The 56422-nt window shown below is 68.2% G+C and carries 50 protein-coding genes (1 of these 50 running past the window's edge); 27 read left to right on the top strand and 23 right to left on the bottom strand.

The genetic code is table 11. The features are described from left to right. From GA0116996_RS22005 to GA0116996_RS21975, 7 genes are all read left to right on the top strand, one after another. Positions 1-19, top strand: partial view of an ABC transporter permease subunit gene (locus GA0116996_RS22005; protein ID WP_092315835.1) — the final stretch only. It extends 1004 nt beyond the left edge of the window; the window shows 19 of its 1023 coding nt (coding positions 1005-1023); its start codon lies beyond the left edge, outside the window; it ends in the stop codon at positions 17-19. 79 nt (positions 20-98) lie between these two features. Then, a complete protein-coding gene (locus tag GA0116996_RS22000; RefSeq protein WP_165835201.1) occupies positions 99-1025 on the top strand; it encodes an ABC transporter substrate-binding protein in 927 nt (308 codons plus the stop codon). Between the two features lie 49 nt (positions 1026-1074). After that, positions 1075-2568 carry a glucose-6-phosphate dehydrogenase gene (gene zwf, locus GA0116996_RS21995; RefSeq protein WP_092315831.1) on the top strand — a complete coding sequence of 498 codons (1494 nt, stop codon included), beginning with the start codon at positions 1075-1077 and terminating at the stop codon, positions 2566-2568. A 24-nt stretch (positions 2569-2592) separates the two neighbouring features. Then, positions 2593-4227, top strand: coding sequence for a glucose-6-phosphate isomerase (gene pgi / locus GA0116996_RS21990; RefSeq protein WP_092315829.1), 1635 nt, complete (start codon positions 2593-2595; stop codon positions 4225-4227). 38 nt (positions 4228-4265) lie between these two features. Beyond that, positions 4266-5177 (top strand): carbohydrate kinase family protein, encoded by a 912-nt coding sequence (locus tag GA0116996_RS21985; RefSeq protein WP_092315827.1) that lies wholly within the window; start codon positions 4266-4268, stop codon positions 5175-5177. A gap of 210 nt (positions 5178-5387) precedes the next feature. Next, positions 5388-5741 carry a toxin-antitoxin system TumE family protein gene (locus GA0116996_RS21980; RefSeq protein WP_092315825.1) on the top strand — a complete coding sequence of 118 codons (354 nt, stop codon included), beginning with the start codon at positions 5388-5390 and terminating at the stop codon, positions 5739-5741. A 3-nt stretch (positions 5742-5744) separates the two neighbouring features. Continuing rightward, positions 5745-6107 (top strand): HVO_A0114 family putative DNA-binding protein, encoded by a 363-nt coding sequence (locus GA0116996_RS21975; RefSeq protein ID WP_092315965.1) that lies wholly within the window; start codon positions 5745-5747, stop codon positions 6105-6107. A gap of 41 nt (positions 6108-6148) precedes the next feature. Here GA0116996_RS21975 and GA0116996_RS21970 read toward each other — a convergent pair whose 3' ends face one another. Then, complete coding sequence (locus GA0116996_RS21970; RefSeq protein ID WP_092315823.1) at positions 6149-6862, bottom strand: hypothetical protein; 714 nt, start codon at positions 6860-6862, stop codon at positions 6149-6151. Positions 6863-7311: 449 nt separating this feature from the next. On the opposite strand from GA0116996_RS21970, the gene GA0116996_RS21965 reads away from it, so the two are divergent. The 3 genes from GA0116996_RS21965 (at position 7312) to GA0116996_RS21955 (ending at position 10895) form a co-directional block, all read left to right on the top strand. After that, positions 7312-8637 carry an MFS transporter gene (locus GA0116996_RS21965; protein ID WP_092315821.1) on the top strand — a complete coding sequence of 442 codons (1326 nt, stop codon included), beginning with the start codon at positions 7312-7314 and terminating at the stop codon, positions 8635-8637. Position 8638: 1 nt separating this feature from the next. Then, positions 8639-9877: a metal-dependent hydrolase family protein gene (locus tag GA0116996_RS21960; RefSeq protein ID WP_092315819.1), complete on the top strand. Its 1239-nt coding sequence runs from the start codon at positions 8639-8641 to the stop codon at positions 9875-9877. Between the two features lie 115 nt (positions 9878-9992). Continuing rightward, the gene (locus GA0116996_RS21955; RefSeq protein ID WP_092315817.1) at positions 9993-10895 is read left to right on the top strand and encodes a LysR substrate-binding domain-containing protein; all 903 of its coding nucleotides are present in this window, start codon (positions 9993-9995) and stop codon (positions 10893-10895) included. Positions 10896-10899: 4 nt separating this feature from the next. Here the strand turns inward: GA0116996_RS21955 and GA0116996_RS21950 are convergent, their stop codons facing one another. Then, positions 10900-11871: a Bug family tripartite tricarboxylate transporter substrate binding protein gene (locus GA0116996_RS21950; protein ID WP_092315815.1), complete on the bottom strand. Its 972-nt coding sequence runs from the start codon at positions 11869-11871 to the stop codon at positions 10900-10902. A gap of 301 nt (positions 11872-12172) precedes the next feature. On the opposite strand from GA0116996_RS21950, the gene GA0116996_RS21945 reads away from it, so the two are divergent. Continuing rightward, positions 12173-12409, top strand: a complete 237-nt coding sequence (locus tag GA0116996_RS21945; RefSeq protein WP_092315813.1) for a DUF2795 domain-containing protein — start codon at positions 12173-12175, stop codon at positions 12407-12409. A 39-nt stretch (positions 12410-12448) separates the two neighbouring features. Here GA0116996_RS21945 and GA0116996_RS28115 read toward each other — a convergent pair whose 3' ends face one another. From GA0116996_RS28115 to GA0116996_RS21925, 4 genes are all read right to left on the bottom strand, one after another. Then, the gene (locus tag GA0116996_RS28115; protein ID WP_133250560.1) at positions 12449-12835 is read right to left on the bottom strand and encodes a hypothetical protein; all 387 of its coding nucleotides are present in this window, start codon (positions 12833-12835) and stop codon (positions 12449-12451) included. A 273-nt stretch (positions 12836-13108) separates the two neighbouring features. After that, a complete protein-coding gene (locus GA0116996_RS21935) occupies positions 13109-14224 on the bottom strand; it encodes an alkene reductase (RefSeq protein WP_092315809.1) in 1116 nt (371 codons plus the stop codon). 76 nt (positions 14225-14300) lie between these two features. Beyond that, positions 14301-15107 carry a 2,5-didehydrogluconate reductase DkgB gene (gene dkgB, locus GA0116996_RS21930; RefSeq protein ID WP_092315807.1) on the bottom strand — a complete coding sequence of 269 codons (807 nt, stop codon included), beginning with the start codon at positions 15105-15107 and terminating at the stop codon, positions 14301-14303. A gap of 142 nt (positions 15108-15249) precedes the next feature. Next, a complete protein-coding gene (locus GA0116996_RS21925; RefSeq protein ID WP_092315805.1) occupies positions 15250-16452 on the bottom strand; it encodes an MFS transporter in 1203 nt (400 codons plus the stop codon). Positions 16453-16555: 103 nt separating this feature from the next. Here GA0116996_RS21925 and GA0116996_RS21920 point away from each other — a divergent pair, with 103 nt between their 5' ends. The 3 genes from GA0116996_RS21920 to GA0116996_RS21910 all read left to right on the top strand — a co-directional run bounded on the left by GA0116996_RS21920 (position 16556) and on the right by GA0116996_RS21910 (position 21764). Then, positions 16556-17482, top strand: coding sequence for a LysR family transcriptional regulator (locus tag GA0116996_RS21920; RefSeq protein WP_092315803.1), 927 nt, complete (start codon positions 16556-16558; stop codon positions 17480-17482). 173 nt (positions 17483-17655) lie between these two features. Beyond that, entirely contained in the window at positions 17656-21126 is a 3471-nt protein-coding gene (locus GA0116996_RS21915; RefSeq protein WP_092315801.1) for an adenylate/guanylate cyclase domain-containing protein, read from the top strand. Further along, the gene (locus GA0116996_RS21910; protein ID WP_092315799.1) at positions 21123-21764 is read left to right on the top strand and encodes an HD domain-containing protein; all 642 of its coding nucleotides are present in this window, start codon (positions 21123-21125) and stop codon (positions 21762-21764) included. The genes GA0116996_RS21915 and GA0116996_RS21910 overlap by 4 nt, the downstream gene beginning before the upstream one ends. On the opposite strand, the gene GA0116996_RS21905 is transcribed toward GA0116996_RS21910, so the two are convergent. The 3 genes from GA0116996_RS21905 to GA0116996_RS21895 form a co-directional block, all read right to left on the bottom strand. Beyond that, positions 21745-22776 carry a patatin-like phospholipase family protein gene (locus tag GA0116996_RS21905; RefSeq protein WP_092315797.1) on the bottom strand — a complete coding sequence of 344 codons (1032 nt, stop codon included), beginning with the start codon at positions 22774-22776 and terminating at the stop codon, positions 21745-21747. The genes GA0116996_RS21910 and GA0116996_RS21905 overlap by 20 nt on opposite strands. A gap of 169 nt (positions 22777-22945) precedes the next feature. Next, complete coding sequence (locus GA0116996_RS21900; protein WP_092315795.1) at positions 22946-25090, bottom strand: xanthine dehydrogenase family protein molybdopterin-binding subunit; 2145 nt, start codon at positions 25088-25090, stop codon at positions 22946-22948. After that, complete coding sequence (locus GA0116996_RS21895; protein ID WP_092315793.1) at positions 25087-25572, bottom strand: (2Fe-2S)-binding protein; 486 nt, start codon at positions 25570-25572, stop codon at positions 25087-25089. Before GA0116996_RS21895 ends, GA0116996_RS21900 begins: the two co-directional genes overlap by 4 nt. A gap of 143 nt (positions 25573-25715) precedes the next feature. On the opposite strand from GA0116996_RS21895, the gene GA0116996_RS21890 reads away from it, so the two are divergent. From GA0116996_RS21890 to GA0116996_RS21880, 3 genes are all read left to right on the top strand, one after another. After that, positions 25716-26585, top strand: a complete 870-nt coding sequence (locus tag GA0116996_RS21890; protein ID WP_244159945.1) for a LysR substrate-binding domain-containing protein — start codon at positions 25716-25718, stop codon at positions 26583-26585. Between the two features lie 468 nt (positions 26586-27053). Next, positions 27054-28106 carry a glycosyltransferase family 2 protein gene (locus GA0116996_RS21885; RefSeq protein ID WP_092315789.1) on the top strand — a complete coding sequence of 351 codons (1053 nt, stop codon included), beginning with the start codon at positions 27054-27056 and terminating at the stop codon, positions 28104-28106. 159 nt (positions 28107-28265) lie between these two features. Beyond that, complete coding sequence (locus tag GA0116996_RS21880) at positions 28266-30014, top strand: mannosyltransferase family protein (protein WP_141693758.1); 1749 nt, start codon at positions 28266-28268, stop codon at positions 30012-30014. Positions 30015-30141: 127 nt separating this feature from the next. Here the strand turns inward: GA0116996_RS21880 and GA0116996_RS21875 are convergent, their stop codons facing one another. From GA0116996_RS21875 to GA0116996_RS21845, 7 genes are all read right to left on the bottom strand, one after another. Continuing rightward, positions 30142-31644, bottom strand: a complete 1503-nt coding sequence (locus GA0116996_RS21875) for a M81 family metallopeptidase (protein ID WP_092315785.1) — start codon at positions 31642-31644, stop codon at positions 30142-30144. A 19-nt stretch (positions 31645-31663) separates the two neighbouring features. Then, positions 31664-32947 (bottom strand): Zn-dependent hydrolase, encoded by a 1284-nt coding sequence (locus GA0116996_RS21870; RefSeq protein WP_092315783.1) that lies wholly within the window; start codon positions 32945-32947, stop codon positions 31664-31666. Between the two features lie 50 nt (positions 32948-32997). Then, complete coding sequence (locus GA0116996_RS21865; protein WP_092315781.1) at positions 32998-33702, bottom strand: ABC transporter ATP-binding protein; 705 nt, start codon at positions 33700-33702, stop codon at positions 32998-33000. Then, positions 33699-34475 (bottom strand): ABC transporter ATP-binding protein, encoded by a 777-nt coding sequence (locus GA0116996_RS21860; RefSeq protein ID WP_092315779.1) that lies wholly within the window; start codon positions 34473-34475, stop codon positions 33699-33701. Before GA0116996_RS21860 ends, GA0116996_RS21865 begins: the two co-directional genes overlap by 4 nt. After that, positions 34472-35467, bottom strand: coding sequence for a branched-chain amino acid ABC transporter permease (locus GA0116996_RS21855; RefSeq protein ID WP_092315963.1), 996 nt, complete (start codon positions 35465-35467; stop codon positions 34472-34474). The genes GA0116996_RS21860 and GA0116996_RS21855 overlap by 4 nt, the downstream gene beginning before the upstream one ends. After that, on the bottom strand, positions 35467-36324 hold the full coding sequence (locus GA0116996_RS21850; protein WP_092315777.1) for a branched-chain amino acid ABC transporter permease: 858 nt from the start codon (positions 36322-36324) through the stop codon (positions 35467-35469). The genes GA0116996_RS21855 and GA0116996_RS21850 overlap by 1 nt, the downstream gene beginning before the upstream one ends. Positions 36325-36433: 109 nt before the next feature. Then, positions 36434-37636: an ABC transporter substrate-binding protein gene (locus tag GA0116996_RS21845; protein ID WP_092315775.1), complete on the bottom strand. Its 1203-nt coding sequence runs from the start codon at positions 37634-37636 to the stop codon at positions 36434-36436. Positions 37637-38064: 428 nt separating this feature from the next. Here GA0116996_RS21845 and GA0116996_RS21840 point away from each other — a divergent pair, with 428 nt between their 5' ends. After that, positions 38065-38889, top strand: a complete 825-nt coding sequence (locus GA0116996_RS21840) for a FadR/GntR family transcriptional regulator (protein ID WP_092315773.1) — start codon at positions 38065-38067, stop codon at positions 38887-38889. A gap of 28 nt (positions 38890-38917) precedes the next feature. Here GA0116996_RS21840 and GA0116996_RS21835 read toward each other — a convergent pair whose 3' ends face one another. The 3 genes from GA0116996_RS21835 to GA0116996_RS21825 are packed head-to-tail and all read right to left on the bottom strand — an operon-like array spanning position 38918 to position 42214. Further along, complete coding sequence (locus tag GA0116996_RS21835) at positions 38918-40132, bottom strand: aminotransferase-like domain-containing protein (RefSeq protein WP_208601265.1); 1215 nt, start codon at positions 40130-40132, stop codon at positions 38918-38920. 13 nt (positions 40133-40145) lie between these two features. Beyond that, a complete protein-coding gene (locus tag GA0116996_RS21830) occupies positions 40146-41168 on the bottom strand; it encodes a DUF1338 domain-containing protein (protein WP_092315961.1) in 1023 nt (340 codons plus the stop codon). A 53-nt stretch (positions 41169-41221) separates the two neighbouring features. Then, positions 41222-42214, bottom strand: coding sequence for a Bug family tripartite tricarboxylate transporter substrate binding protein (locus GA0116996_RS21825; RefSeq protein ID WP_092315769.1), 993 nt, complete (start codon positions 42212-42214; stop codon positions 41222-41224). A 160-nt stretch (positions 42215-42374) separates the two neighbouring features. On the opposite strand from GA0116996_RS21825, the gene GA0116996_RS21820 reads away from it, so the two are divergent. Further along, positions 42375-43316 (top strand): LysR substrate-binding domain-containing protein, encoded by a 942-nt coding sequence (locus tag GA0116996_RS21820; RefSeq protein WP_092315767.1) that lies wholly within the window; start codon positions 42375-42377, stop codon positions 43314-43316. 65 nt (positions 43317-43381) lie between these two features. Here GA0116996_RS21820 and GA0116996_RS21815 read toward each other — a convergent pair whose 3' ends face one another. Further along, positions 43382-44281, bottom strand: coding sequence for a LysR substrate-binding domain-containing protein (locus tag GA0116996_RS21815; RefSeq protein ID WP_092315765.1), 900 nt, complete (start codon positions 44279-44281; stop codon positions 43382-43384). Positions 44282-44430: 149 nt separating this feature from the next. Here GA0116996_RS21815 and GA0116996_RS21810 point away from each other — a divergent pair, with 149 nt between their 5' ends. Then, positions 44431-45420 carry a Bug family tripartite tricarboxylate transporter substrate binding protein gene (locus GA0116996_RS21810; RefSeq protein ID WP_092315763.1) on the top strand — a complete coding sequence of 330 codons (990 nt, stop codon included), beginning with the start codon at positions 44431-44433 and terminating at the stop codon, positions 45418-45420. A gap of 44 nt (positions 45421-45464) precedes the next feature. Further along, positions 45465-46754 (top strand): hypothetical protein, encoded by a 1290-nt coding sequence (locus GA0116996_RS21805; RefSeq protein WP_092315761.1) that lies wholly within the window; start codon positions 45465-45467, stop codon positions 46752-46754. Between the two features lie 27 nt (positions 46755-46781). On the opposite strand, the gene GA0116996_RS21800 is transcribed toward GA0116996_RS21805, so the two are convergent. Further along, positions 46782-47333 (bottom strand): MarR family winged helix-turn-helix transcriptional regulator, encoded by a 552-nt coding sequence (locus GA0116996_RS21800; protein ID WP_092315759.1) that lies wholly within the window; start codon positions 47331-47333, stop codon positions 46782-46784. Positions 47334-47429: 96 nt separating this feature from the next. On the opposite strand from GA0116996_RS21800, the gene GA0116996_RS21795 reads away from it, so the two are divergent. From GA0116996_RS21795 to GA0116996_RS21785, 3 genes are all read left to right on the top strand, one after another. Further along, positions 47430-48407, top strand: coding sequence for a Bug family tripartite tricarboxylate transporter substrate binding protein (locus GA0116996_RS21795; protein WP_092315757.1), 978 nt, complete (start codon positions 47430-47432; stop codon positions 48405-48407). Positions 48408-48441: 34 nt separating this feature from the next. Next, on the top strand, positions 48442-50010 hold the full coding sequence (locus tag GA0116996_RS21790) for a sulfatase-like hydrolase/transferase (RefSeq protein WP_092315755.1): 1569 nt from the start codon (positions 48442-48444) through the stop codon (positions 50008-50010). A 213-nt stretch (positions 50011-50223) separates the two neighbouring features. After that, positions 50224-50748 (top strand): host attachment protein, encoded by a 525-nt coding sequence (locus GA0116996_RS21785; protein WP_092315753.1) that lies wholly within the window; start codon positions 50224-50226, stop codon positions 50746-50748. A 54-nt stretch (positions 50749-50802) separates the two neighbouring features. On the opposite strand, the gene GA0116996_RS28110 is transcribed toward GA0116996_RS21785, so the two are convergent. Then, a complete protein-coding gene (locus tag GA0116996_RS28110) occupies positions 50803-51054 on the bottom strand; it encodes a hypothetical protein (RefSeq protein ID WP_141693757.1) in 252 nt (83 codons plus the stop codon). A gap of 282 nt (positions 51055-51336) precedes the next feature. Next, positions 51337-52047: a GntR family transcriptional regulator gene (locus GA0116996_RS21775; RefSeq protein WP_092315749.1), complete on the bottom strand. Its 711-nt coding sequence runs from the start codon at positions 52045-52047 to the stop codon at positions 51337-51339. A 171-nt stretch (positions 52048-52218) separates the two neighbouring features. On the opposite strand from GA0116996_RS21775, the gene GA0116996_RS21770 reads away from it, so the two are divergent. The 3 genes from GA0116996_RS21770 to GA0116996_RS21760 are packed head-to-tail and all read left to right on the top strand — an operon-like array spanning position 52219 to position 56293. Further along, positions 52219-53889 (top strand): GMC family oxidoreductase, encoded by a 1671-nt coding sequence (locus GA0116996_RS21770; protein ID WP_092315747.1) that lies wholly within the window; start codon positions 52219-52221, stop codon positions 53887-53889. A gap of 40 nt (positions 53890-53929) precedes the next feature. After that, on the top strand, positions 53930-54841 hold the full coding sequence (locus tag GA0116996_RS21765) for a TauD/TfdA dioxygenase family protein (protein ID WP_092315745.1): 912 nt from the start codon (positions 53930-53932) through the stop codon (positions 54839-54841). A 30-nt stretch (positions 54842-54871) separates the two neighbouring features. Beyond that, positions 54872-56293: an aldehyde dehydrogenase family protein gene (locus GA0116996_RS21760; protein ID WP_092315743.1), complete on the top strand. Its 1422-nt coding sequence runs from the start codon at positions 54872-54874 to the stop codon at positions 56291-56293. The last annotated feature ends 129 nt before the right edge of the window (positions 56294-56422 follow it).

The raw sequence follows: 56422 nt of genomic DNA, 5'->3' as shown, positions 1-56422 counted from the left end.
GGGCTCGGCCCGTACCTGACCTGCCGCCGCACCGGAGACAAGCCGTGATCCCACCCATCCTCAAGGCCCTCGCCGCGGTCGCGCTGGCGGCACTGTCCATGCTACCCGCCATGGCCCCCGCGCAAAGCGCACCGGGTTCCGCCGCGCCGTCCATGCAACGTCCGCTCAAGAAGGTCGGCGTCACGCTGGGCTCGCTGGGCAATCCGTACTTCGTCGCACTGGCCCGCGGTGCCGAGGCCGCCGCCCGGCAGGTGAACCCGAAGGCAAAGGTCACCGTGCTGTCGGCCGACTACGACCTGAACAAGCAGTTCGCGCATATCGACAGCTTTATCGTCGCCGGTGTCGACCTGATCCTGATCAACGCCGCCGACGCGCGCGCCATCGAGCCGGCGGTGCGCAAGGCGCGCAAGGCGGGCATCGTGGTGGTCGCGGTGGACGTGGCCGCGGCCGGCGCCGACGCCACGGTGCAGACCGACAACACCCAGGCCGGCGAACTGGCCTGCGGCTTTATCGCCGACCAGCTCAAGGGCCGCGGCAACGTCATCATCCAGAACGGGCCGCCGGTGTCGGCGGTGCTGGACCGCGTCAAGGGCTGCAAGACGGTGCTGGCGCGCCACCCGGCCATCCGCATCCTCTCCGACGACCAGGATGCCAAGGGCTCGCGCGAAGGCGGCCTGAACGTCATGCAGCTGTACCTGACGCGTTTCCCCAAGGTGGATGCGGTCTTTACCATCAACGACCCGCAAGCCGTGGGCGCGGACCTGGCCGCGCGCCAGCTCAACCGCCGCGGCATCCTGATTGCCTCGGTCGACGGCGCGCCTGACATCGAGGCTGCGCTCAAGGCCGACACGCTGGTGCAGGCCTCGGCCAGCCAGGACCCATGGGCGATTGCGCGCACTGCCGTGCAGCTGGGCGTGGGCATGATGAACGGCCAGCGCCCGGCCAATCCAACCGTGCTGCTGCCGTCCACACTGGTCACGCGCGCCAATGTCGCCCAGTACAAGGGCTGGGCCACGCCCCGCTGAACTGCCACGCCCGTTCCGGTTCCCCTTCCCCCCTTATTGCTGATCCAAGATGGCTAGCCACCCTGCCGGCGCTCCGGCGCCTGACTCTGCCCCGGAGTTCGATTTCGTGTTGTTCGGCGCCACTGGCGACCTGGCGCGGCGCAAGCTGCTGCCGGCGCTGTTCGACGCCCACGCCGCCGGTTCGCTGCACCCGCGCGGCCGCATCCTGGCGCTGGGCAGCCAGCCGCTGACGCATGACGCCTACCTGGCCATGCTCGACGATGAAGTGCTGCCCGGACTGCCGGGCCATGCCGCGGCGGCTGCGTGGCCGGGCTTTCTCGAACGCATCGTGTACCTGCAGGTCGATGCCAACGCCCCTGCCGGCTTCGATGCGCTGGCCGAACTGGTCAGCGCCCGCGCGGCACCGGTGGTGGTGTTCTACCTGGCCACGGCCCCGCATCTGTTCGTGACCGTGTGCGAGCAGCTGGCGCGCGTGGGCCTGACCGGCCAGCGCAGCCGCATCGTGCTGGAGAAGCCGCTCGGGCACGACCTGGCTTCGTCCGAGGCCATCAATGCCGAAGTGGCGCGCCATTTTGCCGAGGACCAGATCTACCGGATCGACCACTACCTGGGCAAGGAGTCGGTGCAGAACCTGATGGCGGTGCGCTTCGGCAACGTGCTGTTCGAACCGCTGTGGCGGCGCGAATGGGTGCGCCAGGTGCAGATCACCATTGCCGAAGAGCTGGGCGTGGAGCGCCGCGGCAACTTCTACGACGGCATCGGCGCGCTGCGCGACATGGTGCAGAACCACCTGCTGCAGCTGCTGTGCATGGTGGCGATGGAGCCGCCGACCAGCCTCTCGGAAGACGCCATCCGCGACGAGAAGCTGAAGATCCTGAAGGCGCTGCGGCCGATCCGGCCCGAGGACGTCGCCGAGAAGGTGGTGCGTGGCCAGTACGGGCGCGGCGCCGCGGGCGGCGACCCGGTGCCCGGCTACGCCAGCGAGCCCGGCATTGCGCCCGACAGCCGCACCGAGACCTTCGTCGCGATCCGCGCCGAGATCGCCAACTGGCGCTGGGCCGGCGTGCCGTTCTACCTGCGCACCGGCAAGCGCATGCAGTCGCGCGTGGCGGAGATCGTGATCCATTTCCACGACGTGCCCTACCCGCTGTTCCCGCATCCGCTGGGAACCCTGGCCGGCAACCGGCTGGTGATCACCCTGCAGCCGCAGGAGAGCATCCGGCTGTATTTCCTGACCAAGCAGCCGGGCGACACGCAGGCGCTGATTCCTGCCTCGCTGGACCTGCAGCTGACCAGCGCGGCGCCGCGCGTACGGCGCGTGGGCGCATACGAACGCCTGCTGCTCGACGTTATCCGCGGCCGGCTGGGCCTGTTCGTTCGTCGCGACGAGCAGGTCCAGGCATGGCGCTGGGTTGCGCCCATCCTGGAGACCTGGGAGCACTCGCCCACGCCGCCCAAGCCTTACACCGCCGGCACCTGGGGCCCGGCGGCCTCCAGCGCGCTGCTGTCGCGCGACGGCATGGCCTGGCATGAAGAAATGTAGCCCACGTATTGCGGAGCACCCGAGATGACCACTTCCCTACCCGCCTGGCAAGCGCTGCGCGCGCATGCCGACAGGCTGCGCGGCACCCATATGCGCGACTGGTTCGACGGCCCGCAAGGACCGGCGCGCGCCGCGCGCTTCACCGCCGAGGCCTGCGGCCTGACGCTGGACTACGCCAAGAACCGCATCACCGACGAGACCCTCGCGCTGCTGTTCGCACTGGCGGCGCAGGCGCGCGTGGCCGAGCGGCGCGACGCCATGTACGCGGGCGAGCCGGTCAACGTCACCGAGCACCGTGCCGCGCTGCATATCGCGCTGCGCGCTTACCCCGAGGATGGCTACCGTGCGCTGGGAGAGCCTGTGGGCGCCCAGGTCGAAGCCGTGCTGGCGCAGATGGCGCGCTTTGCCGATGCGGTGCGCAGCGGCGCATGGACCGGCGTCGACGGCCGCGGGATCACCGACGTCGTCAATATCGGCATCGGCGGTTCGGACCTGGGGCCGCGCATGGTGTGCCGCGCGCTCACCGATGCGCAGACCACCGGTCCGCGCATGCACTTCGTGGCCAATGTCGACGGCAGCGACCTGGCGCGCACGCTCACCGGGCTCGATGCCGCAACCACCCTGGTGATAGTCTGCTCCAAGACCTTCACCACGCTGGAAACCATGGCCAACGCGCGCACCGCGCGCGACTGGTTCCTGCGGCGGGGCGTGAGCCGTGCCGGCCTGGCGCGCCACTTCGTGGCGGTATCGACTAACCGCGAGGCAGTGGCCGGGTTCGGCATCGACCCGGCCAATATGTTCCCGTTCTGGGACTGGGTGGGCGGGCGCTTTTCGCTGTGGTCGGCGGTGGGCTTGTCGATCGCAGTGGCCATCGGCTTCGAACGCTTCCGGCAACTGCTGGATGGCGCGCGCGCGATGGACATTCATTTCGCCGGTACGCCACCGCAGCAAAACCTGCCGATGATCCTGGGCCTGCTGGATGTGTGGTACCGCAGTTTCCTGGGCGCCGCGAGCCGCTGCGTGGCGCCCTACTGCGAGCCGCTGGAACTGCTGCCGGCCTTCCTGCAGCAACTGGAAATGGAAAGCAACGGCAAGTCGGTGGGGCTCGACGGCAGCCCCATCGCCGCGGGCTCCGCCGCGGTAGTGTGGGGCACCACGGGCACGAACGGGCAGCACGCCTACTTCCAGATGATGCACCAGGGCTCGCAACTGGTTCCGGTGGATTTCATCGCCACGCTCGCGCCGGTCAGCGCGCTGCCGGGGCACCATACCAAGCTGCTGGCCAACTGCTTTGCGCAGGGCGAGGCGCTGCTGCGCGGACGCAGCGCCGATGAAGTGCGTGCCGAAGGCGTGCGCGACGAAGCGCTGGTGCCGCACCTGGTGTTCGACGGCAACCGGCCCAGCAACACGCTGTTGCTGCAGCGGCTGGATCCCTACCACCTGGGCGCGCTGCTGGCGCTGTCCGAGCACCGCACCTTCGTGCAGGGCGCGCTGTGGCAGATCAACTCCTTCGACCAGTGGGGCGTGGAACTCGGCAAGAAGCTGGCCGCGCCGATCCAGCGCGAACTGGAAGGCACTGCCGGCGTGGTCGCGCATGATGCTTCCACGGCGGCGCTGATCCGCCGGGCGCGCGCGGCGCAGCCCACGGCAGCAAGCTGACTCGCAGCAATCCACATTCGACCACCAAGGAGACCTCGATGGCCATGCCCCTTCCCCGTTATGTGGTGTTCGGCGAAGCGCTGACCGACATGGTGCGGCAGGCCGACGGCAGCTGGCTCGGGCTGCCCGGCGGCTCATGCTGGAACGTGGCGCGCGCGGCCGCCCGGCTGGGCCTTGCCACCGGCTTTGCCGGGGCCGTCAGCCAGGACCTGTTCGGCGACGAGCTGGCCCGTGCCAGCGCCGAGGCCGGCCTCGACGGGCGCTTCCTGCAGCGGGTGGCACGCTCGCCGTTCCTGGCCTTTGTCGCCTCGCGCCATCCCCCGCGGTATTTTTTTGTCGGCGACGACAGCGCCGACCTGCATTTCGACCCGGCGCGCCTGCCCGCCGGCTGGCGCGAAGCCGCCGAGGTGCTGCATTTCGGCTCGATCAGCCTGGTACGACAGCCGCTTGCGGCGCGCCTGTGCGAAGAAGCCACGCAGGCTGCGCGCGCCGGCAAGCGCATTGCCTTCGACCCCAATTTCCGCGACCTGATGCGCGCCCCGGGCTACGCCAATGTCCTCGAACACATGCTGCGGCTGGCCAGCTACATCAAGATCTCCGATGAAGACCTGGCCGGGCTCTTTCCCGCGCTCGATACCGGCACAGCATTGGCACAAGTACGCGCCATGGCGCCCGATGCAACCGTCATGCTGACCCGCGGCGCGCATGGCATGACGTTGCTCAAGGGCAGTAGTGTCGTCGAGCAGCCCGCGCTCGCAGTCGAGGTGGCCGACACCGTCGGCTGTGGCGATGCGGCGATGGGCGGCTGGATGGCCGGCGTGCTGTCCGGCGCAACGGGCGACCTTGCCGCACAGGCGCGGCTGGCTGCGGCCGCGGCGGCCATTGCTGCGACCCGGCCCGGCGCGTATCCGCCGCGGCGCGATGAAGTGGAAGAACTGCTGGCTGCTTGAATGGCCGGCGACAGGCCGCAAGCGATCACCAACGGGGAAAGCCGGAGCCTAAGGAAAGCCGTATGGGAAAGCTCTAAATACGCGCTAGAACTCGAGAAAGTAACCCCATCTTTACATTATCGGTGGCAAAGTGATGTGCTAGCCAGACGAGCCTTGGCCGCATACAACCGGTCGGGTTCTCTATACTTATCACATTGTGATAGCATATCGATGCGCGACCGTAGCCTCGACACACTGTTGGACCTGGATGGACTCCGCTTCGTCATAGATGACGAAAGCTTGCATTGGGTGAAAATCGTGGTGCGTACCTGCCCTGTCTCGCAGGAACGCCCTCACGGACTGAGGTATTCGCTGACACTGCATGACAGGATGGGCTGCCGTTTGCTTGGCTTTGACAATGCGCACGGCATCAATGAGGGTTCCAGGCCAGGAGCGCGCACGCGCATTGAATACGACCACAAGCACCTGGCGGCGGGCGTTCGATTCTACGACTACCAGGATGCGTCCACGTTGCTGGAAGATTTCTGGACAGAGGTCGACAAGATCCTGCAGCAAAAGGAGTGAATGATGAGCGGCAACCTCAAGATTGGCATCGCCTCACTGGAAGACTTCAAGGCCCGCACCATGGCGATCGCCCGCGGCAAACTCAAGCCCGGAAAGGATGAGCCCAAGGTCTGGTTTCAATCGCTGGACGTGCTGGCAAAGGTCCTGTCCCCAGCCAATCGCCAATTGCTTGCGCTGATCGCGGAAACGAATCCTGAATCGCTCGAAGAGCTATCGCATAAAACCGGACGCGCCGTGTCGAACCTGTCGCGGACACTCCGCACGATGGAGGGCTACGGCTTGATTCGCTTCGAACAAGGGCCACGCCGCAGGCTTGCTCCGCGCGTTGACTACAGCGGCGTGGAGCTTGAGCTTGCTTTCCACTGACGTCCGCTGACTGGCTGGCACCATGGTCGTCGCGCTGGCCGCTACGGCAGAAACGCCGGCGACAGCAGACGCAGCCCGACGGTAAAGAAGCGCGCCCCCGTGCCGCCGCCGAACACATTGCCATAGGTGGTGTCGACCTGCACCCGGTCCTGCACCACCCAGAAGCGGAAGCCGGCCTGGAAAGACGGCTTGCCGCGGTTCTCGCCGAAGGTCTCGGCGATCAGGAACACGCGCGGGTGCAGCTGGGTTTCGGTGCCCGCGCCCCAGGTCATGCGCGTCTGGCGGTTGCCGGTGTCGCGGTTGGCGCCCAGGTTCAGGTGCGCGACAAAGCGGTCGTCCGCGAACGAGAACGACACCGGCACGTTGACATAGAGGTTGCCCAGTACCTTGCCGGGCTCGGCGTCGGGATGGTGGATCACGCCGCCCGACAGCGCGATGCCGTAGCCGTTGGTTTCCAGCGGCTTGAGCAGCGTCTTGGCCTGGAACTGCACATTGGTGCCGTCCCAGCCGCCATCGACGCGCTGCAGCGAACCGCCCAGCGTCAGCTCCAGGTTGCCGGTGGGATTGCAGCCGGGCAGCGCCCACAGCTCATTGCCGCCGGACTGGAACTGCATCCACGATTCCAGCTGGCAGGCCTTGGGATCGACGATGCGGGCATCGTCCGTGATCAGCGGCCGCGCCGCCAGCGCCGGCCGGCAGGCCGCGGCCACGATGGCCAGCGCGGCCAGGCGTACGAAAAACTGGTGCCACACCATGGCAACCTCCTGAGCAAATACAGCCATACGGCCGGCGACGATACACGCCGGCCATGACAAGACATCGAAAGGCAGCAAGGGAGGTCTGGCACCGGCGGTCGCAGGCGTGGGCCTGGCCGCATGGGGCATGGCAGCGCCGGGCGGCGGCACTGCAGCGAATGACTGCAGTGTCTCAGCGCGCCGGCGCGGCCGGGGAAACTCCCGTTGCGCAAGAAGGACTGGGACAACTGTCCACGGATAGCTCCGTTGGTTGGAACGGGGCGCAGTGTAATCCCGGCCCATGGCGCGGTCAACCCGATCCATGCGCCGCGCGCATGGCTGCATGCGGAGATTTCGCTACCGCTCGCCGACCACCCTCTCCTAACATCGTCCGCACCATCTGCCAGGCCAGTGCGAGATGCAAGCGCCCGGTCCCTGCCCCCGGCAGTGGCCACAGAGGAGGAAGCCAAATGCCAAACAGTGCCGCGCCAACGAGCGCGCCCTACACGCCGCCGACCCAGGCGGCGCCCGCCATCCAGCCCAGCCAGCGCCGCCGCGCCATCGTCGCCACAGTGATCGGCAACGGCCTGGAGTGGTTCGATTTCACCGTCTACAGCTTCTTCGCGGTCATCATCGCGAGGCTGTTCTTCCCCACCGGCAACGACCTCAGCTCGCTGCTGCTGGCCGTGGCCACCTTCGGCGTGGGCTTTTTCATGCGGCCGGTGGGCGGCATCGTGCTGGGCGTCTACGCCGACCGCGTCGGGCGCAAGGCGGCGCTGTCGCTGACCATCCTGCTGATGGCACTGGGCACGACCTTGATCGGGATTGCCCCCACCTATGACCAGATCGGCGTCCTGGCCCCGCTGCTGATCGTGGTGGCGCGGCTGATGCAAGGTTTCTCCGCCGGCGGCGAAATGGGCGGCGCCACCGCCTTCCTGACCGAATACGCGCCGGCGCGCCAGCGCGCCTACTATTCCAGCTGGATCCAGGCCAGCATCGGCGTGGCCGTGCTGCTGGGCGCCGCGGTCGGGACCTTCGTCACCAGCTCGCTGAGCGAGGAGGCACTCAACAGCTGGGGCTGGCGCCTGCCGTTCCTGCTGGGCATCGTGATCGGCCCGGTGGGCTACTACATCCGCCACCACCTGGACGAGACCCCGGCCTTCCGCGACACCGCCGAGCGCGCCGATTCGCCGCTGAAGGAAATCTTCCAGGCCTATCCGCGCGAAACCGCCGCCAGCTTCTCGATGGTGATCCTGTGGACCGTGTGCACGTACGTGCTGCTGTTCTACATGCCGACCTACGCCGTCAAGGTGCTGAAGGTGCCGCAGGCCGACGGCTTCGTCGCCGGCATGGCGGGTGGCTGCGCCATCATGGTGTTCGCGCCGCTGGTGGGGCTGCTGGCCGACCGCATCGGCCGGCGCGTGCTGCTGAGCGGCTCGGCGCTGCTGATCCTGGTGCTGGCGTGGCCCATGTTCGCGTACATCAACCACGTGCCCGGCCTGGCCTCGCTGCTGGTGTTCCAGCTGGTGTTCGGGGTGCTGATCGCCACCTATACCGGCCCGATCCTGGCGGCCTTCTCCGAGCTGTTCCCGGCGCGCGTGCTGTCGACCGGCCTGTCGGTGGCCTACAACTTCGCGGTGACGATCTTCGGCGGCTTTGCCTCCTTCATCATCACCTGGCTGATCGCCACCACCGGCAGCAGCATGGCGCCCGCCATCTACGTGATGATCGCCGCCGCCATCAGCCTGGTCGGCACCCGCTTCGTGCGCGAACCCTCCTATCTGCAACAACGCTGACATGTCCCAGAACACCCAGATCCTTTTCCACGGCGGCGATGTGCTCGAACCCGGCACGGGAGAGCTGCTGCGCGGCCACGACGTGCTGGTCGAAGGCGAGCGCATCGCCGCGGTCGGCCCGGCCATCGATGCTCCCAATGCCCGGCGCATCGACGCGCGCGGCAAGACCTTGATGCCCGGCCTGATCGACTGCCACGTGCACGTGCTGGCGTCGCTGGCCAACCTCGGCCTGAACGCGGTCCAGCCCAACGTGCTGGTGGCGATCCGCGCCCTGCCGATCATGCAGCGCATGCTGGAGCGCGGCTTTACCACCGTGCGCGATGCCGGCGGCGCCGACTGGGGCCTGTCGCAGGCGGTGGCCACCGGGCTGGTGCCGGGCCCGCGCATCTTTGCCTCGGGCAAGGCGCTGTCGCAGACCGGCGGCCATGGCGACTTCCGTCCGCGCTCCGATGTGCTCGAGCCCTGCTCGTGCGCCTTCCGCGCCGGCGCCATTGCCCGGGTGGCCGATGGCGTGGACGCGGTGCGGCTGGCGGTGCGCGAGGAAATCCAGAAAGGCGCGACCCAGATCAAGATCATGGCGTCGGGCGGCGTGGCGTCGCCGACCGACCCGATCGGCAACACCCAGTACAGCGAGGACGAGATCCGCGCCATCGTCGCCGAGGCCGAGGCCGCGCAGACCTACGTGATGGCCCACGCCTACACGGGCCGCGCGATCACGCGCGCGGTACGCTGCGGCGTGCGCACCATCGAGCATGGCAACCTGGTCGACCGCGCCGCCGCCGACGAAATGCGCAAGCACGGCGCCTTTGTCGTGCCGACGCTGGTCACCTACGACGCGCTGGCGCGCGACGGTGCCCGCCTGGGCCTGCCGCCCGAATCGGTGGCCAAGATCGAGACCGTGCGCCAGGCCGGCCGCGACTCGCTGCGCCTCTATGCCGATGCCGGCGTGCCGATGGGCTATGGCTCGGACCTGCTCGGCGAAATGCACGACCACCAGGCCGACGAGTTCCGCATCCGCGCCGAACTGCTGGGCAACCTCGAAGCCATCCGCTCTGCCACCTCGATCGCCGCGGCCATCCTGCAGCGCGAAGGCGAACTGGGCACCACGCGTGCCGGCGCGCTGGCCGACCTGCTGCTGGTCGACGGCAACCCGCTCGCCGACATCAGCCTGATCGCCGGACAGGGTGAACGCCTGAGCGTGGTGATGCAGGCGGGCCGCATCCACCGTCGCGCCGGCTGACCTGGCTGCCGCCACCCGGATGCCGCGGGTGGCAAGACCCTCCCGCCCCTCCCGCCCCACGCGCCGGCACGTGCCGGCGGTCTATCATGGCGGCATCTCCGGCCCGGACGCCCCCATGCGCATTTCCCCGCTCCCGCCCCTGCCCAACCTGGTCGCCTTCGAAGCCGCGATGCGGCACGGCAGCTTTACCCGCGCCGCGGCCGAACTGCACCTGACGCAGAGCGCGATCAGCCGCCAGGTGGCTCAGCTGGAACGCTTCCTGGGACGCAAGCTGTTTATCCGCGAACCGCGCGCGCTGCGCCTGACCGTCAGCGGGCAACGCTATGCCGAGGTGGTGCAGCGCCTGCTGGTCGGCTGCGCCGAGGCCACCGAAGACGTGATGAAGGTACGCAGCCATACCGCGCTGACGGTGGCCTGCTCAAGCGGCGTCGCGGTGCTCTGGCTGACGCCGCGGCTGGCCTCGTTCCGCGCCGCCCACCCCGAGATCCAGCTGCGCCTGACCGTCAACGACAGCCTGTCGGCGCTGTCGCCGGCAGAGTTCGACATCGGCCTGTACTACCTGCGCGAAGGACCGCCACCCGGGCTGGCCGCGCGCCGGCTGTACGGCGAGGAAGTGTTTCCGGTCTGCACGCCCGGCTATCTCGGCGGCCGCACGCTGGCCCCGTCGGACCTGGCCGGCGAGACCCTGCTGATGCTTGACGACGGCCAGCGCCAGTGGATGTCGTGGCAGACCTGGCTGGCCCACCAGGGGCTGCCCGACGCCACGCCGCGCAACGTGCTGACCTCGAACCAGTATCCGATCCTGCTGCAGCTGGCCATGGAAGGCCAGGGCATCGCGCTGGGCTGGCGCCACATGATCGATGCCTGCCTGCGCGACGGCCTGCTGGTGCGCGCCTGCGACGCCAGCGCCAGCCTGGGCGGCGGCTACTACGCGGTATGGCCGCGCGACCGGATGGAACCCGCCGCGGCGCGCGCGTTCCGCAACTGGCTGGTGCGGCAGGCGGCGGCCGCGCCGTGACGGCTCAGGACCCGGCCTTGTAGTTCGTCTCCTTGACGATCTTTGCCCACCTGGCCGCGTCCTCGGCGATGGTGGCGGCGAACTGTTCCGGGGTGCCGCCCACCACCTCGTAGTCGATCGCGGCCAGGCGTTGCCGGATGTCGGGCTGCGCCAGGATGCGGTTCATCTCCTGGTTCAGCCGCGTGACGATCTCCTTCGGCGTTCCGGCCGGCGCCAGCAGCCCGGCCCACGAGTTGAACGCCATGCCGTCGAAACCGGCCTCCTGCATGGTCGGGACCTCCGGCAGCGCGGGCGAGCGCCTGGACGCGAACACCGCCAGCGGGCGCAGCTTGCCGGCCTTGATCATGGCCATGCCGTTGAACGGGTCGATGGTCATGTCGACCTCGCCCGAGACCACCGCCTGCATCTGCGGGCCGGTGCCGCGGTACGACACGCTGACCACGTCGGGCGTGCCTGCGGCGCTCTTGAAGGTGGCGCCGATCAGCTCGATCATGCTGCTGCCGGCCGACAGGCTCAGCGGCCGGGACTTCGCCTTGGCCAGCGCCACGAACTCCTGCACCGTCCTGGCCGGCACCGACGGATGCACCACCATCACGAAGCCGATATTGCTGATTTGCGAGATCGGCGCGAAGCTTTTCAGCGGCTCATAGCCCGCCTTGTACAGCACCGGGCTGAGCGTCTGCGCGCCGGCGGTATTCAGCAACAGCGTATAGCCATCGGGGGCCGCGCGCGCCGCCGCGTCGGTGCCGATGATGCCGTTGGCGCCAGGACGGTTTTCCACCACCACCGACTGCTTCAGCGCCTCGCCCAGCTTTTGCGAAATCAGCCGCGCCACCACGTCGGTGGCGCCGCCGGGGGCGAACGGCACCACCATGCGGATCGGCTTGCTGGGGTAGGTGTCGCTCCAGGCCAGCGCGGGCATCGCGCCCAGCATGGCGGCGCACAGCATCAGGCGGCGGCGCGGGTTCGGTTGCATCGGGGTGTCTCCTGGATGGCGGTGGTGGGAAGCGGTGCCGCATGGTGGCGGGCACCGGCGATTATTCATATTTATGAATTAAATTTTACGCACATAAACTTTACCGTCAATTAGGGGTATGTGCGGACTGCGCGGCCGGTGAAGTGCTGCGCGGAAGACGCCGGCAACCCAGTGCCCGGCGGGATTCCGCCATGGCATGTGGTTTGCGTTTCCATCAGGCTTCGACGTCGGGAAGCAGGCCGCGGGTGGCTTCGGATCGGGAGCCTCGCGCGTTCGGCGCAAGATCTACCGGAGATCAGCCATGGCAAATGACAAGCGTCCGCAAGGAAATCCGCGCATGGATCGATGGGATCCGGCCGCGCTCGAGCAGGCACTGCGCGGGCTCGACTATCCCGCGACGCGTGGCGCGTTGGTTTCCACCGCGCGCGACAACAACGCGGATGACGCGATCGTGGATGCCCTGCTGGGCATACCTGAACAAAACTACCGGGATGCTGCGGAAGTGGCGCGAGCCGTTGCGCGGCACCTCGGCACGTAGCCGGGACCGCCGTGCAGGCCATCGCCTGCGCCCGGGATTTCAGCGTCGATCGCTGTACAGCGGGTCCAGGTCGTGCCGGAACAGTTTGCGCAGCGGAGCGGGATACTGGAACGCCAGCACGGGCTCCAGCGCGCCTTGCTGGTCCCGGAACACCTCGAACAAGCGGCGCCTGCCGCCGCCGTCCCAGCCAAAGACATAGACATAGGCGCTGCCCCGCCACGCCAGCGTTCCGGCCCCGAACGGCGGTCCCACCTCGGCGAGCGGGCAATAGCGGGCGCAGAGCGCCAGGGCCGTCTTTTCAGGTCCGGTGGGCTCGTGGTTGGTGTCTGTTTCAAACGTCGCGCCCAGCCCCGGGGCGAGCGACAGAGGAGGACCGTTGGGGTGTGCCGGCGCAAGGCGGTGAACTGGCGACTGGTGGGCAGGCACTGTCTCACTCCTTTTTCTTGAGGGTTCCATATCGCGCGCCGACGGCACCAGCCGATCAAACGCGAATGATTCGCGCCTTCATATCACTTTGCTGCTCCCCAAAAGAAAGCGCCCGCAGGCGGAACCTGGCGGGCGGGCTTTCCTGGTGCGGACGGGCGCATTCGGACCGTGCCGATATTGCCCTGCTATGTCGGTCGCAGCATATCCCTCTAAAGCACTACAGCAGCAACGCGCATCGCACCGTCACGCCGTCAGCTCCACCGCGGGGCGGGCTCAGGCCGCGGCTTGCGCCAGCGTCGGATAGTCGGTCAGCCCTTGCGCCCCGCCGCCGAACAGCGTGTCGCGCTGGTGCTGCGCCAGCGGGGCGCCGACGCGCAAACGCTCGGGCAGGTCCGGATTGGCCACGAACGGACGGCCGAACGCGATCAGGTCGGCCCAGCCGGCGGTAACGGCTTCGCGCGCACGCTCGGCGGTGTACTTGCCGGCATAGATCAGCACCCCCGGGAAGGCCTCGCGCAGCCGTTGCTTGAATGCCAGCGGCATCAGCGGCGCGTCGTCCCAGTCCGCTTCGGCGATATGGAGGTAGCCGACCCCGAGCTGGCCGAGCAGCCTGGCGGCGCCAAGGTAAGTCGTTTCCGGATCGTCATCGACGCATCCGTTGAGCGTGGTCAGCGGCGCCAGGCGGATGCCGACGCGCGATGCATCACCGGCGCCTTCGATCAGTGCCTGCGCGACTTCGCCCAGGAAGCGCAGCCGGTTTTCCAGCGAGCCACCGTACGCATCCGTGCGGGTGTTGGCGCCCGAGTCGATGAACTGGTTCACCAGGTAGCCGTTCGCGCCGTGCAGCTCGACGCCGTCGAAGCCCGCCGCGATCGCGTTGCGGGCCGCGGCACGGTACTGGTCGACGACCTCGCGGATTTCGTCCACCGTCAGTGCGCGGGGCACGGAGGCCTGGACAAAACCCGGGGTGCTGCCGTCCTCCGCCGCAATGAAGACATTGACGCCCTGCGCCTGGATCGGCGACGACGACACCGGTTGCCGGCCGCCCAGCAGGCTGGTGTGGCTGAGCCGGCCGACGTGCCAGAGCTGCGCGAAGATGCGCCCGCCGGCGGCGTGGACCGCGCCGGTCACCTTGCGCCATCCGGCCACTTGCGCCGGCGTATGGATGCCCGGCGTCCAGGCGTAGCCCTTCCCCAGCGGGTCGATATAGGTGCCCTCGCTGACGATCAGGCCGGCGCCGGCGCGTTGCGCGTAGTAGGCGGCCATCAGGTCGTTGGCCTCGTCGCCGGGCTGGCTCGCGCGCGAGCGCGTCATCGGCGGCATGACGATGCGGTTCGGCAGCGCCAGGCCACCCAGTTGCAGCGGTTGGAACAGCGGATCCTTGTTCATTGTGCTTGTCCTGTCAGGTTCGCGGCCCGGGGGGGGCCGCGAACGGGTCATCGGGAATGTCGGCGCGTCCGGTCGCTCAATCCCATTGCGGCGCCAGGCCGTCCGGGCTGACCTCGCGGCCGTTGCGCTCCAGCGCGGCAATCTGCGCCATGTCGTCTTCGCTGAGCCGCAGAGTCTGCGCCAGCAGGTTGCTGGCCAGGTTCTCGCGTTTGGTCGACGACGGAATCACCGAGTAGCCCAGCTGCAGCGCCCACGCCAGTACCACCTGCGCGGGCGTGGCCTGGTGCCGCTGCGCGATCGCGCCGATCACCGGGTCGCCAAGCACCTTGCCGTAGGCGAGCGTCATGTACGACGTTACGTGGATGCCTTCGCGCTGCAGGAACGCCACCAGCTCGCGGTTCTGCAGGTAGGGGCTCAGCTCGACCTGGTTGGTGGCGATCGCATCCTTGCCGACCGCGGCGATGGCCTGGCGGGTCAGCGCGATGTTGAAGTTGGAGACGCCGATCTGCCGCGTCAGGCCTTTTTCCTTCGCACCGGCCAGCGCGGTCATGAAGGTTTCCAGCGGCACGCCATTGCCGGGTGCCGGCCAGTGGATCAGGGTCAGGTCGACGTAGTCGGTGCGCAGCTTGCGCAGGCTCTCCTCGAGGCTCGGCACGAGCTTGTCCGGGGCGTAGTTGTCGACCCAGATCTTGGTGGTCAGGAACAGCTCGTCGCGGCGCACGGCGGAAGCCGCGATGGCCTCGCCGATCTCGGCTTCGTTGCCGTAGATCTGCGCGGTGTCGATGGCGCGATAGCCCAGTTCAAGGCCGTTGCGGACCGAGTCGATGACAACCTGGCCTTGCAGGCGGAAGGTGCCGAGGCCAAAGGCGGGAATCTTGGTCATGGGTGGGATCCTAGGAGAGTGAACGCCTGCAGAGGCATTCGATATGCCAGCCATTGTGCCGGCTGGCACTGATGAAATAAACGCCTTCACCGGACAAAAATAATTGATCTGAAATCAAGGATGGGAAGTTAGCCGCCGGGGTTCAGTGGGCAAACTCCACGGGTTCGGCCGTGCGTGCAGGCAGGCCCGCGCGCCGGTCGAGCGCGCCGCTGAACGCGGTCAGCGCGTAAGCGCCCAGGGTCACGAGCGCCGCGATCCACGGCGTATGGCCAAGCCCGCCGTGCGCGACGATCAGCCCACCCAGCGAAGAGCCGCCCGCGACGCCGAGGTTGAATGCCGCGATATTGAAGCCCGAGGCAACCTCGGTGGCGTCAGGCGCAAAATGCCGCGCCTGCTTGACTACGTAGACCTGCAGCCCCGGCACGTTGCCGAATGCCACGGCGCCCCATGCCAGCATCGTCAGCACCGTCAGCCACGGGTGCTGCACGGTGAAAGTCAGCGCCAGCAACACCAGAGCGAGCAGCAGGAAGATCTGCTTGAGCGCCTTGACCGGGCCGACGCGGTCCGCCAGCTTGCCGCCCCACACGTTGCCGAACGCCACCGAGACCCCGTAGCCCACCAGCACCAGGCTGACCTGCGACGGCGTAAAGCCGGCGATCTGCTCGAGCAGCGGCGCCATGTAGGTAAAGGCGATCAGCGATCCGCCGTAACCCACCGCCGTCATCGCAAACACCAGCAGCAGGCGCGGCTGCGCCAGCACGCGGAACTGGCGCAGCAACGGCGCCGGCTCGGCATGGGGCAGGCGCCGCGGCACGAACGCCACCGCGCCGAGGAAGGCGACCAGGCCGAACAGCGCCACCACCAGGAAGGTCGCGCGCCAGCCGAAGTGCTGGCCGATGAAGGTGCCCAGCGGGATGCCGGCGACAAACGCCACGGTCATGCCGCTGAACATGGTCGCGATCGCGCTCGCCGCCTTGTCCTTGGGCACCAGCGTGGTGGCGATGATCGAGCCGACCGAAAAGAACACGCCGTGGGCCAGGCCCGTGAGCACGCGCGCAACGATCAACGACTCGTAGCCGGGCGCGCGCCAGGCCACCAGGTTGCCGACCGTAAACAGTGCCATCAGGCCGGCAAGCAGCACCTTGCGCGGCATGCGCCCGGTCAGCGCCGTCAGCAGCGGCGCGCCGATGGCGACGCTGAGCGCGTAAAGGCTGACCAGCAGGCCGGCCGAAGGCAGGCTGACGCCCAGATCCGCGGCAATGGTGGGGATCAGTCCGACGATCACGAATTCGGTGGTGCCGATGGCGAAGGCGCTGACGGTCAGCGCGAGCAAGGCAAGTGGCATGATGAGCTTCCAAGGTCCGGTGAGGAATGGAGCGCAGTGTGCCCGCTTTACTTTTGCGTAAAAAGTCGTTTATAAACCAAACTGTCTTGATTTCAGCTCAACAATGAAAATCACGCTCGACGAACTGCTGGCGTTCGCGACCGTGGTCGACAGCGGGTCGATCACCGCCGCCGCGCAACAGCTCGACCTTACCGTCTCGGCAACCAGCCGCACCCTCGCCCGCCTCGAGGAAAAGCTCAAGACCACGCTGCTGCGCCGGACCACGCGCCGCCTCGAGCTGACCGAGGAAGGCCGGGCCTTCCTGCACGACGCGCGCGCCATCATCGACTCGGTAGAAAGCGCGGAAGAACAGATGCTGGCGCGGCGCGAGAAGCCGTCCGGACGCCTGCGCGTCGACGCCGCGTCGCCGTTCATGCTGCATGTGATCGTGCCGCTGGTGCACGGCTACCGCGAGCGCTTTCCGCAGGTCGAGCTGGAGCTGAACAGCAACGAGGGCATCATCGACCTGCTCGAGCGGCGCACCGACGTGGCCATCCGCATCGGCCGCCTGAAGGATTCGACGCTGCATAGCCGGCTGATCGGCAACAGCCGCGTGCGCATGCTGGCCAGTCCGGCCTACCTCGACGCGCACGGCCAACCGCGCAAGGCCCAGGATCTCGGCAAGCACGCGCTGCTCGGCTTCAACCAGCCCGAATCGCTGAACGTGTGGCCGATTCTGGGTGCGGACGGAGAGCCCTACCGGATCGAGCCGGCGGTGTGGTCGTCGAGCGGCGAAACGCTCAGGCAGCTGGCGCTGGAGGGCGCGGGGATCGTGTGCCTGTCGGACTTCATGACCGCGCACGACCGCGACGCGGGCCGGCTGGTGCAGGTGCTGGCGCGCCAGACGCAGGACGTGCGCCAGCCGATCCATGCGGTCTACTACCGCAATACCGCGATCTCCGCGCGGATCGCGTCGTTCGTCGACTACCTGGTCGAGGCGATCGGCGGCAAGGGCGGTTCACGGCAGCCGGCGGCGTGGGCCCAGCCCTGACAGGCTGCCGGCCCGCCACGAACCGGGGGGCAGAACTGGCCTTGGGCCGGATCGACGCCGACCGCCGCACCGGCGATCTTCCCGCCACATGCGGGTCGCCTTGCCACCTCACCTTATCCCGCCTCTAATAGATCCAGGTACCGTCAAGCTGGCAACGACGGCCGGGAGGCGAAATGCGCTGCAGCCAATGCGGCTTCGGCAACCTTGCTGGCGCCAACTTCTGTGAGGCGTGCGGGGCACGGCTTGCCCGCGTGTGCCCGCAATGCGGCGCGGAGGCCACCGCGGCGGCGCGGTTCTGCCGCGTCTGCGGCGTCGGCCTGCCCGACGCGCCCGCCACGACTGCGCCTGCGCCCGCCGCGCCGCGCCAGGACAGCCCGGCGCCGGTCCACTATACCCCGCCGCACCTGGCCGGGCGCATCCTGGCCGAGCAGGCGGCAATGGAAGCCCGCGGCGAGACCGCCGGCGAGCGCAAGACCATTACCGCGCTGTTTGCCGACATGGCCGGCTCCACCGCGCTGACCCAGGACCTGGACCCGGAGGACGCACGCCGGCTGATCGATCCGGTGGTGACGCTGATGATGGAAGCGGTCCACCACTACGAGGGCTACGTCGCCAAGTTCCTCGGCGACGGCATCCTGGCGCTGTTCGGCGCGCCCATCGCCCACGAGGACCACGCGCTGCGCGCGCTGTACGCGGCGCTGCGCATGCAGGATGCGATGCACCGGCACAGCGACCGCGTGCGCCTGGAGCAAGGCATTCCGCTGCAGGTCCGCATCGGCATCCATACCGGCGAGGTGGTGGTGCGCTCGATCCGCAAGGACGACCTGCACACCGACTACGATCCGGTCGGGCACACCATCCATATCGCCTCGCGCATGGAAGGGATCGCCACGCCGGCGTCGATCCTGGTCAGCGAGTCGACCCACAAGCTGACCGAAGGCTATTTCGAGTTCACGGCACTGGGCACCACCAGCGTCAAGGGCGTGCGCGAGCCGCTGGCGGTGTACGAGGTGATCGGCCCGGGAGCCTTGCGCACGCGGCTGCAGGTGGCCGCGCACCGCGGCCTGGCGCGCTTTGTCGGGCGCCAGGACGAACTTGCGCACCTGAACGCGGCGCTGGAGCAGGCCAAGGCCGGCCACGGTCGCATCGTCGCCGTGGTCGGCGAGGCCGGGGTCGGCAAGTCGCGGCTGTTCCATGAATTCAAGGTCAGGTCGCAGCAAGGCTGCCTGGCGCTGGAGACGTTCTCGGTCTCGCACGGCAAGGCCTTTGCCTACCTGCCGCTGATCGAGATGCTGAAGAACTATTTCCAGATCACCGCGCACGACGGCGACCGCAGCTGCCGCGAGAAGCTGACCGGCAGGCTGCTGACGCTGGACCGCTCGCTGGAAGAGCACCTGCCCTACCTGCTCTACCTGCTCGGCGTGGTCGAGCCCGACTCGCAGCTGCCGACCATGGATCCGGCCCTGCGGCGCCAGCGCACCTTCGAGGCGATTGCGCGGCTGCTGGTCCGCGAAAGCCAGAACCAGCCGCTGGAAGTCATCTTCGAAGACCTGCAATGGCTGGACGGCGAGACCGAGGCCTTCCTCAACATGCTGGTCGACCACGTGCCCGGCGCGCGCATCGTGCTGCTGGTGAACTACCGGCCGGAGTACAGCCACCGCTGGGAAGCGGGCGCGCATTACTCGCAGCTGCGCCTGCAGCCGCTGGGACAGGCCGAGGCGCAGGAGCTGCTGACCGCGCTGCTCGGCGACGACCCGAGCCTGGCGCCGCTGAAGCGGCTGATCCTCGACAAGACCGAAGGCAATCCCTTCTTCATGGAGGAAGTGGTCCAGACCCTGGCCGAGGAAGGCGCGCTGCTGGGCCAGCCGGGCAGCTACCGCATCGAGAAGGCGCCGGCGCTGCTGCACATCCCGACCACCGTGCAGGGGGTGCTGGCGGCCCGTATCGACCGGCTGCCGCTGGCGCAGAAGGAGCTGCTGCAGACCCTCGCCGTGATCGGCAAGGAGTTTCCGCTGGGCCTGGTGCTGCGCGTCACCGGCCTGCCCGAAGAGCGCCTGCATCCGCTGCTGCGCGACCTGCAGGGCGCCGACTTCATCTACGAACGCCCCGCCTTCCCCGAGGTCGAGTACGCCTTCAAGCACGCGCTGACCCAGGAAGTGGCCGGCAGCTCGCTGCTGACCGAGCGCCGCAGCGCCCTGCATGAAAGCTCGGCGCAGGCGATCGAGGCGATGTTCCACGGCCGGCTCAAGGACTACTGCAGCGAACTGGCCCACCACTACAGCCACAGCGGCAATGTGCCGAAGGCGGTCGAGTACCTGCACTGCGCCGGCCAGCAGGCGCTGCAGCGCTCAGCGCAGGAAGAAGCGATCCGGCACCTGAGCGAGGCCATTGCCCTGCTCAAGCGCCAGCCCGACAGCGGCGAGCGCGCGCGCCTGGAGCTGACGCTGCTGCTGACGCTGGGGCCCGCGCTGATCGCGGCGCGGGGCCAGGCCTCGCCCGAGGTCGAGGCCAATTACCGGCGCGCGATGTCGCTGTGCGAGCAAGGGCGGCAGACACCCTATGTGTTCTCGGCGCAGCTGGGCATGTGGGCGTTCTACCAACTGCGCGCGCAATACCAGGTGTCGCTGCCGCTGGCGCGGCGCCTGCTGGCGCTGGCTACCGAGTCGCAGAAGCCCAAGCAGCTGGCCGAAGGCCACCGCGCGCTGGGCGCCACGCTGTTCCGCCTGGGCCTGCTGGAAGAAGCGCGCGCGCATATGGAGGCCGTGCTGGCGGTGCCGCACCCGGAGCACTCCGCCTATGACTTCCTGACTGGCTACGGCCGCGACCCGATGGTCCATGCCACCAGCACGCTGGCCTGGATCCTGTGGTACCAGGGCTTTGCCGACCAGGCCCTCGCGCGCAGCCGCGAGGCGCTGGCGCTGGCCCGCGCGCGCCCGGATGCCTACAACCTGGCGCTGTGCCTGGTGTTCGCGGCGGAACAGTACCGCTGGCGCCGCGATCCCGCGCAGGCCAGGGAGTATGCCGAAGCCGCCATTGCCATTTCGGGCGAACAGGGCTTCCCGATCTACCTGGCCTGGGGCACCGTGCTGCAGGGCTGGGCGCTGTCCGATCAGGGCAGCCACGAGGAAGGCATTGCGCGGATGCGCCGCGGCCTCACGGCTTACGAGGCCACCGGCGGCGAACTCGGCATGCCGAACCTGCTGGCGATGCTGGCCGAGGCCTGCGGCAAGGCCGGCCAGCCAGCCGCCGCGCTGGACGTGCTGACGCGTGCGCAGGCCATGATTGAAGAAACCGGCGAGCGGCTCGATGAGGCCGGGGTCTATCGGCTGCGCGGCGACTTGCTGCTGCAGCTGGCCGCGCCCGATGCCGGTGCCGCCGCCAGCCATGAAGCCGAGGCCTGTTTCCAGCGCGCGCTGGCGGTCGCGCACGGCCAGGGCGCCAGGCCGCTGGAACTGCAGGCCGCGCTCAGCCTGGCGCGGCTGTGGCAACGCCAGGGCAAGCGCGACGCCGCGCGCGAAGCGCTGGCGCGCATCCACGGCAGCTTCAGCGAGGGCACCGATGGCGCCGACTGGCAGGAGGCGCGGGCCCTGCTTGCCGAGCTTGCCGACGACACGGCCCGCGACACGGGTCCGGCGCGCGCATGACTACCGCCGCCGCCAGCCCGCTGCAAGAGCGCTTTGTCGCGCTCTGGACGCTGGCGGGCGGCACCCGCGCAGCGGACGCGTATGCCGACCTGGCGCGCTGCTACGGCGAGCCGACCCGGCACTACCACACCCTGGACCATGTGCGCCGCTGCCTGCACGACCTCGACTGGGCGCGCAGCGCGATACCGGATCCCGCCGACGTGGAACTGGCGCTGTGGTGCCATGACGTCATCTACGTGCCCGGCGCCGCCGACAATGAAGCGCGCAGCGCGGCGTGGCTGCAGCAGTGGTCCGCCGGCACGGTCGCCGCCGCCGGGCGCGTCGCCACGCTGATCCTGGAAACCACCCACGCCGACGTGCCCGCCAGCCTGGCCGGGCGCTTCACCGCCGACATCGACCTGGCCGCGCTGGGATACAGCCGCGCGCGCTTCCAGGACAACGGCGCGCGCCTGCGCGCGGAGCGCACCGACCTGGACGATGCCGCCTATGACGCCGCCGAGCGGGCCTTCCTGCAGCGCCTGCTTGACAGTCCCCGCATCTATGCCACCGACCTGTTCCGGTCGCGCTACGAGGCGCAGGCGCGTGCCAATCTGTCCTGGCGGCTGGCCCAGCCGGCGACTACAGGAATTCGCCGGTGATATCGACACTGGAGCGCTGGCCTACGCAGTCATAGTTGCGATCCAGCCAGAGCGTGGCGGCCTGCCGGCCCTGGTCGCGCAGCGTGCACAGGAAGTCCCAGTCGGCGTTGTACTTGGTCGAGACCCCGAGCGCGGCCATGGTTTCGTCCGAGCGGATCGAATGGATCCACATCTCCTTCATCTCGTTGCGGTCGATCTTGCCCTGCTGGATCAGCGTGGTGACGAAGCCGATCGCGCGCATCTCGCGCATCAATGACGAGTTGAAACTGACCTCGTTGACCCGGTTCAGGATCTCCGCCGCCGTGGTCGGCACGCCGCGGCGCACGATCGGGTTGATGTGGACGATCACGACATCGTGGGTCTCGCAGTGATAGATCAGCGGAAAGATCGCCGGGTTGCCGACGTAGCCGCCGTCCCAGTAATGGTGGCCGTCGATGCTGACCGCCTGGAACAGCGTGGGCACGCAGGCCGAGGCCAGCACCGCGTCGACGCTCAGCTCTTCCTGCGCGAAGATGCGGATGCGGCTGGTCTCGATATTGGTCGCGCACAGGTACAGGCGGATCGGGCAATGCGCGCGCAGCGCCGCGAAATCCACCTGGCCGAGCAGCACGTCGCGCAGCGGATTGGCATTGCCCGGGTTGAACTGGTACGGCGACAGCAGCCGCAGCGTGATGTCGGCCATGGCGTACAGCGGCGAATGGTTCAGCCCCAGCGTATGGCTGCCCTTGAACCACGGCAGCCAGCGCAACGGGTTGAAGCGCTGCGCCGAGTGCGCGATGGCCTCCCAGAAGTCATGCAGAGCCTGGCGCGCGCCGTCGCTGCCGCCCTGCATCAGGCCATAGGCCAGCACCGTGCCGTTCATCGCGCCGGCGCTGGTGGCGCTGACGCCCTCGATCACCAGCCGGCCGTCTTCCAGCAGGCGGTCCAGCACGCCCCAGGTAAATGCGCCGTGCATGCCGCCGCCTTGCAAGGCCAGCGCCACGGGCTTGGCTTGGACAGGCTCGGGCGGCATAGGCGTGTTCCCCTGGGCGGCGACAAGGCGCCATGCTCCAGTGTAGGGAAGAACCGCGCCCGGGGCGTAGGGCACCGTGCGTGGTATGACACACAGCGCGGCGCCGCTACGTCATGATGGTCCCCGTGATCGTGGCAGCGGCATCACTTGCGGACGTGCCCGCACCCCGCTATGCCAGTTCGAACCCGTGCCGCGCCAGCGGCAGCGAGCGCAGCCGCTGGCCAGTCGCGGCAAACAGCGCATTGGCCAGCGCCGGCGCCAGCGTCGGCACCGCCGACTCTCCCACGCCGCCGATGCGCTCGCCACTGGGCGCCAGCACCGCCTCGAAGCGCGGCGTCTGCGCCAGCCGCAACAGCGGATAGTCGTGGAAGTTGGATTGCTGCACGCGCCCGTCGGCAATGGTGATGGCGCCAGTCATGGCCGCGCTCAGGCCCCAGATGCTGGCGCCCTCCAGCTGGCGCTCGACCGTCGCCGGGTTGATCACCGTGCCGCAGTCGATGGCATTGACGACGCGGTGCAGCGTGATGCGCTGGCCCTGCACCGACAGTTCCACCACCGTCGCGCACAGCGAACCCCACGCCTGCGACAGCGCCACGCCGTGGCAGCGCCCTGCCGGCGCGCTGCCCCAGCCGACGTGCTGCGCCAGGCGCTGCAGCAAGCGCGCCGGACGCGGACGGTCGGCCAGCAGCTTCAGCCGGAACTGCAGCGGATCGGCTTTGGCGTGATGGGCCAGTTCGTCGATGAAGCTCTCGGCGAAGAAGGTGTTCTGCGTATAACCCACGCCGCGCCAGAACCCCACCGGCACGGCAGTATTGACCATCGCATGGCGCACCGCCACGTGGGGCAGCGCGTAAGGCAGGTCCACCACCCCTTCGACCGATTTCGGGTCGACCCCGCCCTTGACCCGGTCCGGGAAATTGCGGACATAGATCGACGAGCAGGCCAGGCGCGCATCCAGCGCGCGGATGCCGGCCGCGTCCGGTGCCAGCACCGCGCTGAAGCGCGCCGCCGCCGCGGGCCGGTAGAAATCGTGCTGGATGTCTTCCTCGCGCGACCAGATCAGCTTGACCGGCTGCCCCGCCGCCTTCGATGCCAGCGCGGCCTGGACAAAGACATCGAACTCCTCGCGCCGGCCGAAGCCGCCACCGACGAAGGTGCCGTGCACGGCGATGCGTTCGGCAGGCAGCCCGAGCGCGCCCGACAGCCGCTGCGCGATCTCGCCGCAGACCTGGGTCGGACCCCAGATCTCGGCGCCGTCGGCACGCACATCGGCGGTGGCGTTCATCGGCTCCATGGTGGCGTGGGCGAGGTATGGCACCTCGTATTCGGCGGTGTAGGCCTGCCCTTCCTGCAGCTGCGCGTCCGGGTCGCCGTGGCGCAGCGCCACCGCCGAGGCATGGCGCGCGGCATCGCGGTAACCGGCCATCAGCGCCGCGTCGCCGGCCAGCTTGCCTTGCGGCAACTGCCATTCGGGCTGCAGCGCGGCCAGGCCCTTGCGCGCGGTCCAGTAGCTGTCGGCCAGCACCACCACGGCATCGTCCAGCGGCACCACGCGCCGCACGCCGCGCAGCGCCAGCGCCGGCCGGGCATCGACCCGGCGCAGCGTGCCGCCGAAGGCCGGGCACGCCATCACCGAACCCACCAGCATGCGCGGCACCCTGACGTCGACGCCGAACACCGCGGCGCCGCGCGTCTTCAGCGGAACGTCGAGCCGGTCCGTCGGGCGGCCCAGCAGCTTCCAGTCGCGCGGTTCCTTCAGCGCCACGCTGGCCGGGCGTGGCAGCGTGGCAGCGCGCGCGGCGAGCGCACCGTAGCCCAGCGTGCGCCCGCTGGGCTCGTGCCGCACCACGCCCTGCACGGCACGGCATTGCGCCACCGGCACGCTCCAGCTTTGCGCGGCGGCCTCGCGCAGCATCTCGCGCGCGGTGGCGCCGATGCGGCGCAGCGGCTCGAACGACCAGCGCGCCGAGGTGCTGCTGGCGGTCGCCTGGACCTTGAACATGCGGTTGTTGTAGACCGGGTCGGTCGGTGCAAGCTCAGCCCGCACCTGGCGCCAGTCGCACTCGAGCTCTTCGGCGATCAGCATGGGTGCGGAGGTCATCACGCCCTGCCCCAGCTCGGCCGATGGCACCATGATGGTCACGCCGCCGTCGGCATCGATGCGCAGCCAGGCGTTGACGTCGTCCGGATCGCGCGCGGGCGCGCGCGCCTCGGCGGCCTTCGCCAGCGGCAGGTGAAAGCCCAGCACCAGCGCCGCGGGCATGGCGCCGGCGGCTTGCAGGAAACGGCGGCGGCTTGTGTGGAGATGGCTCACGATGACGCCCTCGCCTTGGGATCGCCCGCGTTCTGCGCGGTGGCCGCGCGCAGGATGGCGCGTTCGATGCGCGGATAGGTGCCGCAGCGGCACAGGTTGGTGATGCCGGCGCGGATATCCTCCGTGCGCGGCGACGGGTTGTCCTTCAGCCAGGCGCAAGCCGCCATGATCATGCCCGACTGGCAATAGCCGCACTGCGGCACCTGCTCGGCAATCCACGCACGCTGGACGGGGTGCGAATTGTCGGCCGACAATCCTTCGATGGTAGTGATGTCGGCGCGCGCTACGCTGCCGACAGGCGTGATGCAGGCGCGCGCCGCCTTGCCGTCGACATGCACGGTGCAGGCGCCGCACAGGCCGGCACCGCAGCCGAACTTGGTGCCGGTATAGCCCAGGTAATCGCGCAGCACCCACAGCAGGGGCATGTCGCGTTCGGCCTCGACGGCGTGGCGCTTGCCGTTGATCTTCAACTGCAATTTCATGGGGGTCTCCTCGTTGCGCACCGGCTTCGGGGGGCCGGTTCGGTTGCGGCCCAGTATCCGGCGCGCGGCATGGCGGGACAATCGACTTGTTTTGCCATCACCTGTGAGGCAAGATCACAGCCATGATCCGCAGGCTCCCCTCGATGCAAGTGCTCCAGGCCTTTGCCGCGACCGCGCGCACGGGCAGCATGACGCGCGCCGCCGATGCGCTGTGCGTAACGCATGGCGCCATCAGCCGGCATATCCGTGCGCTGGAGTCACAGCTGGGCTGCACCCTGTTCCTGCGTGCCGGCCGGCAACTGGAGCTGACCGCCACCGGGCGCGAACTGGCCGACGACCTCGACCGCGCCTTGCGCGCGGTGGAACTGTCTCTGGCCGGCGCAGCCGCGCGGCGCGCGCGCGAACGCCAGTCGCTGCATGTCAATGTCAGCCCCGAACTGGCCGGCGCCTGGCTGGTGCCCAAGCTGCCGCAATTGCGCGAGGCGCTGCCTGGCCTCGACCTGTCCATCGCCGCCAGCACCGAAGACCCCGACTTTGCCCGTTCCGACCTGGACGTCAGCCTGCGCTACGGGCCCGCGCCGTTCACCGGCTACCAGTGCCTGAAGCTGCTGGACGACGACATCATCGTGGTATGCAGCCCAGGCTTCGCCCAGCGGCACGCCGGCATGACCGCGGCCGACGCCGCGCACCTGCCGCGGCTGCGGCACGCACGCTTCCGCTGGTCGCAGTGGGGCGCGGCCGCGGGCGTGGCGCTGGACGAGCCCGAGGACGGCATCGTGTTCGACTGTCGGGCACTGCTGATCGAAGCCGCGGCCAACGGGATGGGGCTGGCGCTCACGCGAGGCTTGCTGGCACGCGAAGCGATCGCCGCGGGGCGACTGGTGCAGCCGCTGGCGGACAGTTTTCCGGCCAGCCATAACTGCTACATCGTATGGCGTGGGGATAATCCCAAGCAGGGGCTGATTCGAGGGTTCGCGGAGTGGTTGCGGGGGGTGGCGGAGGGGGGTAAGTAGGACTGCCTGCCGGCTAATGCAACCGCTGCAACGATCACGGTGCATGAATAGGGTCCGCCGGCCAGCGCGGTCCGTCAGCAATCATCGAGCCCGTAAAGCCATCGTATGCTGCGGCGCTGCGCACGCACCGGGTGCTGACCAAGTATTCCGCCATCAGTTGAAGTTCTCTCGTAGACGTTCTGGCGAGTCGACGCTCCGCTCCAGTCAAGACATGCACACGAAATGACTTTCGCAGTCGCGAAGTTCGCGCAACTCGCCTTTGGGGATGTCAATGCCGTGCTGTAGAGATTGCGCGTGTCGATAACGCCTTCGGCGCTTGATGGATTGTGACGCCCGTCACGAAACCTAGCTCCACGCGCCCTAAACTAGCCCTTCCATAAAGGAGACATTCGGCGCGGCCGGTGCGCTTTCCATCCGGACTTCAAGCGCTACGGCTCGACGCTCTGATGGAAACAATAGCGAGATGGCATGACTTACTCTGGATACGGGTCCCTAGCCGTTGTGATCCCTGTCTACAACGAAGAAGCCGTCGTTCGGGAGTTTCACGCGCGGTTGTCAGCAACGCTCGATGGCATCGAGTGCTTGCGCACGACCGTCGTTTACGTGAACGACGGAAGCAACGATCACACGCTGGGCATTCTGCTGGCGCTGCGGCAGCAGGATCCGCGCATTGCCATCGTCAACCTGAGCCGCAATTTCGGCAAGGAAATCGCCCTGTCAGCCGGATTGGACCATGCGGACGCCGATGCTGTCATTGTCATCGATGCTGACCTGCAGGATCCGCCAGAACTGATCCCCGAGTTTCTTCGGCTGTGGCAAGCGGGCAACGATGTGGTGTATGGCCAGCGCGTCAGCCGGAGGGGCGAAACACGACTGAAGAAGGCCACGGCATACCTGTTCTATCGGGTCATTCAATCCCTGAGCCGCGTCCACATTCCGGAGGACACCGGAGATTTCAGGTTGTTGAGCCGACGCGCTGTGGAAGCGCTGCGGTCCCTGCGCGAACAGCATCGTTACATGAAGGGGCTGTTCTCCTGGATCGGCTATTCGCAGGTCGCACTGCGCTATGAGCGCGCTCCACGGTCCGCGGGCGCATCAAAGTTCAATTACCCGCGGCTCTGGGCCTTCGCTTTGGAAGGAATCACGTCGTTCTCGATTACCCCGCTGAAGATCGCTACCTACGTGGGCCTGTTGATTGCCGCATTGGCGTTTATCGGCGCCGCTCTCGTGTTCTACAAAGCCCTGGTCTACGGCGATCCGGTTCGCGGCTATCCCTCGCTCATGGTGACGAATCTCTTCCTGTCCGGGGTCCAGCTGATCGGAATTGGCGTGCTGGGGGAGTATCTCGGCAGGATGTTCAACGAGAGCAAGAATCGGCCACTGTATTTCGTCGACGAGCATATCCCGGCCGGCAGGGCCGACGAGCCCAGGACGCTGGCGATAATCGTTCCAGACGCTGGAAGCACAACAGGACTGGACCATGAGGCGCGGCCGGCGGTCAGGATTGGTGGCGGCAGCTAGCAGGTGGCGTCCGAACTGCAGGATACCTGCCGAAGCTGGCGGCAGATGCCTGGCGCTCGTGCTCGGTGGGACGCCTCCGCTGTGCCGCGCACGGTCCCTGCCTAGGGTCTGCCCCTGACACGGAACGCGTCTCCGCACAGCGCTGTCGCGGCCGAGCCCATGAGCCTCTTCCCCCGTCTTTTTTCTCCTCTCTCCGGCTTGTGGCAGAGAGGCTGGGGTGAGGGCCGGGCGATCCTCAAGTCGACCGCACCAGTCGGCGCGGACCAACATCATCCCTGGGAATTGTTGATGAACCAGTTCTATGTCGCGGTGTTTCGACCGTTGCTTCTCCCTTTTCGCAAGCTCGCGGGCAATTCTGCCGCTGGCCAATCGGATACCGTTCCGGGGACAAGGGCGGCGCACCATACTGCCACGGCAATCGCCCTTGCCACGGTCGTTCTTTGCTGGTTTCTTGGCCGTGGCCTCGTTTTCGGAACGCTGGCTAACGTGGAGCAACTGACCGGACACTATGCCGCAACGGCGTTTACCTGGGCGAGCCCGGCATCCCATATCAAGCCGGCACTCCTGGCTGATGCCGGCGCCTTGGAGCTGACCGGTCGCGCACCGCATGACCAGCGCTGGACCATCGGCTGCAGCAACGCTTTCGAACTAGTCGTTGAGCGGCCGGCCGGCCTTTTTCGCCAACTGGTTCCCGTGACACCCGATTGTGGAGTTTACGGACTCTCCATCCGTTCTGACTGGTCAATGGTTCCCGGTGACGGAACCGGCGGCCGCGATCCGCGCCAGCTTTCCTTCCAGCTCTTCGATATCCGTACCAGCGCTGGACCAATACCCCTAACGCAGCTCGTCGAGCAATCCTCCGGGTTCTTTGCAGTCGAGAAATTCGACTTCGGCACCTCCGCAGAGCATGTTCTTACCTCCCGCTGGGACGCAGACTGGTACCGGCGCATTGCCAGCGCTGGCTACCACTACGACGGGGATAGCGGCCGCCAGCAAAGCGTCGCATGGCCGTTCCTGTATCCCATGATCGTGAAGGCATTGGCTGCCCTGCTTGGCAAAACGGTAACAACTACACTACTGGCGTTCAATGCCGCATGCTTGTTGCTCTCAATGGTTCTGTTGTTCGTCATCGGACGCGCAGCCGGGCTCGACGCCGGTCCGGCGCTCATTGCGCCAGCGTGGCTGGTGTTCAATCCGTTCGCCTTCTTTCTCGTAGGCGGCTTTTCCGAATCGCTATTCCTGCTGCTCGAATGTGCGGTCGTATTGTCGCTTCTATATCGGCGTTACTGGATAGCGGCCGCAGCCATTGCGTTGCTGACTGCAACGCGGTTTGTGGGATTGTTGGCCGTGGTTTGGCTGATTCACGGCATCTGGTCCGACAAGGCGTCGAGCCCGCGCAAGCGAGTCCTCCGATCCGTTGCCGTGGCTGGAATCGCCTCCCTTGGCATAGTTGGCGACATGGCCGTCAAGTGGATGCAAACCGGCTTTCCCCTTGCTGCCTTCACGGTGCGGAAAGCCTGGCAGGTGACTCCGTCAGCCCAGTGGCTTGGCACACTCGACGTAGGGCGATTGTTTGAGGGCGATTACCTGGCGGTTGTCTTCCTGGTGCTGGTCGTCTTCCTGTATTGCATCGCTGCCCTCTGCAAGGCCATCCAGCAGTCTTGTCATGCGGCGGTCCTGCTGATTGGCGCCGGCGTGACGCTGGTGGGCGGAACACTTCTGCTCAATCCGGAACTGCACTCGGTAGGGCGATACTTATTGCCCTTGGCGCCATCTATCGTGGGCGTGCTAGTGCTCGACCGCGCCCACGGTAAGCTGCTTGCCTGTTTGGGTGTCATCATGGCGGCTGGAGCAGGAGCCATGCCTTTCATCGTGCAGCGCATCGCCATGGGCTGGCCGCCGTATTGACGGCTGGTCCGAGTACAGGCGGACAAGTTCCCCTGTGCAGTTGATTTTGGGGAAACGGTATCAGCGGAGTCGGAGAAGGCGAAATCCGCTGCACTACGCCCGCTTTCGCCTTCTCCTGATCGCCGCTTCACAAACAGTCTTTGCCCGCCCAGTCAGCACCATCATCGAGCGGATAAACCGGCCTGCTGACCCGCCGGAACGGAAAACGCTCGTAGCGCGAACTGGTTACGCCCTCCCCGTCGCACTCCACCACCGCCCTGGCGATCGGCACGAACACCGGCCGGCAATACATGCGCGACTTCAGCAGCAGGAACTTCGCCCGATGGGGATCGATGCCGATATGGGTGAAGATCCCCAGGTCCCAGTGCTCTTGCGGGGTCTCGGTTACGATCACCTGCGCCGCGCCGATATCGAGCAAGGCGGTGCGCCCCATGCGGATGCGTTGTCCGGTGTAGGTCGGCCCGGTGATGGTGTACTCGCCGTCGCTGATTGCGGCGACCGTGCCGGTCAGCGGCCTGGCCTGCGGATAGACCTCCAGCTGCGGCAAGGGCACCTTGTCGCCGACGGGCAGCGTGATGCTGGCGCCGACGCCGGCGTCGACCAGCGCTGCGACCGCCTCAGGGTCGCACACGGGTCCGACCGCGATGCCCGTCAGTCCCTGCGCCAGCGCTTCGTGCAGCACCGCCATGTTGTCGCAAGTGCCGCCGGACATGCAGTTGTCGCCATGGTCGAGCAGCAGCACGGGGCCGGCGTCCGCATGGTGCGCACTGTCGGCCAGCTGCGCGGCGCGCGTGATGGAGGTGGCCAGCGGCTCTGCCTGGTAGCCAAAGGCGTCGCGCTCGACCCACGCCTGCGCGGCGATCCGGCTGGCGACCTCGTCGGCCCTGGCCTGGTCGCCGTCGCCGACCACGATCACGCTCAGGCATGGCGCGGCGATGTCGGCCAGGCCGAAGCCGGCCAGCACCGACACCGCCAGCATGCCATCCCGCTCGGCCTCGCGCGCCAGCGCCACAGCGCGCTGCATGGCGCCTTCGTCGGTGCGGCTGCGCAGGGTGTGGGTGATCAGCGGCGGGCGCCGCCACGCCATGACCGGGCGAACGCGTCCCGCGACCATGTCGAGCAGCAGCCGGCCCGCGTGCTCGCCGGTTTCATACATGTCCACGTGCGGGTAGGTCTTGAAGCTGACCGCGATGTCGGCGTGGTCGACCAGCGCCTGCGTGATGTTGCCGTGCAGGTCCAGCGCGACCGCGACCGGCGCGTGCGGCAGCACGGCGCGCAGGCGGCGCAGCAGGTCGCCCTCGCCGTCGTCGCTGTTCTCGGCCACCATCGCGCCATGCAGATCGAGCATCACCGCGTCGCAGCCGTCGGCGGCGGCGATGATGGTGTCGCACAGGTGCGTATAAGCATCGGCGGCGACGCGTCCGCTCGGGTTGGCCGCGGCGATCACGGGCACCACGATTTCGGCGCCGGCGGCCTCGGCCAGGTCGATGAAGGCGGCGGCGGCGGTGCGCGTGCCCTTGGCGGCGCGATAGGCGGCGTCGCCATAGGCCGGAGCGAACGCCGCCAGCGGCGTGGGCACCGGTGAAAAGGTATTGGTCTCGTGATTGAGTCGTGCAATCAGGATCTTCATCGGGCAGTCCGTTCAGGGGTCAGGGCCGCGTGGCGGCATCGAGCATGGCGTGCAGCAGCACGTTGCAGCCGGCTTCGAGGTGCTCGGGCCGCGCGTCTTCGATTTCGTTGTGGCTGATGCCGTCCTTGCACGGCACGAAGATCATCGCGGCGGGGGCAACGCGGGCCAGGTAGACCGCGTCATGGCCGGCACCGCTGATCACGTCCATGGCGGAATGGCCGAGCCGCCGCGCGCCGCCGCGTACCGCCTCGACCAGCCGTGCATCGAACGGCTGCGGCGGGAAGTACACGACCTGCCGCAGATCGATGACGACGCCGCTGCGCGCCGCCAATGCTGCAACCTGCTCGTTCAGCGCCGCGTCCATCGCGGACAGCACCTTGTCGTCGCCGGCGCGCAGGTCCGCCGTCATCGTCACCTTGCCGGGGATGACGTTGCGGGAATCCGGATGCACGGCCAGGCAACCCACCGTGCCGCGGCCATGCGGGGGATGATCGAGCGCGATGCGGTTGACGATGCCGACCAGTTCCGACGCCGCCAGCAGCGCGTCCTTGCGCAGTGCCATCGGCGTGGGGCCCGCATGCGCTTCCATCCCGGTCAGCACCACGTCGTACCAGCGCTGGCCGAGCGCGCCGGTGACTACGCCGATGGTGGTGTCGTTCGCCTCCAGCACCGGCCCCTGCTCGATATGCGCTTCAAAATAGGCGCCGACCGGGCGCGCACCGACCGTTTCGGGCCCGGCATAGCCGATGGCCTGCAGCGCCTGCCCGACGCTGATGCCATCGCGGTCGCGCTGCTGCAGCATGTCCGCCAGCGCGAACTCGCCGACGAACGCGCCCGAGCCCATCATCACCGGCACGAAGCGCGAGCCTTCCTCGTTGGTCCACACCGCCACCTCGAGCGGCGCATCGGTGACGATGCCGGCGTCGGCCAGGGTGCGCAGCACTTCGATGCCGGCGAACACGCCGTAGTTGCCGTCAAATTTGCCGCCGGTCGGCTGGGTGTCAATATGGCTGCCGGTCATCACCGGCGGCAAGGCGTCGTCGCGCCCGGCGCGCCGCGCAAAGATATTGCCGATGGCATCGACGCGGATCGTGCATCCGGCCGCCCTGGCCTCGGCGACGAAGAAGTCGCGGCCCTGGCGGTCCAGGTCGGTCAGCGCCAGCCGGCATACGCCCCCCTTGGGCGTGGCGCCGATGGCGGCCAGGCGCATCAGGGTGTCCCACAGGCGCTGGCCGTCGATGCGCAGGTCGGCGCGTGCGCCGGCGGTCGCCGCTGCCGCGCGCGCGGCTTGCAAAGTCGTCATGTCATTCCTCGTATCGGTCGGCCGGCATTGCGGCCGGCATGATCCATGGTTCAGGCCGCCAGCCCGACGCCGAGATAGCGGTCCTTGACCGCCTCGTCGGCGCGGAACGCGTCGTTGTCGCCGGTGTAGACCACCCTGCCCTGCTCGATGATCACGTGGCGGTCGGCCAGCTGCGTGCACACCTCCAGGTTCTGCTCGACCAGCAGGATCGGCACGCCGGCGGCCTTGATGACCTTGAGCTGCGCCACGATCTCTTCCACGATCACCGGGGCCAGCCCTTCGACCGGCTCATCGAGCATGAGCAGGCGCGGATGGTTCATCATGGCGCGCCCGATCGCGAGCATCTGCTGTTCGCCGCCGGACAGCTGCGCGCCGCCGTTGCCGCGCCGCTCGCACAGGCGCGGGAAGATGCGGTAGATGTCCTGCAGCTGCCACGGCGAATCGCGGCGCGCGGCTAGCTTGAGGTTCTCTTCCACCGTCAGCAGCTTGAAGATGCCGCGGTGCTCGGGCACCAGGCACAGGCCTTCGGCGGCAATCCGGTGCGGCGCCATGGCGGCGACGTTCTTGCCGCGGAAAACGATGCGCCCGCCGCGGGGCTGGACCACGCCTGCGATGGCCTTCAGCGTGGTCGACTTGCCGGCGCCGTTGCGCCCCAGCAGCGTTACCAGTTCGCCTTCGCCGACCGCGAGCGATACGCCTTGCAGCACATGGCTCTTGCCGTAGTAGCCATGGATCTCCTGTACGTCGAGCATCATCCCTTGCCTCCGGTGATCATGTTGCCGAGATACGCGGCGCGCACGCGCGGATCGCCGCGCACGGCCGCGGGTGGCCCTTCCATCAGCACCTTGCCTTGCTGCATCACGGTGACGGTGTCGGAGATATCCATGACGATGTCCATGTTGTGTTCGATCAGCACGACGGTGTGGTCCGCGGCCAGCCCGCGGATCAGCCGCTTCATCGCGCCAAGGTCGTCGACGCCCATGCCCGACGTGGGCTCGTCCAGGAAGATCGCGCGCGGCCGCGCCGCCAGCGCCATGCCGACTTCCAGCCGGCGCTGCTGGCCGTGCGACAGCACGCCTGCCGCGCTGTCGGCGACGCGCCCCAGCTCCAGCCGTTCCAGCACCTGGTCGACCACCTCGCCGCAAGCGAGTTCGCCCACCGGCAAGCGCCATCCGCTCATGGCCTTGCGCGGCGACGTGCCCAGCGCGGCGAGGCGCAGGTTCTCGCGCACCGGCAGGCTCGGGAACAGGCTGGTGACCTGGAACGAGCGCGCGATGCCGCGCTGCACGCGCTGGTAGTCGGCTTCGCCCGTGACGTCCTTGCCGTCGAAGACGATGCGGCCGGTGCTGACTTCCTTGGTGCCGGTCAGCATGTGGAACAGCGTGGTCTTGCCGGCGCCGTTGGGGCCGATCACCGAATGGATCGTGCCCGGCATCACGCGCAGGTCGACCCCGCCCAGCGCCATGAACTTGCCGTACTGCTTGACGATGCCGGTGGCTTCCAGGATGGGGGTGGTGGCGGTGTTCATGCGCGTTCCTCCTGCGTAACGGGCGCGCGGCGCACGCCGCGCAGTCGATCCCATAGCGTGGCGCCCAGGCCCCACAGCCCGCGCTGCATGAACAGGCTGACCGCGATCAGCAGGAAGCCGAGCAGCATCAGCCAGCGCGGCCACAGCGTCGACAGCCAGTCCGCCAGCAGCACATAGAAAGCCGCGCCCAGCACCGACGCGAAGATATTGCCGGTGCCGCCGATCACCGTCATCACCAGGATCATCTCGCTGGCGTGGTAGTCGATATTGGTCAGCGGCGCGATGCCGGTCAGCATGGCGTGCAGCGCGCCAGCCAGCCCGGTGACCGCGCCGGAGACCATGAACGCCAGCAGCTTGAACGCCTTGACGTTGTAGCCGACCGCCAGCGCGCGCTCTTCGTTGTCGCGGATCGCCAGCAGCGTGCGGCCGAGCACAGACTCGGTCACGCGCAGCACCGCAAGGAAGACCGCCAGGAACAGCACCGCGACAAAGCCATAGAACTGCCACGGCGACGCCAGCGGCACCAGCGCATGGCCGGCCACCGACAAGGGCGGACGCGGGATATCCAGCAGGCCGTTGTCGCCGCCGGTGATGCCGGGCGCGGTATAGGCGAGGAAGTAGAACATCTGCGCGAAAGCCAGCGTCAGCATCACGAAGTAGGTGCCGCGCTGCCGGATCGCAAACCAGCCCACCAGCGCCGCCGCGGCCGCGCCGATGGCGATCGCCAGCAGCAGCGCCAACGGCATCGGCAGGCTGGCGCGGGTCAGTGCCACCCCCACCGCATAGCTGCCCAACCCGAAGAAGATGCCCTGGCCGAACGACAGCAGGCCGGTGTAGCCGAGCAGCAGGTTGCAGGCCATGGCGGCCATCGCGTAGATCAGCACCTCCGTGGCAAGCGTGCCGGAGCGCATCGTCAGCGGCAGCAGCAGCGTGACGCCAAGTGCCAGCCACCAGAAGCGGTAGCGCAAGAGCCATTGTCTTTGCCTAGCCATCATCCCCTCCCCAGCAAGCCATGCGGACGCAGCAGCAGCACCGCGGCCATGGCGACATAGATCATCAGCCGCGCGCCTTCGGGCCACAGCGTGCTCATCAGGCTCTGCACCACGCCGACCAGCAAGCCGCCCACCAGCGCCCCCGTGAAGCTGCCCATGCCGCCGACCACCACCACGATGAAGGCGACGCCCAGCGCCTCGACGCCCATGAACGGCTCGGCGCCGCGGATCGGCGCGGCCAGCACGCCGGCAATCGCCGCGGTGACGGCGCCGAGCGCAAACATCAGGCTGAACAGCCGGAACACATTGATGCCGAGCAGCGACACCATCTCGGTGGATTCGCTGCCCGCGCGCACCGCGCTGCCCAGGCGCGTGCCTTCCAGCAGCCACCACAGTCCGATCGCCAGCAGGCCGGTGAAGCCGATCACGAACAGGCGGTACTTGGGATAGATGAAGTCGCCCCACATCACCACACCCTGGAGCGCATCCGGCGGCGGCACGTCGACGCCGAGCGGCCCCCAGCCGACGATGATGAGCTCCTGGATGGCGAGCGCCAGGCCCACCGTGACCAGGATGTGGAACTCGTGCGGCTGCGCATAAACGTGGCGCAGCATGACCTTCTCGGTCAGCCACGCCAGCGCGCCGATGATGATCGGAGCGAATACCAGCGCCACCCAGAAGTTCATGCCGAGCTGCAGCGCCTGGAAGCAGAGATAGGCACCGAGCGCATAAAAGGCGCCATGCGCGAAATTGACGAAGCGCAACAGGCCGAACACGATCGACAGGCCTACCGCCAGCAGGAAGTAGAGCATGCCGATCCCGACGCCGTTGATCACCTGCAACAGATAGACGTTCATGAGTCGTACGGATATAGGAAGCCGCCATGCCGCGCGGGACTGCGCGGCACGGTGCTTCGGTGTGCTTCAGTGTTAATCGCCGGGGCGGCGGCCCCGCGGCGTCAGGGCATCAGGCCATCTTGCACTGGGTCTGCTCGACCGGCAGGAAGGCCTTGCCGACGCTGACGATTTCGGCGTAGTCGTCCTTGTCCTTCATGCGTGACTTGGCCTTGCCCTTGAGCAGGTAGTAGTTTTTCAGCACCTGGTGGTCGGCGGCGCGAATTTCCTCCGGCCCGGTCAGACCCTCGTACTTCATGCCTTCGAGCGCGGCGACCACCGCCTTGGGATCGGCGCTGCCGGCCTTGATCATGCCGTCCACCATGATCTTGGTGCAGATATACGAGCCGGCCAGGCTGTAGTTGGGATTAGCCTTGAACTTGGCCTGGGTGCGCTTGACCAGGTCGCGGTTCAGCGGCGTATCGACGCCGTGCCAGTACTGCGCGCCGAAGTACACGCCCTCGCACAGGTCGGCGCCGAGCGACTCGAACTGCTCCAGTCCCGAGGCCCAGGCCAGCAGGATGGTGGTGTTCTTCTTCATGCCGAAGCTGACCGCCTGGCGCAGCGTGTCGGCGGACTGCGAGCCGAAGTTCAGGATCAGCAGCACGTCCGGCTTGGCGGCCAGCGCATTGGTCAGGTAGCCGCTGAATTCCTTCTCGGTCAGGGCGTGGTAGCTGTTGCCCACGTGCTCGATGCCCTTCTCCTTGAAGATCGCCTTCGCCGCCGACAGCAGCCCGTCGCCGAACACGTATTGCGGCGTGATGGTGTACCAGCGCTTGGCCTTGGGCATCGATTCGATCAGCGGCCGCACGGTGCGCTCGATCGCGCCGAAGGTCGGCACCGACCAGCGGAAGGTGGCGCGGTTGCAGTCCTTGCCGGTGATCTCGTCGGCCCCGGCGGTGGTCACGAACACGCCGCCGAACTTTTCCGCCTCCTTGCCCATGGCCAGCGATTCGGACGACAGGATGCCGCCCGCGAAATAGCGCGCCGCCTTCTGCTGCGCCAGTTCCTGCACCTTGCGCACCGCCGTCGCGGGCTTGCCTTCGGTGTCGAGCACGCTGTAACGCAGCGGCCGGCCCAGCACCTGTCCGTACTGGTCAATGGCGAGCCGCATGCCCAGGTCGGCGAACTTGCCGTTGGCGGCGAAGGCGCCCGACATCGGCACCGGGCAGCCGAACTCCAGCGCCTCGCCCGCGGCAAGGGCGCTGCGGCCATGGATCAGGGAGGTGGGGACGGCGGACAGCGCCGCCAGTTTCAGCAGGTCACGACGATTCAAGGCTCACTCCTCGTTCTGTGGGGATTGGGCTGCACGGGGCGAAAGTCCGGCCAACGCCATGGCCTGGCGCTGCACCGTCTCCCCGACTTGCTGGTGACTTTCGCCCGGCGCCGACACTGCCCGAGCAAGAATCGAACCTGTTTATTCTATTTATACGTATAAATAGAATAGAATCATCTTAGGAGTCGGCCGGAATCGTTGTCAACAAAGGAAGGGTCAGGGTTTACGCACCCTCGGCGCTCGCCTCATGTGCCCCGGCACATGGGGCGACGGCGGGGCAGAAAGGTGCGGGCAGCGGGCATGGCCATGCCAGTCAATCGGGCACCATGCACGCCCCTGGGGCAAGCCGCGGCCCTGCGCCGGCGCGCTTGGCTAGAATGCAAGCGCCCGGTCGTCCATGGCTTGCGGCGCATGACAAGGAAAGAGCAATGGCGATGTTTCGGGAGGGCAAGACCGGTTCCATCGAGATCCGCAAGCAGAAGCGCGCGGACCTGGTGGCGGAAGAGCTCAAGCGGCTGATTACCCAGCGCAACCTGCGCCCGGGCGACAAGCTGCCGCACGAGGTCAAGCTGCAGCAGATGTTCTCCGTCAGCAAGAGCACCATCCGCGAGGCCCTGAAGTCGCTGGAGGTGCAGGGCCTGATCCGGGTCAGCACCGGGCCGGCGGGCGGCGGCACCATCGTGGAAGTGCCGCTGGACCGCACCTTCCAGCTGATGCAGAACTACCTGTTCTTCAAGGACGTCGGCATTGCCGACATCTACACCGTGCGCCGGCTGCTGGAGCCGGAACTGGCCGCCGGCGCGGTGCCGCATCTGACCGATGACGATTTCCGGGCGCTGGAACGCACCATCGACCTGTGCGACCCGGCCTCGGCCGCGGCCGCGACGCCGCTGCTGGACCAGCGCCAGGAAGACCTGACCTTCCACGACATCCTGGCCGCGGCCAACCCCAACCCCATGCTGCGGTTCTCATGCGAGCTCATCAACGAGATGATCCGCCAGCTGGTGGTGTTCGCCAACGACACCCCTGCGTGCGAGCACGAGAAATTCGGCGCGGCCAACGTCAAGTTCCACAAGCGCATCGTCGAGGCGGCACGCCAGCGCGACGCCGAGACGGTACGCGCGCTGATGTCGGCGCATATGGAAGAGTGCACGCATTACGTCACGCGCATGAACGGGCGGGTCCATGGCCGGCTGGTGCTGGACTCTGAAATGCCGCGGCGCGGCCGGACGCTGCCGGCGGACGACGAATGAACCGCGGACCGGCGCACCCGCTATCGCATCAGCCAGCCGCGTCCAGGCGCGCCGCCGCCCGCTTCAGCCGCGCCACGCCTTCGGCGATCTGCTCCGGCGCCGCGCCAGCGAACGAGAGCCGGAACGCTGGCCGCGCGCGGCGCTGCGCGTAGAAGCCCGTGCCGGGTACGAACAACACCTTCTCGGCGATCGCATGCGGCAGCAGCGCGGCCGCATCGTCGACGCCTTCCAGCGCAGCCCACAGGAACATGCCGCCGGCGGGCAAGGCAAAGCGGATGCGCTCGCCGAAGGCTTGCCACAGCGCTTCCGCCAGCCGGTCGCGCTTGTCGCGGTAGAACGCGATCTCGCGCTCCACCTGCGCGCACAGGCGGCCCTCCGCCAGGTATTGCGTGACCGCCAGCTGGATCCACGGCGGCGTGCAGAGATCCGACACCTGCTTGGCAATCACCCCGCGGCGGATGATTTCCGGCGCGGCCACCATCCAGCCGATGCGCAGGCCGGGCGCGAGCGTCTTCGACAGGCTGGCCAGGTGCACCAGCCACGGACGGGCGCCGGGCACCTGGTCGCACAGCGCCAGCAGCGACGGCGGCGCGGCGCCGTCGAAGCTCAGCGCGCCATAGGGATCGTCTTCGACCAGCACCACCTGGTGCCGCGCCGCCAGCTCCAGCAGGCGCAGCCGGCGCTCGGGCGACAGCGTGGCGCCGGTCGGGTTGGCGAAGGTCGGCACGGTGTAGATCAGCCGCGGGCGCACCGCGCCGTCGGCCAGCATCGCCGCAAGCGCGTCGACGTCCATGCCGTGCCGGTCGGACGGCACCCCGCGCACCTCAGCACCGGCCAGCCGCAGCGCCTGCAACGTCGCCGAATAGGTCGGCTCCTCGACCAGCACCACGCTGCCCGGCTCGACCAGCGCGCGCACCAGGAAATCGAAGCCTTGCTGCGAGCCGCTGGTGACCAGCAGTTGCTCCCGCGTCACGGCGGCACCGCGCCCGGCCATCAGCGCCACCAGGGCGTCGCGCAGCGCGGGCGCGCCTTCGGTGGCGCCGTACTGCAGGCATTCGGCGGGCCGCTCGCGCAGCACCCGCGCGGACGCGGCGCCGATGCCGTCGGCATCGAACAGCGCGGCGGACGGGTAGCCGCCCGCGAACGAGATCATCTCCGGGTCCGACAGGTACTTGAACAGCTCGCGGATGGGCGAGCCTTCCGGCTCGCGCAGCGCGGGAACGAACGGGTAGGCAGCGGTCATGGTCAGGCTGGCCTCAGCATTGCGCGGCAGTCATCTTGAAGATGCCCTGCGCGTTGCCCGCGTCGAAACCCAGGTCGGTGCGCGTCACCGCCTGCGCGTCATCGACGTAGCGGTCGCGCGTGATGAACTCGTAGAACGAGCCCGGTACCTCGCGCACCACCTCGGCGCCGTCGGCGCCGACAAAGGCACGGCGCACCGGGTCGGCGCGGAACGCGGTCTGGCGCACGCGGCCGCTGCGCGACACTTCCACCTTGTCCTTGATCGGCCGGCCCAGGCGCTTCTGCGCCTCGGCCAGCGCGAACACGTCTTCGACGCGGTCGGTGGCGTGGTTGAAGGCATTGCCCTCGGTGGCGATCCACGCCATCTCGGCCGATTCGGCCAGCAGGGCCTCGTAGTCGGCCAGCCGCGGCGCTGCGTGATGGCGCTCGAAGCAGCGCGCCAGCGCACCGATCAGCTCGCCGGCATCCGCCAGCGGCAACGACCCTTCGCGCTCGAGTTCCCACAGCAGCGCCTGCGCGCGCGGCGTCAGCGGATCGACCGAAGTTTCGAGGACGCGGCTGACGGCCTGCTGGAAGCCTGCGCTGAAGCGCTCGGGATGCAGCTCGCTGACAAAGAACTGCGCGATCTCTTCCGGCGCGTCTTCATGCGCGTACGAGCGCCCGGTCATGCCGATGCGGTCGAGCGGATAGGTGCCGTTGAGGCGGTAGCCCAGCGGACGCAGGATGCGGGTGAAGGCGGCCTCGCCGGCTGGCAGCGCGCCGTTGTCGGGCCAGCGCACCGTGCGCAGCGCGCCATGGTCGAAGTGGACCTTGCCGCCCGCCGCGGCCACGTCTTCGGTGTAGGCCTTGCCGGTCGGCACGCGCTCGAGGATGCCGGCGAACAGCACCAGGTTCAGCGCGTGGGCAATCTCGGCGCGCGACGCGTGACCCGCTGCGCCGGCCGGCAGTTGCGCGGGCGCGCTCACCAGCGCGGACAGGCGGTCGGCGCCGGTGGCGCCAAGATGCAGGGAAACGAGTTGGTTGATGTTATTGCTCATGATGCACGGAAGGCCCATCGGCCTGATAACGAGATGGAAATCAATGACGGCTTTCAGTCCACCGAAGCGCCGGACAGGCGCACGATCTCGCCCCACTTCTGGCGGTCTTTCTTCAGCACCTCGGCGAAGGCTTCGGGGGTGCTCGGCGCGGGTTCCGCGCCGAGGTCGCGCATGCGCGCCTGCACGGCGGGATCGCCGAGCGCGCGCGCCAGGTCCTGGCTGATCTTCTGCGCCACCGCGCTGGCTACGCCGCGCGGCGCCAGCAGGCCGAACCACGGGCTGGCGTCGAAGCCCGGCACCGGGCCGGCGGCGGCGACGGTCGGCACATTGGGCAGCGCCGACGAGCGCGCCGGCGTGGTCACGGCCAGCGCCTTGAGCTTGCCGGAGCGCACGAACGGCAGCGACGCCGGCAGGTTGTCGAACATCACGTCGACGCTGCCGCCCATCAGGTCGGCAATCGCCGGGCTGCTGCCCTTGTAGGCGACGTGGCTCATCTCGGTGCCGGTCATGCGCTGGAACAGCTCGCCGGCCAGGTGCGTCGACGTGCCGTTGCCTGCCGACGCCATGTTGACGCGCTTCGGGTTGGCCTTCAGGTAGGTAATGAACTCCGCCAGCGTCTGCACATGGGCGCGCTCGGCAAAGGCCGGCGACAGCACCACCACGTTGGGCACGCGCGCCACCATGGTCACCGGCGCGAAATCGGCCGCGGCGTCGTAGGGCAGCTTCTTGTACAGGGTGGGATTGATGCCGAACTCGCCCACCGAGCCCATCAGCAGCGTATAGCCGTCGGCGGTGGACTTGGCAGCGACGCCGGTGCCCACGATGCCGCCCGCGCCGGGGCGGTTCTCCACCAGGACCGGTTGTTTCCATTGCAGCGCGAGCCGCTCGCCGACCAGCCGCGCCACCATGTCGGTGGTGCCGCCCGGCGGGTACGGCACGATGATGCGGACCGGCTTGGCGGGGAAATCCTCGGCGGCGACGATGCCGGATAGGGCCATGCCAAAGGCAAAAGTGCCGGCGGCCAGCGCGCTGAACAAGCGTTTCATGTTGTTTTCCTGTCTACCTGATGGTTGTCGTTATGGCGGTGCCGCGCGGGTGGGGGCTGCGGACCAGGGCTGAATCATTTCTCATCAAGTCCGCCGATTCAAGCGAGATTTCGGTATAGGATGATGACTTTATGTCATCAACTACCCGTCCCTACCCGCGATGCGGCAACGCCTTCCCAGCCTTTCCAGCCTGCGCGCCTTCGAAGCCGCCGCGCTGCACCTGAACCTGCGCCGCGCCGCCGCCGACCTGTTCATCACGGAAAGCGCGGTATCGCGCCAGATTGCCGCGCTGGAAAGCCTGCTCGGCGTGCAACTCTTCCACCGCGCCAACCAGCGCATCACGCTGACCGCGGCCGGTGCGCTCTACAGCGTCCAGGTGCGCGAGATGCTGCGCAAGCTGCAGCGCGACACGCTGGAGGTCATGGCGCATGAAGGCGCGGGCGGCACCGTCGAGCTGGCATGCGTGCCGACACTGGCGGTCGAATGGCTGATCCCGCGGCTGCCCGACTTCTATGCGCGGCATCCCCGGGTGGTGGTCAATATCAGCGCCCAGTCCGACGTGTTCCTGTTCGACGGCACGCCCTACGACGCGGCGATCCACTTCGGCGAAGCGGTCTATCCCGGCGCGCGCGCGGACCTGTTGTTCGGGGAAGAATCCGTGGCGGTGTGCCATCCGCAGTTGTTCGGCCGCAAGAAGCGCCTCGACGCGCACGACATCGCGCATGCACCGCTGCTGCACCTGGCCACGCGCAGTTTCGGCTGGAAGCAATGGATGGAGGCGGCCGGCATCGACGACGTCAACGCCATGCGCGGCGCCCGCTTCGACCACCACAGCATGGTGATCGCCGCGGCGCGGGCGGGGCTGGGTATCGGGCTGGTGCCGCGCTTCCTGGTGGAGGAATACCTGGCGAGCGGGCAACTGGTGAGCCCCGTGGCCCGCTCGCTGCGCTCCACCAGCGCGTATTACCTGGTCCTGCCCGATACGCGCCCGGTGAGCCATGCCATGCAGCATTTGCGCACCTGGCTGCTGGAGGCGGCGGAGACGTTCGCGCAGGGGCAGGTTACGGGTTCCGAAGCACCGGAGCCAGCCACGGAAGCTTGAAGGACGCCGCGCTTTTTTTTCGCGGATCGTCGTCTATATCCATACAGCCTCACACGCCGGCACATTCATGCTGGCGCCGCCGTCAGCGCTTGCGCCACCAGCTCGGCAAAGGCATCCGCCATGCTGGAATTGGCAAGGTGGCTGGCGCGGGCCATGCGCACCTCCACCACGCATGCCGGCTCGAGCGGCACGACGCGCAAGGCATGCGCGAACACACGCGCCGCATAGGGATTGACGATGCCGATGCCCGCGCCCTGCGCGGCCAGGCCGCAGATCGTGCCGGAGTAGGTCGTCTGCAGCGTCGCGGCGGGTTCGGCCCCGGCATCGCGCAACGCCTGCCAGAGCGCGGTCGAGAGTTCGTCATCCGCGTTCAGCGTCAATAGCCGATGCGCCGCCAGCTGGGAAGCATGGATGCGCTGCCGCGAAGCCAGCGGATGTTCCGGGTGCATCACGCAGACGGCGCGGGCACGGTGCATCACCCGGATATCGAACTGGGGATGATCCAGCCGCCCGGTTGCCAGCACCAGGTCGAAGCGCCCGTGCAACAGCCCTTCGCTGAGCTGGTGGCTGCCCACCGTTTGCAGGTCGACGTGCACGTCGGGATGCAGCCCGATGAATTGCGCCAGGATGCCAGGCATCAACCCGAGCCCCAGCGCTGGCGTACAACCCAGCCGCAGCCATCCCGTGCCGGACCGGCGCAGCAACTCTACCTCCTGACCGATGCGCGCCAGCCCCTGGAAATGGCCCTGGACCGTTTCGAACAGCCGTTGCGCTTCGGGGGTCGGGCGCAGCCGGCCCTTGTCCATATCGAACAGCTTCAGGTTGGCGCCGGACTGCATTTGCGTCAGCAGCCGGCTCACCGAGGGCTGGGTGGTGTGCAGCATGGCCGCGGCAGCGGTCGTCGTGCCGGTCAGCATGACGGCGCGGAACGCTTCGATTTCGCGGAAAGTGGGCGGGCGTGGCATCGGGGCAAGAGATGGCAAGGCAGGCCGAGTGTATATCAAATATGCATACCCACCACGCAACATTGAATTTTCCGGCATTGGATGGCACGCCTACACTTGGCTGCAGCTAACGGCCGATTGGGCCACCAGACTGACTCAGGAGACTCCCTATGCCGCGCAAGCTGAAAAAAGCACGCTGCCTGCCCCCGATAACCACCCTGCTCGCAGGCGCCCTGTCCCTGCTCACGTTCGGCGCCCACGCCGCCTACCCGGACCATGCCATCCGCCTGATCGTTCCATTCAGCGCCGGCGGCAGCTCCGACCTGCAGGCTCGCATGCTCGCCGACCGGCTGGGCAAGCTGTATGGCCAGACCGTGGTGGTAGAGAACCGCCCGGGTGCCGGCGGACATATCGGCGGCAAGGCCGTCGCCGACGCCCCGCCCGACGGCTATACGCTGCTGCTCGGTTCCATCGGCCTGCACGCAACCTATGGCACCTACCCCAAGCTGAACTACAACCCGGCGACCGACCTGAAGGTCGTGACCGTGCTGGCGGAGATGCCGCATGTGGTCGTGGTCAATCCGCAAATTCAGGTGGCAAGCCTGAAGCAGCTTGCCGAGGCCGCCGCGAAGCGGCCGCAGGGCATGACGTTCGGTTCGGCCGGGGTGGGTTCGTCGGTGCACATGATCGGCGAGCTGTTCCGGGTTGCCACGGGCGCACCGCTGACACATGTGCCCTACAAGGGCAGTTCGGCCGCCATGGCTGACCTGCTGGGCGGCCAGATCGACATGATGTTCGAGAATCCGCCGACCACGCTGGGCTACATCCGTGCCGGCAAGCTGCGCGCCGTCGCCGTGACCGGCAAGACGCGCTTGCCGGCGCTGCCGCAGGTGCCCACGGCGATGGAATCGGGGGTGCCTGGCCTGGTCGCAACCTCGTGGACTACCGTCGCGGTTGGCGCCAAGGTGCCCGAAGCCATCGCGGACAAGCTGAATGCCGACATCCGCGCCATCGTCGCCACGCCGGAATTCCGCCATGGACTGGCCGAGCAAGGCATGACGCCGGTCGCCAATACCCGCGACGCGGCCGCGAAATTCATCGGCGCGGAGAAGGCGCGCTGGGATGAAGTCATCAAGAAGGCAAAGCTCAACGCTGAATAACCCGACACCGCTCCGCTTCACCAACCGTCAACTTCGCGCATCCCATGCAACACCCGGCCATCCAACGCCTGACCCTTCCTTGCCGCCGCCTTGGCGACGGCAAGTACCACCACTTCTTCGGCTACTACAACAAGAGCCCATGGGATCGTAGCGACCGCTACGTGCTCGCGCACCGGGTTCCGATGGCCGACGCCGACCTCACGCCAGACCTGGTGGCGCAGATCGGCTATTTCGACACCCACGATGAGGACCGCTTCGTCACCGTCGGCGAGACCCGGGCCTGGAACTGGCAGATGGGGGCACAACTGCAATGGCTGGACGGCGCGCCCGGCCGGCAGGTGATCTACAACTGCCGCATCGATGACGAATCGCTCTTCTATCCCGGCTTGGGCGCGGCCGTCTGCGACGTCGAAAACGGCTCCCTGCGCTACCTGCCCATGCCTGTGTACGTCGTCGCACCGGACAGCCGCTATGCGTTGTGTGTCGACTACCGCCGGCTCTACGTGACGCACCAGACCATCGGCTACAGCGATGAAAGCTCGCTGCATGCCCGACCGTCGCCAGAACTGGCCCCGGCGCACGATGGCATCCATGCCATGGAGATCGGGACCGGGCAATCACGCCTGATCGTCAGCTACCAGGATCTCCGGAACTTCCATCCCGTCCCTTCGATGGACAAGGCGATCCACTGGGTCAGCCACATCGAGATCAATCCGTCGTCTTCGCGCGTGCTGTTCCTGCACCGCTGGACCGAACGCGTGGAGGACGAGACCTGCTTCCTGCATCGCCTGATCACCGTCAATCCGGATGGCTCGGACATGCGGCTGCTGGAGTGCTCCGACCATCCGTTGCCGCAACTGGCCGAGCACTTCGATCCGGATGCGGTGGGCACCTTCGACTACGAAAAGTCTGAGTACCAGATCTCGCACCCCTTGTGGAAGGACGACACGCACATCGTCGTCTGGGGCCCGCATGACGGCAGCATCCATTACCATCTGTACGAAGACCGCCGCGGCGGCGAGGTCGCGGTGATTGGCGCGGGGCTGCTGACCGAGAACGGCCACATGACGTTCTCGCGCACGCATCCGCAATGGCTGCTCAGCGATACCTATCCTGACGCGCAGACCAACGAGCGTGTGCTGTTCCTCTACCATGTCGGGCACGGCAGTCGCTACGACATCGGCACGTTCTACACCAGCCCCAACCTGAAGAAAGAGAACCGGTGTGACCTGCATCCACGCTGGAGCCGCCATGGCACGCAGATCTGCATCGATTCGATCCATGACGGCGATCGGCAGATGTACGTTCTCGACGCGGATTTCGTGGCTGGGTGAAGGCGCGCCGGCTCCCAGGCAGCCCCGCTACCCTTTCTCTGCGCGCCACAACTGCTGCAGTTCCCACGCCGGCGCCTCGTCCTCCGGCTGCGGCAACGCCTGGGCTTCGGCCAGCATGGCGCCGGCCTGCGCCTGCAGCTTGTCCAGGCAGCGTGACAGGATCCTGGCCTCCTCGGCCGTCAGGCAGGCGGCCAGCTGCGTATTGAAGTCGCGCGCTTGCGCGAAGGCGGTGCGGTAGACCGCCTCGCCCTCCTCCGTCAGCGTGAAAGCGGCCGCGCGCCGGTCCTGCGAACGCGTTTCCCGGCGCACCAGGCCGCGCTCCACCAGCGCGTGCACGGCGCGGCTGGCCAGCACCTTGTCGAGGCCCGCGCTCTCTGCCAGTTCGGTCAGCCGCGTGCCGGGCTGCTCTCCGAGGAAGGAAATCATGCGCCATTCGCGCCGGGTCACGCCCGCCCGCGCGCGCAGGTGCAACGCGGCCGCGCCCAGCGCGACGCGGTTCAGGTGATACACCCGGTAGTTGATGAAATCGGCCAGCCGCCGCGGCCGCTGCAGGCGGTTGCCGCCGTTGCCGTGTGCCATGCCACCCCCGCGATTTAGTTGACTTTGTCAATTATATCGACGGGTGTTAGCTTCCTCTCCATGCCGGCCGCCGGCGCATAACAGACAGGAGACACCGTGAGCCCCAGCAACTTCTTTCCCCGCCTCGTCGCATGCCTGCTGGCCGTCGCCGCGGCGTGGTCCGCGCCGGCCAGCGCGCAGTCGGACCGGCCGCTGCGCATCCTGGTGGGCTACCCCGCCGGCGGCACCGCCGACCTGGCCGCGCGCCTGGTCGGCGACAAGCTGCGCGAGACCCTGAACCAGACCGTGGTGATCGAGAACAAGCCCGGCGCCGGCGGGCGGCTGGTGATGGACTACGCCCGCACGCAGCCGGCCGACGGCAATACGCTGGTGGTGGCCAACTCGGCGGTGATGACCATCGCGCCGCTGGTCTACCGCAAGCTCAATTACGATATCCAGCGCGATTTCACGCCGGTGGCGCAGGCCGCCAACTTCCAGCTGGCGCTGGCCACCGGTCCGGGCAGCCCCGCGCGCACGCTGAAGGATTACGTCGCCTGGCTCAGGGCCGGTGCGCAGAACAATTCCTACGCCTCGCCCGCGCTCGGCAGCATTCCGCATTTCTTCGGGCTGATGATCGGCAAGCAGGTCGGCGTCGACATGCTGCATGTGCCGTTCAACGGCTCGGCGCCGCTGATGAGCGCACTGGTCGGCGGGCAGGTGCCGGCCTCGGTCGACACCCTGGCCGACCTGACCGAGATGCACCGCGCCGGCAAGATCCGCGTGCTGGCGACCTCCGGCACGCACCGTTCGGTGGCGCTGCCGGACGTGCCGACCTTTACGGAACTCGGCTACAAGGGCATCGAGGGCGAAGGCCGCTATGGCGTGCTGGCGCCCGCCGGCACGCCGCGCGCGGCGCTGGAGCGGCTCAACGCCGCCATCGTAAAGGCGGTGCAGTCGCCCGATGTGCGCGACAAGTTCCTGAAGCTGGGGCTGGAGCCAGCCACCGGCCCCGCCGACGCCTTCGCCGGGGTGCTGAAGGCCGACGCCGCCAAATGGGCGCCGGTGGTCAGGGCCTCGGGCTATACCGGCGACTGATGCCGCCAGCCGGCTTCCCGCAACCTTCCCGACCATGACGATCCGCAATACCCTTTTCATCATGTGCGACCAGCTGCGGCGCGACCATCTCGGTTGCTACGGGCACCCGACGCTGCGCACGCGCAATATCGATGCCCTGGCCGCGCGCGGCGTGCGCTTCGACCGCGCCTATGTCACCTCCGGCGTCTGCGGCCCCAGCCGCATGAGCTTCTACACCGGCCGCTACGTCAGCAGCCACGGCGCCACCTGGAACCGCGTGCCGCTGTCGGTCGGAGAAGTCACGCTGGGCGAATACCTGAAGGACAGCGGCCGCGCGCTGGCGCTGGCGGGCAAGACCCATGTGATGCCCGACAACGCCAACCTGAAGCGGCTGCACCTGGATGGCGGCACCGAACTGGAGACACTGCTGCGCAGCGGGCACTTCACCGAAGTCGACCGCCACGACGGCCATCACGCCGAGCCGCGCAGCGCCTATGCCGAATGGCTGCGCCGGCAAGGCTACGACAGCGCCGACCCCTGGACCGACTACGTGATCAGCGCCGAGAACGCGCGCGGCGAGATCGTCTCGGGCTGGCACATGCGCAATGCCGGGCTGCCGGCGCGCGTGGCCGAGCCGCACTCCGAGACCGCCTACACCGTCGGCCAGGCCATGCAGTACATCGCAGCGCGCGGCGACGATCCGTGGGTGCTGCACCTGTCGCTGGTCAAGCCGCACTGGCCCTACCTGGCGCCGGCGCCGTACCACGCCGCCTATTCGCTCGACGATTGCCTGCCGCTGCAGCGCCACGACGCCGAACTGGAAGACCCGCATCCGGTGCTGTCGGCGTATCGCACGCAGGAGGAATGCGCCAACTTCATGCGCGCCGAGGTCTCGGACACGGTGCGCCCCGCCTACCAGGGCCTGATCCAGCAGATCGACGACCGGCTGGGCCTGCTGTGGGAACAGCTCGAGCGGCTGGGCCGCTGGGACGACACGCTGATCGTCTTCACCGCCGACCATGGCGACTTCCTGGGCGACCACTGGCTGGGCGAGAAGGAGCAGTTCTACGACACCGTGCAGAACATCCCGCTGATCGTCTACGACCCCTCGCCGCAGGCCGATGCGACCCGCGGCACCGCGCAAGACAGCCTGGTCAGCGCGGTCGACGTGGTGCCGACGGTGCTGGATGCACTGGCGCTGCCGCCCGCCGACCACCGCGTCGAAGGCCGCTCGCTGCTCGACCTGACGCGCGCCGCCGCGCGCGACGGGGCGGGTGCGTGGCGCGATGCCGTGGTCTCCGAGCTGGACTATGCCTACCGCGGCGCGCGCGTCGCGCTGGGCCGCCATCCCGCCGAATGCCGCGCCTGGATGGTGCGCGACGCGCGCTGGAAGTACGTGCACTGGCAGGGGTTCCGGCCACAGCTGTTCGACCTGCACAACGATCCGCAAGAATACTTCGACCTGGGCGCCGACCCCGGGCACGAAGCCGTGCGCAGTGCCATGCGGCTGCGCCTGCTGGACTGGTTCTGCACGCTCAAGCCGCGCGTGACGGTGACCAACGAAGAGGTCGCGGCCAAGACCAACGTGTACAAGCAGGCCGGCGTGTTCTTCGGCGTCTGGTAACGGGATCGCTGCCGCCGTGGCCGGCGCGTGCAGGGCCGGTTGCCTGCAAAAGTTGCACGGTTTGCCTGTCGATACTGCAACGGTGTGCCGCGACCGTCATCTCAGGCCGCGTCTGGCACCGCCCGCGGCCAAGGCCCTGCGGCGGTGCGGATGGCGTGTCCCTTGCAACAGGTGCCGGAGGGCCCTGTGTTCGGGCCGGCAACCGGAGCGATCATGAAGAACATCTGGATCCTGGTAGCGGACGAATCCGTCGCCCGCATCTTTGCCTCGCATGGCGACAGCGCCCCGCTGGAAGTCATCGAGGAAATCACCGACGCGGCCGCGCATGCCGACCGCGCCGACCTGCGCCGCGACGCCTATGGCCGCCGGGGCCAGGCCGCCGTGCAGGGCGACGCGGGACATCCCGGCGCCCACCAGGTGGGACCGTCCACGGTCACGTCTTCGGCAGGCGAGGACGAGCTGCACCAGGAAGCGCAGCTGTTTGCCCGGCGCGTGGCCGATTACCTCGACGACGCGCGCAACAAGCAGCGCTTCGATGAACTGGCGCTGATCGCGGCGCCGCGCTTCCTGGGGCTGCTGCGCAAGACCTTGCCGCCGGGCGTCACCGATGTGGTCACCAGGGAAATCGACAAGGATTTCAAGTACGTGGCCAACAACGACCTGCAGCAGCGGCTGGCCGACGAGGGCATCGTACCGGCGCGGCGCGACGAACGCGTCAATACCGGCCGCGACCGTTAGCGCAGGGGCATGACAACGCAGCCGCCCGTGCTGGCGCAGGCGGCTGCGCCGCCGTCAGCGGGCGGTGCCGGAGCCGCTGGCGGCGCCACTGCTGCCGCTCGAGGTACCGCTCGGGCTGGTGGTGCTGGTCGCGCCGGAGGTGCCGGTGGACGTGCTGGCGCCAGGCGTGCTGCGGCTGCGGTTCTGTTCCGTCACCGAACCCGACCCGGACAGCGAGCCGGAGCCGCTGGTGCTGCCGGTGGCGGTGCAACCCGCCAGGATGCCAAGTGCAAGCAAGGCTGTGCCGATGCGTAAGGGTGTTTTCATGTTGTCCTCCATCAGGCAGGTTGGCGGCAAGCCTTGCTGCATGGCGCATGCCTGCCGGCGGGGCGCCGATGGCGCCGCTGCGCTGGAGAAGACGCAACTGACGTACCAGATTGGGTGGGACGGGCGCGGCGCTGCGGCGAAGCGCGCACGGCCGCGGGCCGGGCCTTCGCCGCAGTAAGAAGTACGCTCGGCCGGTAAAAGTTACCGTGCGGGTACCTGATGACAATGGATCGGCGCGCCCGTGCGGCGCTTGCTGCAAGGGCCAGCCTCCGACTCAGCACATCAGCGCGTCAGCGTCCACTTGTAGGCATAACGGTCCGGGCGGAACAGCAAGTCCGCGCAGAACAGGGGCGTGCCTTCGATGTCGTACGGCGTGCAGCGCAGGCGCAACAGCGGCAGCCCTTCGGCGACGCCGAGCTTGCGGGCCACGTCCGCCGGCGCCGGGATCGCGCTGGCTTCCATCGCCACGTCGCGAAAGCGATACCCCAGCCGGCTTTCGAACAGCGCCATGGCGTCGTTGGTCTCGACATCTTCCTGCACCAGGCGGCGCATCAGCGGCTCGGGCCCCATCAGGTTGAAATACGCGACCGCCACGTCGTCCCAGTAGCGCACCGTGGCGACGCTCAGCACCTTCTCGCCCGGCTGCAGGCTGAGCGCCGCGGCCACATGCGGCGGCGCCCGCAACAGCCGCACCGATGCCAGCTTGCCGTAGGCCAACTGGCCCCGCGCCCGGCCGGTCTCATAGAAACCGGTGAGCGCGCCCAGGCTGGGGGTATCGGCCGGCCGCGTCACGAAACTGCCCTTGCCATTCACTTTTTCGATCAGGCCGGCGTTGTGCAGGCCGGACAAGGCCTGCCGCACGGTGATGCGGCTGACGCCGAACTCGGCCATCAGCTCGGCCTCGGACGGCAGCTTGGCGCCCGGGCCAAATGTGTTGCTGGCGATTCGCTGGCGAATCTCGCTTTCGATCTCTTTGAACCTGGGCTGCGCCACGTGTGTCCCGCCCCGCGGGCGGCTCCGAACTGAGTGAGGCGGATTATACCTATCATGACAGGTGCCGTCATAACCTATTGACCTGTTATAACAGGTAATGGCAGTATCCGTCGTCACCAGCGCTCTGCGCCCCGTACCACACCGCATGCTGGCAACTCAGGAGACAGGACATTGGATACCAGGGCAAATGACACCGCCGGCGCGCCGGCGGAGTTCGACTACATCGTCATCGGTGCCGGATCGGCGGGCTGTGCCGTGGCCGGCCGCCTGGCCGAGGATGCGAGCGTCACGGTGGCGCTGCTCGAGGCGGGCCCGCATGACCATCACTACGCGATCTGGGCGCCGGTCGGCATCGCCGCCGTGGTGCCCAGGGCCGGGCCGCGCAACTACGCCTACTACACCGAGCCGCAGGCGGGCCTGAACGGCCGCCGCTCCTACCAGCCGCGCGGGCGCGGCCTGGGCGGCAGTTCGTCGATCAACGGCATGGTCTATATCCGCGGCCACCGGCGCGACTATGACGACTGGGCCGCGCTGGGTTGCAGCGGCTGGGGCTATGACGACGTGCTGCCCTACTTCCGCCGCAGCGAGCGCAATCCCCGCCTGGGCGGACACCAGGACGCGCTGCATGGCAGCGACGGCCCCCTGCACGTCAGCGACCTGCGCTCGCCCAACCCGTTCGCGCAGCGTTTCGTCGAGGCCGCGATGCAGGCCGGACTGCCGCGCAACGACGACTTCAACGGCGCCACCCAGGAAGGCGCGGGCCTGTACCAGGTAACGCAGCGCAACGGCGAGCGCTGGAACGCGGCGCGCGCCTACCTGCACAGCGGCAACGCGGTCGACACCGCGCTGAACGGCGGCCGCCGCGGGCTGGCGGTGATGACCGACACGCAGGCACTGCGCATCGTGTTCGACGGCAAGCGCGCCACCGGCGTGGAGGTGGTCCGAGGCGGCACGGTGCAGGTGCTGCGCGCGCGGCGCGAGATCGTGCTCAGCGGCGGCGCCTTCAATTCGCCGCAACTGCTGCTCGCCTCGGGCATCGGCCCGGCCGCGCACCTGCGCGAGGTCGGCATCGACGTGGTTCACGAACTGCCGGGCGTGGGCGAGAACCTGCAGGACCATCTCGACATCATCGTCAACAAGCAGCTGCAGACCACCGAGCTGTTCGGCAAGACCGGCCGCGGCATGCTGAAGCTGGCGCGCGAGGTACTGCGCTACCGCCGCACCCGCACCGGCATGGTGACGTCCAATATCGCCGAGGCCGGCGCGTTCCTGCGCAGCCGGCCGGAACTGGAGATCCCCGACGTGCAGCTGCACTTCGCGGTGGCGCTGCTAGGCAACCGCAACCTGGGCAACCTCGGCCACGGCTATTCCTGCCATGCCTGCGTGCTGCGCCCCAGGAGCCGCGGCCACGTGCGCCTGCGCAGCGCCGACACGCGCGAAGCGCCGCTGATCGACCCGCGCTTCCTGTCGGCCGAGGAAGACATGGCCGGCATGGTCGAAGGGGTGCGCGCGATCCGCCGCATCTTCGCCCAGCCCGCGCTGGCGCAGCACGGCGGGCGCGAGGTCCTGACCGATGCGTTCGGCCCCGACAGCAGCAACGAGGCGGCGATCCAGGACTTCGTGCGCAACCATGCCGATACGGTCTACCACCCGGTCGGCACCTGCAAGATGGGCGTCGACGACATGGCCGTGGTCGACCCTGAACTGCGCGTGCGCGGCGTGCAAGGGCTGCGCGTCGCCGACGCCTCGATCATGCCGACCCTGGTCGGCGGCAACACCAACGCGCCGGCCATCATGATCGGCGAAAAGGCCGCGGACCTGCTCAGGGCCGCGCTCCGCTGAGCCCGACCTGGATTGGCACGACACAACCAAGGAGACCACCATGCAAGCCACCGCACCCGCCACCATCAGCCCGCAAGACTACCGGGCGCTCGGGCAGGAGCCCTTTCCCTTCACCGTGCGCCGCTGCACGCCGACCATTGGCGCCGAGGTCGAGGGCATCGATTTCCGCGAGACCCTGGACCACGACACCTATCTCTCGCTGCGCCGCGCGCTGCTGAAGTACAAGGTGCTGATCTTCCGCAACCAGGCCATCACGCCGGCCCAGCACGTTGCGGTGGCGCGGCGCTTCGGCGAACTCGAAGTCCACCCGATGTTCACCAACCATCCGGAGCATCCGGAACTGGTGGTGTTCGGCCGCAACGACAAGACCCGCGGCCGCGAGAACCTGTACCACTCCGACGTGTCGTGGCGCGAGATCCCGTCGATGGGCTCGATGCTGCGCTGCCTGGAGTGCCCGGAGGTCGGCGGCGACACCATCTGGATCAACATGGCCGCCGCCTACGACAACCTGCCGCAGGAGATGAAGGACCGCATCGCCAACCTGAAAGCGGTGCACGACGCCATGCCGGCATTCGGCACCGCGCTGAGCGAGGAAAAATACGCCGAGATGCGCGCCAAGTATCCGCCCATGGTGCACCCGGTGGTACGCACCCATCCGGAAACCGGCGAGAAGATCCTGTTCGTCAACGAGGCCTTCACCACCCATTTCGCCAACTTCGCCAAGGAACAGCCGTACCGCTTTGGTTCCGATTTCCGGCCGGCGGAACTGGACCTGATGCAGTACCTGTACCGCCAGGCCGCCGCGCCCGAATACCAGGTGCGGCTGCGCTGGCAGCCGGACACGATCGCGCTGTGGGACAACCGCTCCACCCAGCACTACGCCGTGCAGGACTACTTCCCCGCGGTGCGCCACATGAACCGCGCCACCATCATCGGCGACCGTCCGGTCTGACCGAAACCCAACCCATCGAGGCAACCGGACATGCATAGCATCGACAAGTTCTATATCCAGGGCCAATGGGTGCAGCCCGCCCAGGGCGTGGCCCACGCCGACATCATCGACCCGGCCACCGAAGCGGTGGCGGGCAGGCTCGCCATGGGCACCGCCGCGGACGTGGACCGCGCCGTCGCCGCCGCGCGCGCGGCCTTCCCGGCGTGGTCGGTATCCACCCGCGAAACCCGCATCGCGCTGCTCGAGCGCATCATCGCCGCCTACCAGGCGCGCATGGCCGACCTGGCGCAGGCGGTGCGCCAGGAGATCGGCGCGCCGATCACGCTGGCTACCAACCTGCAGGCCGCAATCGGGCTGGGGCAGTTGCAGGCGACACTGCAGGCGCTGCGCGACTTTGCCTTCGAAAGCCCGCGCGGCAAGAGCCTGGTGCTGCGCGAGGCCATCGGCGTGGCCGCGCTGATCACGCCGTGGAACTGGCCGCTGAACCAGATCGCGGCAAAGGTGGCGCCGGCGCTGGCGGCGGGCTGCACCGTGGTGCTCAAGCCCTCGGAGATCGCGCCGCTGGACGCGCAGATCTTCGCCGAGATCATGGATGCCGCCGGCACGCCGCCGGGCGTTTTCAACATGCTCTATGGCGAAGGGCGCGTGGTCGGTGCCGCGCTGTCGTCGCATCCCGAGGTCGACATGGTGTCGATCACCGGCTCGACCCGCGCCGGCGTGGAAGTGGCCATCAGCGCCGCCCCCACCGTCAAGCGCGTGGCACAGGAACTGGGCGGCAAGTCGCCGCTGATCGTGCTGGACGACGCCGACCTGCAGGCCGCGGTGACCAGCGGCGTGGCCCAGTGCATGGTCAATTCCGGCCAGACCTGCGTGGCGCCCACGCGCGTGCTGGTGCCGCGCGCACGCTACGAGGAAGCGGTGCAGATCGCGGCGGCGGTGGCCAATGCGGTGAAGGTCGGCGATCCGTCGGACCCCGAGACCAGGATGGGCCCGATTTCCAACCGCGGCCAGTACGACAAGGTGCAACGCCTGATCGGCGTCGGCCTCGAGGAAGGCGCGCGGCTGGCCGCCGGCGGGCCCGGCCGACCCGACGGCCTCGCGCACGGCTTCTATGCCCGCCCGACCATCTTTGCCGACGTGCGCAACGACATGACCATCGCCCGCGAGGAGATCTTCGGGCCGGTGCTGTGCCTGTTGCCTTACGACAGCGAAGAGGAAGCCGTGGCCATCGCCAACGATACGGACTTCGGCCTGGCCGCCTATATCGCCTCGGCCGACCCGGCGCGGGCGCGCAAGCTGGCGGCGCGGCTGCGCGCCGGCAACGTGCGCATCAATGGCGCGATGATGGATATCACCGCGCCCTTCGGCGGCTACAAGACTTCCGGCAACGGCCGCGAATACGGCCCCGAAGGCATCGCCGAGTTCCTCGAGACCAAGACCGTGACGGGCTGACGGCGTCCCGGCCCCGTCATGCACCGCCCGGCCGCCAGCGCAATGCTGGCCGCCGGGCGGTGTCGTTTACGGGGCGCATGCGGCGGCGCATGCAGCCGCGCTGCCGCGCTTGTCTGACAGCGGCAGGCG

The sequence above is a fragment of the Cupriavidus alkaliphilus genome, from assembly GCF_900094595.1.
GTDB lineage: Bacteria > Pseudomonadota > Gammaproteobacteria > Burkholderiales > Burkholderiaceae > Cupriavidus > Cupriavidus alkaliphilus.
Note: the sequence above shows the minus strand (reverse complement) of the source record. Positions and strands in the feature narration are given on the sequence as shown.

What these genes read in the sequence shown, in the direction of transcription:
- GA0116996_RS21905 (WP_092315797.1), bottom strand. Translation starts at nt 22,776, where the DNA reads ATGCCGCCCGAGCCTGTCCAAGCCAAGCCCGTGGCGCTGGCCTTGCAA.
- GA0116996_RS21800 (WP_092315759.1), bottom strand. Translation starts at nt 47,333, where the DNA reads ATGGCACACGGCAACGGCGGCAACCGCCTGCAGCGGCCGCGGCGGCTG.
- GA0116996_RS21985 (WP_092315827.1), top strand. Translation starts at nt 4,266, where the DNA reads ATGGCCATGCCCCTTCCCCGTTATGTGGTGTTCGGCGAAGCGCTGACC.
- GA0116996_RS21885 (WP_092315789.1), top strand. Translation starts at nt 27,054, where the DNA reads ATGACTTACTCTGGATACGGGTCCCTAGCCGTTGTGATCCCTGTCTAC.
- GA0116996_RS21935 (WP_092315809.1), bottom strand. Translation starts at nt 14,224, where the DNA reads ATGAACAAGGATCCGCTGTTCCAACCGCTGCAACTGGGTGGCCTGGCG.
- GA0116996_RS21815 (WP_092315765.1), bottom strand. Translation starts at nt 44,281, where the DNA reads ATGCCACGCCCGCCCACTTTCCGCGAAATCGAAGCGTTCCGCGCCGTC.
- GA0116996_RS21765 (WP_092315745.1), top strand. Translation starts at nt 53,930, where the DNA reads ATGCAAGCCACCGCACCCGCCACCATCAGCCCGCAAGACTACCGGGCG.
- GA0116996_RS21915 (WP_092315801.1), top strand. Translation starts at nt 17,656, where the DNA reads ATGCGCTGCAGCCAATGCGGCTTCGGCAACCTTGCTGGCGCCAACTTC.
- GA0116996_RS22000 (WP_165835201.1), top strand. Translation starts at nt 99, where the DNA reads ATGCTACCCGCCATGGCCCCCGCGCAAAGCGCACCGGGTTCCGCCGCG.
- GA0116996_RS21945 (WP_092315813.1), top strand. Translation starts at nt 12,173, where the DNA reads ATGGCAAATGACAAGCGTCCGCAAGGAAATCCGCGCATGGATCGATGG.
- GA0116996_RS21895 (WP_092315793.1), bottom strand. Translation starts at nt 25,572, where the DNA reads ATGAAATTGCAGTTGAAGATCAACGGCAAGCGCCACGCCGTCGAGGCC.
- GA0116996_RS21835 (WP_208601265.1), bottom strand. Translation starts at nt 40,132, where the DNA reads ATGACCGCTGCCTACCCGTTCGTTCCCGCGCTGCGCGAGCCGGAAGGC.
- GA0116996_RS21880 (WP_141693758.1), top strand. Translation starts at nt 28,266, where the DNA reads ATGAGCCTCTTCCCCCGTCTTTTTTCTCCTCTCTCCGGCTTGTGGCAG.
- GA0116996_RS21875 (WP_092315785.1), bottom strand. Translation starts at nt 31,644, where the DNA reads ATGAAGATCCTGATTGCACGACTCAATCACGAGACCAATACCTTTTCA.
- pgi (WP_092315829.1), top strand. Translation starts at nt 2,593, where the DNA reads ATGACCACTTCCCTACCCGCCTGGCAAGCGCTGCGCGCGCATGCCGAC.
- GA0116996_RS28110 (WP_141693757.1), bottom strand. Translation starts at nt 51,054, where the DNA reads ATGAAAACACCCTTACGCATCGGCACAGCCTTGCTTGCACTTGGCATC.
- dkgB (WP_092315807.1), bottom strand. Translation starts at nt 15,107, where the DNA reads ATGACCAAGATTCCCGCCTTTGGCCTCGGCACCTTCCGCCTGCAAGGC.
- GA0116996_RS21865 (WP_092315781.1), bottom strand. Translation starts at nt 33,702, where the DNA reads ATGATGCTCGACGTACAGGAGATCCATGGCTACTACGGCAAGAGCCAT.
- GA0116996_RS21850 (WP_092315777.1), bottom strand. Translation starts at nt 36,324, where the DNA reads ATGAACGTCTATCTGTTGCAGGTGATCAACGGCGTCGGGATCGGCATG.
- GA0116996_RS21855 (WP_092315963.1), bottom strand. Translation starts at nt 35,467, where the DNA reads ATGGCTAGGCAAAGACAATGGCTCTTGCGCTACCGCTTCTGGTGGCTG.
- zwf (WP_092315831.1), top strand. Translation starts at nt 1,075, where the DNA reads ATGGCTAGCCACCCTGCCGGCGCTCCGGCGCCTGACTCTGCCCCGGAG.
- GA0116996_RS21860 (WP_092315779.1), bottom strand. Translation starts at nt 34,475, where the DNA reads ATGAACACCGCCACCACCCCCATCCTGGAAGCCACCGGCATCGTCAAG.
- GA0116996_RS21920 (WP_092315803.1), top strand. Translation starts at nt 16,556, where the DNA reads ATGAAAATCACGCTCGACGAACTGCTGGCGTTCGCGACCGTGGTCGAC.
- GA0116996_RS21870 (WP_092315783.1), bottom strand. Translation starts at nt 32,947, where the DNA reads ATGACGACTTTGCAAGCCGCGCGCGCGGCAGCGGCGACCGCCGGCGCA.
- GA0116996_RS21950 (WP_092315815.1), bottom strand. Translation starts at nt 11,871, where the DNA reads ATGCAACCGAACCCGCGCCGCCGCCTGATGCTGTGCGCCGCCATGCTG.
- GA0116996_RS21975 (WP_092315965.1), top strand. Translation starts at nt 5,745, where the DNA reads ATGAGCGGCAACCTCAAGATTGGCATCGCCTCACTGGAAGACTTCAAG.
- GA0116996_RS21965 (WP_092315821.1), top strand. Translation starts at nt 7,312, where the DNA reads ATGCCAAACAGTGCCGCGCCAACGAGCGCGCCCTACACGCCGCCGACC.
- GA0116996_RS21820 (WP_092315767.1), top strand. Translation starts at nt 42,375, where the DNA reads ATGCGGCAACGCCTTCCCAGCCTTTCCAGCCTGCGCGCCTTCGAAGCC.
- GA0116996_RS21955 (WP_092315817.1), top strand. Translation starts at nt 9,993, where the DNA reads ATGCGCATTTCCCCGCTCCCGCCCCTGCCCAACCTGGTCGCCTTCGAA.
- GA0116996_RS21760 (WP_092315743.1), top strand. Translation starts at nt 54,872, where the DNA reads ATGCATAGCATCGACAAGTTCTATATCCAGGGCCAATGGGTGCAGCCC.
- GA0116996_RS21785 (WP_092315753.1), top strand. Translation starts at nt 50,224, where the DNA reads ATGAAGAACATCTGGATCCTGGTAGCGGACGAATCCGTCGCCCGCATC.
- GA0116996_RS21790 (WP_092315755.1), top strand. Translation starts at nt 48,442, where the DNA reads ATGACGATCCGCAATACCCTTTTCATCATGTGCGACCAGCTGCGGCGC.
- GA0116996_RS21810 (WP_092315763.1), top strand. Translation starts at nt 44,431, where the DNA reads ATGCCGCGCAAGCTGAAAAAAGCACGCTGCCTGCCCCCGATAACCACC.
- GA0116996_RS21825 (WP_092315769.1), bottom strand. Translation starts at nt 42,214, where the DNA reads ATGAAACGCTTGTTCAGCGCGCTGGCCGCCGGCACTTTTGCCTTTGGC.
- GA0116996_RS21960 (WP_092315819.1), top strand. Translation starts at nt 8,639, where the DNA reads ATGTCCCAGAACACCCAGATCCTTTTCCACGGCGGCGATGTGCTCGAA.
- GA0116996_RS21970 (WP_092315823.1), bottom strand. Translation starts at nt 6,862, where the DNA reads ATGGTGTGGCACCAGTTTTTCGTACGCCTGGCCGCGCTGGCCATCGTG.
- GA0116996_RS21980 (WP_092315825.1), top strand. Translation starts at nt 5,388, where the DNA reads ATGCGCGACCGTAGCCTCGACACACTGTTGGACCTGGATGGACTCCGC.
- GA0116996_RS21890 (WP_244159945.1), top strand. Translation starts at nt 25,716, where the DNA reads ATGCAAGTGCTCCAGGCCTTTGCCGCGACCGCGCGCACGGGCAGCATG.
- GA0116996_RS21925 (WP_092315805.1), bottom strand. Translation starts at nt 16,452, where the DNA reads ATGCCACTTGCCTTGCTCGCGCTGACCGTCAGCGCCTTCGCCATCGGC.
- GA0116996_RS21910 (WP_092315799.1), top strand. Translation starts at nt 21,123, where the DNA reads ATGACTACCGCCGCCGCCAGCCCGCTGCAAGAGCGCTTTGTCGCGCTC.
- GA0116996_RS21830 (WP_092315961.1), bottom strand. Translation starts at nt 41,168, where the DNA reads ATGAGCAATAACATCAACCAACTCGTTTCCCTGCATCTTGGCGCCACC.
- GA0116996_RS21805 (WP_092315761.1), top strand. Translation starts at nt 45,465, where the DNA reads ATGCAACACCCGGCCATCCAACGCCTGACCCTTCCTTGCCGCCGCCTT.
- GA0116996_RS21840 (WP_092315773.1), top strand. Translation starts at nt 38,065, where the DNA reads ATGGCGATGTTTCGGGAGGGCAAGACCGGTTCCATCGAGATCCGCAAG.